Annotated in this window: 40 protein-coding genes (1 of these 40 only partly in view); 18 read left to right on the forward strand and 22 right to left on the reverse strand. The window is 70.9% G+C overall.

Annotation, left to right across the window (positions count from 1 at the left end):
- The 9 genes from ACY34M_RS35020 to ACY34M_RS35060 form a co-directional block, all read right to left on the reverse strand.
- Window positions 1-104 carry the beginning of an NAD-dependent succinate-semialdehyde dehydrogenase gene (locus tag ACY34M_RS35020; RefSeq protein WP_462716736.1) on the reverse strand. It extends 1,267 nt beyond the left edge of the window, so the window shows 104 of its 1,371 coding nt (coding positions 1-104); its start codon is at window positions 102-104; the stop codon falls past the left edge of the window.
- Window positions 104-1,273 (reverse strand): DUF475 domain-containing protein, encoded by a 1,170-nt coding sequence (locus tag ACY34M_RS35025; RefSeq protein ID WP_462716737.1) that lies wholly within the window; start codon window positions 1,271-1,273, stop codon window positions 104-106. The genes ACY34M_RS35020 and ACY34M_RS35025 overlap by 1 nt, the downstream gene beginning before the upstream one ends.
- 20 nt (window positions 1,274-1,293) lie before the next feature.
- Window positions 1,294-1,785 carry a ribonuclease E activity regulator RraA gene (rraA, locus tag ACY34M_RS35030; protein ID WP_462716738.1) on the reverse strand — a complete coding sequence of 164 codons (492 nt, stop codon included), beginning with the start codon at window positions 1,783-1,785 and terminating at the stop codon, window positions 1,294-1,296.
- Window positions 1,786-1,847: 62 nt separating this feature from the next.
- Window positions 1,848-2,489, reverse strand: coding sequence for a 3-oxo-tetronate 4-phosphate decarboxylase (gene otnC, locus ACY34M_RS35035; RefSeq protein WP_462716739.1), 642 nt, complete (start codon window positions 2,487-2,489; stop codon window positions 1,848-1,850).
- Window positions 2,486-3,739 (reverse strand): 3-oxo-tetronate kinase, encoded by a 1,254-nt coding sequence (gene otnK, locus ACY34M_RS35040; RefSeq protein ID WP_462716740.1) that lies wholly within the window; start codon window positions 3,737-3,739, stop codon window positions 2,486-2,488. Before otnK ends, otnC begins: the two co-directional genes overlap by 4 nt.
- A 93-nt stretch (window positions 3,740-3,832) precedes the next feature.
- Entirely contained in the window at window positions 3,833-4,930 is a 1,098-nt protein-coding gene (locus ACY34M_RS35045) for an isocitrate/isopropylmalate dehydrogenase family protein (protein WP_462716741.1), read from the reverse strand.
- A 75-nt stretch (window positions 4,931-5,005) separates the two neighbouring features.
- Window positions 5,006-5,869, reverse strand: a complete 864-nt coding sequence (locus ACY34M_RS35050) for a sugar phosphate isomerase/epimerase family protein (RefSeq protein WP_462716742.1) — start codon at window positions 5,867-5,869, stop codon at window positions 5,006-5,008.
- Window positions 5,866-6,567: an aspartate/glutamate racemase family protein gene (locus ACY34M_RS35055; protein ID WP_462716743.1), complete on the reverse strand. Its 702-nt coding sequence runs from the start codon at window positions 6,565-6,567 to the stop codon at window positions 5,866-5,868. The genes ACY34M_RS35050 and ACY34M_RS35055 overlap by 4 nt, the downstream gene beginning before the upstream one ends.
- Window positions 6,568-6,743: 176 nt before the next feature.
- Window positions 6,744-7,460 (reverse strand): FadR/GntR family transcriptional regulator, encoded by a 717-nt coding sequence (locus tag ACY34M_RS35060; RefSeq protein ID WP_462716744.1) that lies wholly within the window; start codon window positions 7,458-7,460, stop codon window positions 6,744-6,746.
- Between the two features lie 254 nt (window positions 7,461-7,714).
- Here ACY34M_RS35060 and ACY34M_RS35065 point away from each other — a divergent pair, with 254 nt between their 5' ends.
- On the forward strand, window positions 7,715-9,010 hold the full coding sequence (locus ACY34M_RS35065) for a CitMHS family transporter (protein WP_462716745.1): 1,296 nt from the start codon (window positions 7,715-7,717) through the stop codon (window positions 9,008-9,010).
- A gap of 20 nt (window positions 9,011-9,030) precedes the next feature.
- On the opposite strand, the gene ACY34M_RS35070 is transcribed toward ACY34M_RS35065, so the two are convergent.
- From ACY34M_RS35070 to ACY34M_RS35085, 4 genes are all read right to left on the reverse strand, one after another.
- Window positions 9,031-10,377, reverse strand: a complete 1,347-nt coding sequence (locus ACY34M_RS35070; protein ID WP_462716746.1) for a serine hydrolase domain-containing protein — start codon at window positions 10,375-10,377, stop codon at window positions 9,031-9,033.
- Between the two features lie 96 nt (window positions 10,378-10,473).
- Window positions 10,474-11,097, reverse strand: coding sequence for a TetR/AcrR family transcriptional regulator (locus tag ACY34M_RS35075; protein ID WP_462716747.1), 624 nt, complete (start codon window positions 11,095-11,097; stop codon window positions 10,474-10,476).
- Window positions 11,098-11,101: 4 nt separating this feature from the next.
- On the reverse strand, window positions 11,102-12,235 hold the full coding sequence (locus ACY34M_RS35080; RefSeq protein ID WP_462716748.1) for a hypothetical protein: 1,134 nt from the start codon (window positions 12,233-12,235) through the stop codon (window positions 11,102-11,104).
- A 51-nt stretch (window positions 12,236-12,286) separates the two neighbouring features.
- A complete protein-coding gene (locus tag ACY34M_RS35085; protein ID WP_462716749.1) occupies window positions 12,287-13,813 on the reverse strand; it encodes an FAD-dependent oxidoreductase in 1,527 nt (508 codons plus the stop codon).
- Between the two features lie 144 nt (window positions 13,814-13,957).
- Here ACY34M_RS35085 and ACY34M_RS35090 point away from each other — a divergent pair, with 144 nt between their 5' ends.
- The 4 genes from ACY34M_RS35090 (at window position 13,958) to ACY34M_RS35105 (ending at window position 20,893) form a co-directional block, all read left to right on the forward strand.
- Entirely contained in the window at window positions 13,958-15,625 is a 1,668-nt protein-coding gene (locus ACY34M_RS35090; protein WP_462716750.1) for a PucR family transcriptional regulator, read from the forward strand.
- 185 nt (window positions 15,626-15,810) lie between these two features.
- Window positions 15,811-17,253: a Na+/H+ antiporter NhaC family protein gene (locus ACY34M_RS35095; protein ID WP_462716751.1), complete on the forward strand. Its 1,443-nt coding sequence runs from the start codon at window positions 15,811-15,813 to the stop codon at window positions 17,251-17,253.
- Between the two features lie 95 nt (window positions 17,254-17,348).
- Window positions 17,349-18,956, forward strand: a complete 1,608-nt coding sequence (locus ACY34M_RS35100) for an N-acyl-D-amino-acid deacylase family protein (RefSeq protein WP_462716752.1) — start codon at window positions 17,349-17,351, stop codon at window positions 18,954-18,956.
- A 485-nt stretch (window positions 18,957-19,441) separates the two neighbouring features.
- Window positions 19,442-20,893: an alanine/glycine:cation symporter family protein gene (locus ACY34M_RS35105; RefSeq protein WP_462716753.1), complete on the forward strand. Its 1,452-nt coding sequence runs from the start codon at window positions 19,442-19,444 to the stop codon at window positions 20,891-20,893.
- Window positions 20,894-20,976: 83 nt separating this feature from the next.
- On the opposite strand, the gene ACY34M_RS35110 is transcribed toward ACY34M_RS35105, so the two are convergent.
- Window positions 20,977-21,663 carry a GntR family transcriptional regulator gene (locus ACY34M_RS35110; protein ID WP_462716754.1) on the reverse strand — a complete coding sequence of 229 codons (687 nt, stop codon included), beginning with the start codon at window positions 21,661-21,663 and terminating at the stop codon, window positions 20,977-20,979.
- A 322-nt stretch (window positions 21,664-21,985) separates the two neighbouring features.
- Here ACY34M_RS35110 and ACY34M_RS35115 point away from each other — a divergent pair, with 322 nt between their 5' ends.
- The 4 genes from ACY34M_RS35115 to ACY34M_RS35130 all read left to right on the forward strand — a co-directional run bounded on the left by ACY34M_RS35115 (window position 21,986) and on the right by ACY34M_RS35130 (window position 26,749).
- Window positions 21,986-23,365, forward strand: coding sequence for a flavin monoamine oxidase family protein (locus ACY34M_RS35115; protein ID WP_462716755.1), 1,380 nt, complete (start codon window positions 21,986-21,988; stop codon window positions 23,363-23,365).
- Window positions 23,366-23,403: 38 nt separating this feature from the next.
- A complete protein-coding gene (gene dapA, locus ACY34M_RS35120) occupies window positions 23,404-24,303 on the forward strand; it encodes a 4-hydroxy-tetrahydrodipicolinate synthase (RefSeq protein WP_462716756.1) in 900 nt (299 codons plus the stop codon).
- A gap of 29 nt (window positions 24,304-24,332) precedes the next feature.
- Window positions 24,333-25,832: an aldehyde dehydrogenase family protein gene (locus ACY34M_RS35125; protein WP_462716757.1), complete on the forward strand. Its 1,500-nt coding sequence runs from the start codon at window positions 24,333-24,335 to the stop codon at window positions 25,830-25,832.
- Window positions 25,833-25,975: 143 nt separating this feature from the next.
- Window positions 25,976-26,749 carry a hypothetical protein gene (locus tag ACY34M_RS35130; protein WP_462716758.1) on the forward strand — a complete coding sequence of 258 codons (774 nt, stop codon included), beginning with the start codon at window positions 25,976-25,978 and terminating at the stop codon, window positions 26,747-26,749.
- A gap of 37 nt (window positions 26,750-26,786) precedes the next feature.
- Here ACY34M_RS35130 and ACY34M_RS35135 read toward each other — a convergent pair whose 3' ends face one another.
- Window positions 26,787-28,343, reverse strand: a complete 1,557-nt coding sequence (locus ACY34M_RS35135) for an amidohydrolase family protein (protein ID WP_462716759.1) — start codon at window positions 28,341-28,343, stop codon at window positions 26,787-26,789.
- Between the two features lie 116 nt (window positions 28,344-28,459).
- Between ACY34M_RS35135 and ACY34M_RS35140 the strand changes: the two genes are divergently transcribed.
- The 4 genes from ACY34M_RS35140 (at window position 28,460) to ACY34M_RS35155 (ending at window position 34,474) form a co-directional block, all read left to right on the forward strand.
- Window positions 28,460-30,538, forward strand: coding sequence for an ATP-binding protein (locus ACY34M_RS35140; RefSeq protein ID WP_462716760.1), 2,079 nt, complete (start codon window positions 28,460-28,462; stop codon window positions 30,536-30,538).
- An 82-nt stretch (window positions 30,539-30,620) separates the two neighbouring features.
- Window positions 30,621-31,943, forward strand: coding sequence for an SUKH-4 family immunity protein (locus tag ACY34M_RS35145; RefSeq protein ID WP_462716761.1), 1,323 nt, complete (start codon window positions 30,621-30,623; stop codon window positions 31,941-31,943).
- 19 nt (window positions 31,944-31,962) lie between these two features.
- On the forward strand, window positions 31,963-32,265 hold the full coding sequence (locus tag ACY34M_RS35150) for a DUF6406 domain-containing protein (protein WP_462716762.1): 303 nt from the start codon (window positions 31,963-31,965) through the stop codon (window positions 32,263-32,265).
- 52 nt (window positions 32,266-32,317) lie between these two features.
- The gene (locus ACY34M_RS35155) at window positions 32,318-34,474 is read left to right on the forward strand and encodes a hypothetical protein (RefSeq protein ID WP_462716763.1); all 2,157 of its coding nucleotides are present in this window, start codon (window positions 32,318-32,320) and stop codon (window positions 34,472-34,474) included.
- A gap of 60 nt (window positions 34,475-34,534) precedes the next feature.
- On the opposite strand, the gene ACY34M_RS35160 is transcribed toward ACY34M_RS35155, so the two are convergent.
- The 6 genes from ACY34M_RS35160 to ACY34M_RS35185 all read right to left on the reverse strand — a co-directional run bounded on the left by ACY34M_RS35160 (window position 34,535) and on the right by ACY34M_RS35185 (window position 45,785).
- A complete protein-coding gene (locus ACY34M_RS35160) occupies window positions 34,535-36,730 on the reverse strand; it encodes an SUKH-4 family immunity protein (protein ID WP_462716764.1) in 2,196 nt (731 codons plus the stop codon).
- 123 nt (window positions 36,731-36,853) lie between these two features.
- Window positions 36,854-37,654, reverse strand: coding sequence for a hypothetical protein (locus ACY34M_RS35165; RefSeq protein ID WP_462716765.1), 801 nt, complete (start codon window positions 37,652-37,654; stop codon window positions 36,854-36,856).
- On the reverse strand, window positions 37,647-44,012 hold the full coding sequence (locus tag ACY34M_RS35170; RefSeq protein WP_462716766.1) for a toxin glutamine deamidase domain-containing protein: 6,366 nt from the start codon (window positions 44,010-44,012) through the stop codon (window positions 37,647-37,649). Before ACY34M_RS35170 ends, ACY34M_RS35165 begins: the two co-directional genes overlap by 8 nt.
- Before the next feature lie 321 nt (window positions 44,013-44,333).
- Window positions 44,334-44,645: a hypothetical protein gene (locus ACY34M_RS35175; protein WP_462716767.1), complete on the reverse strand. Its 312-nt coding sequence runs from the start codon at window positions 44,643-44,645 to the stop codon at window positions 44,334-44,336.
- A 72-nt stretch (window positions 44,646-44,717) separates the two neighbouring features.
- On the reverse strand, window positions 44,718-45,188 hold the full coding sequence (locus ACY34M_RS35180) for a hypothetical protein (protein ID WP_462716768.1): 471 nt from the start codon (window positions 45,186-45,188) through the stop codon (window positions 44,718-44,720).
- Window positions 45,189-45,332: 144 nt separating this feature from the next.
- Window positions 45,333-45,785, reverse strand: a complete 453-nt coding sequence (locus ACY34M_RS35185; protein ID WP_462716769.1) for a hypothetical protein — start codon at window positions 45,783-45,785, stop codon at window positions 45,333-45,335.
- Between the two features lie 208 nt (window positions 45,786-45,993).
- On the opposite strand from ACY34M_RS35185, the gene ACY34M_RS35190 reads away from it, so the two are divergent.
- Together ACY34M_RS35190 and ACY34M_RS35195 are read left to right on the forward strand one after the other, a co-directional pair.
- Entirely contained in the window at window positions 45,994-46,431 is a 438-nt protein-coding gene (locus tag ACY34M_RS35190; RefSeq protein ID WP_462716770.1) for a VOC family protein, read from the forward strand.
- 39 nt (window positions 46,432-46,470) lie between these two features.
- Window positions 46,471-47,073, forward strand: coding sequence for a hypothetical protein (locus ACY34M_RS35195; protein WP_462716771.1), 603 nt, complete (start codon window positions 46,471-46,473; stop codon window positions 47,071-47,073).
- Between the two features lie 31 nt (window positions 47,074-47,104).
- Here ACY34M_RS35195 and ACY34M_RS35200 read toward each other — a convergent pair whose 3' ends face one another.
- Window positions 47,105-47,782, reverse strand: a complete 678-nt coding sequence (locus ACY34M_RS35200; RefSeq protein ID WP_462716772.1) for a DUF4232 domain-containing protein — start codon at window positions 47,780-47,782, stop codon at window positions 47,105-47,107.
- Between the two features lie 229 nt (window positions 47,783-48,011).
- Between ACY34M_RS35200 and ACY34M_RS35205 the strand changes: the two genes are divergently transcribed.
- From ACY34M_RS35205 to ACY34M_RS35215, 3 genes are read left to right on the forward strand one after another with little or no spacing between them, the layout of a single operon-like run.
- The gene (locus ACY34M_RS35205; RefSeq protein WP_462716773.1) at window positions 48,012-48,479 is read left to right on the forward strand and encodes an LAETG motif-containing sortase-dependent surface protein; all 468 of its coding nucleotides are present in this window, start codon (window positions 48,012-48,014) and stop codon (window positions 48,477-48,479) included.
- Between the two features lie 22 nt (window positions 48,480-48,501).
- On the forward strand, window positions 48,502-49,218 hold the full coding sequence (locus ACY34M_RS35210) for an RNA polymerase sigma factor (RefSeq protein ID WP_462716774.1): 717 nt from the start codon (window positions 48,502-48,504) through the stop codon (window positions 49,216-49,218).
- Complete coding sequence (locus ACY34M_RS35215) at window positions 49,215-49,715, forward strand: hypothetical protein (protein ID WP_462716775.1); 501 nt, start codon at window positions 49,215-49,217, stop codon at window positions 49,713-49,715. Before ACY34M_RS35210 ends, ACY34M_RS35215 begins: the two co-directional genes overlap by 4 nt.
- The last annotated feature ends 18 nt before the right edge of the window (window positions 49,716-49,733 follow it).

Here is a 49,733-nt window from a genome sequence, read left to right on the forward strand (position 1 = left end):
TGGGCGGTGGCGGCGCCGGTGAGGATCGCGTCGACCTCGTCGGCGGACTGCGGGGCGAGGCGGGCGAGTTCGGCGCCCGTGGCCGGATTGGTGGAGGTGATCATCAGCGGTTCTCCGTTGTACTTGAAGTGGTGACAGGAGTGGGCGACGAAGAAGGCGGTGTCGTCGGCGTCCGGGGCAGTGCCGTGTCTTCCGCGGACGCGATGCGCCGGTTGCGCCGGACCGAGGACAGGAAGGACCAGGCGATCAGTACGACGCCGATCAGGCCGGTGACGACCTCGTTGATCTCGTACTGGATGGTGACCAGGAGGATCGCGGCGAGGGCGCCGATCGCGTAGTGCGCGCCGTGCTCCAGGTACACGTAGTCGTCGAGGGTGCCCTGGCGGACCAGGTGGACCGTGAGCGAACGGACGTACATGGCGCCGATGCCGAGACCCAGCGCCATCATCACGATGTCGTTGGTGACAGCGAAGGCACCGACGACACCGTCGAACGAGAAGGAAGCGTCCAGGACTTCGAGGTAGAGGAACATGAAGAACGCGACCTTGCCTGCCAGTAGCACCGCCGGCCCGGACCCGGCGGCGGTCTCGCGTTCCTCCGCTTCCCCGGCCTCCTCCAGACGGTTCTCGAAGAAGCCCGACAGGCCGTTGACCACGAGGTACGTGATGAGCCCCGCGACACCGGCGAGGAGTACGGTGGCCTGCTTGTCGACGTGTGCGCCGCCGTGCTGGTGGGCGTTGACCGCGACGGTCATGGAGGCGATGAGCAGCACGATCAGGGCGATGCAGACCGACAGCATGTCGACCTTGCCGAGCTTGGCCAGCGGACGCTCGATCCGGCGCAGCCACTGGATGTCACGCTCCTCGAAGACGAAGTCGAGGAAGATCATGAGCAGGAACATGCCGCCGAAGGCGGCGATGGACGGGTGCGCGTCGGTCACCAACTGCTGATAGCGCTCTGGTTGGTTGAACGCGAGGTCGACCGCCTCGACCGGACCCGTCCGCGCGCTGATGGCGACGATCACGACGGGGAACACGAGCCGCATCCCGAAGACGGCGATCAGCACACCGATCGTGAGGAAGATCTTCTGCCAGAAGGCATTCATCTTCTTCAGGATTCCGGCGTTGACCACAGCGTTGTCGAACGACAGCGAGATTTCGAGGATCGCGAGGACGGCGACGATCCCGAAGGCCTTCCAGCCCCCGTAGAGGACGGCCGCGACGAGGCCGAGCGCGGTGATCGCGAACGACCAGCCGAAAGTCTTGAGAAGCACTGTCTCTCCCTGGAGAGTTCTCAGGCGTCCGGCAGCAGCACGACACCGTCGTCGTCGGCGTGCAGGACATCGCCGGGCCGGAAGGTGACACCGCCGAACGTGACCGGCACGTCCACCTCGCCCGCCCCGTCCTTGCTGCTCTTGCGCGGTATGGTGCCCAACGCCTTGATGCCGAGGCCGAGTTCGGCCAGGACCGCGCTGTCGCGCACGGCGCCGTGCAGGACGAGTCCCGCCCAGCCGTTCTCGCGGGCCGAGCCGGCGATGAGGTCGCCGACCAGCGCGGTGCGCAGGGAGGCCCCGCCGTCGACGACGAGCACGTGTCCCTCGCCGGGTGTGCGCAGCAGCTCGCGCAGGAGACCGTTGTCCTCGCGGCAGGAGACCGTACGCACCGGGCCCGCGAAGGCGTGCACGCCGCCGAACTGGCGGAACTGCACGTCGCAGACGCGCAGTTCCGCGCCGTGCCGGTCGACGAGATCGGCGGTGGGGACGGGTCGGTGGTGGGTTCCGGGCATGGGTGGTCCTCAAGTCTTCGAAGGGGCGGGGCGGAAGCGTGTCGCTCGGGCGGGCCCGGCCGTCAGTGGGAAGGGGCGAGCGCCGCGGCCTGTCCGGGCGTGAGGGGGCGGGTGCGGTGTCCCTGGAGGAGGAGGTGCAGCTTGGCGGTCTCCTCCAACTCCTCCGTGGCGTCGGCCGCTTGGGTCAGGCTCGGCGCCGCCACCACCGGACCGTGGTTGGCCAGCAGTGCGGCGTGGTGGCTCCGGGCCGTCTCCTCCGCGAGCGGTTCGAGGGCCGGGTCGCCAGGTGCGTGGTACGGCAGCAGCGGCAGGCTGCCCACACGCATCGCGTAGTACGCGGTCAGCGGCGGAAGGGCGTTGCCGGGGTCGAGGTCGGCGAGGCAGGAGACGGCCGCCGCGTGCGTGGAGTGCAGATGGACCACGGCGTGGGCGCCGGGCCTGGCGCGGTAGAACGCGGCGTGCAGGAACGCCTCCTTGGTGGGGCGCGGCCCGTCGAGGTGGCGCGCCAGCACGTCGGTGCGCGACAGTTCGTCCTCGGTGACCGTGCCCAGGCTGGATCCGGTCGGGGTGAGCAGCAGGCTGCCGTCGGTGAGGCGGACGGAGAGGTTGCCGGTGGAGCCGTGGGTGAGGCCCCGCGTGAACAGCGAGCGCGCGGTGCGTATGAGCTCGGCGCGGGCCGTACCCTCGTCGGCGTACGCGTTCATCGGGCAGTGTCCTCCAGGGCGCGGACGAACAGGTCGGGGGCGCCGAAGTTGCCGGACTTGAGCATCAGCGCGAGGTCGTCCGTGTACGTCCACGGCACCCCGGGGTCGGCCTCCTCGCCCACCAGGACCGCCCGGATTCCCAGCGCCGTGGTGACCGCGCCCGAGGTCTCGCCGCCCGCGACGAGCAGCCTGCGCACCCCGCGTCGTACGAGTTCGGCGGCGAGCGTCCCGAGCAGGTCCTCGACCTGTGCGGCGGCCATCGCCACACCCAACTGAGCCTGCACGGCGGCGAGTTCATCGGGCGAAGCCGACGCGTACACGAGCACCGGGACGTCCGGGTCCTGTGCCTCGTACCAGTCCAGGGCCTCGCCCGCGACGTCGCGCCCGGCCGCCGCGGCGAGCACGTCGAGGTGGAGCGCCGGGAGCCCGGCTGCGTAGAAGTGGGCGATCTGCTCCAGGGTGCGGGCCGAGCAGCTGCCGGCCAGGACGGCCGCGCGCCCGCTCGGCAGCGGGGTGCTCGCCGGGGCGCGCCCGGAGGAGGGGTAGGCGTGACCGAGGCCCTCGGCGAGGCCTGCCGCCCCGGTGACCACGGGCAGTTCGAGCGCGGCGGCACCGAGCACCGCGAGATCCTCGTCGGTGAGGGCGTCGGCGATCACGTGCCGCACACCCTCCCGCTCGTACCGGAGGAGTGCGTCACGTACGGCGTCGACACCTCGCCGGACCGTGCCCCAGTCCACCAGCCCCACCCGGTGGCCGGTCTGCGCCGAGAGCAGCCGCGGCAGCGAGGAGTCCGTCATCGGGTTGAGCGGGTGGTGGCGCAGGGGCGACTCGTCGAGCGGCTGGTCGTGCACGAAGAGGTGGCCCTGGTACACCGTGCGGCCGTTGGGCGGCGAGGCCGGGCAGGCGAGTGTGAGCGGGGCGCCGGCCGCGTCCAGGAGGGCGTCGGTGACCGGGCCGATGTTGCCCGCCGGGGTCGAGTCGAAGGTGGAGCAGTACTTGAAGTAGACCTGGGCGGCGCCCTGCGACCACAGCCACTTCTGGGTGGCGAGCGAGTCGGCGACCGCCTCTTCGGCAGGTGTGGAACGGGACTTGAGGGCGACGACGGCGGCGTGGCAGTCACCGGGCAGTTCGGTCTCGGAGCCGGGGACACCGAAGACGAGCGCGGTGCGCAGACCGGCCCGGCGGAACGCCGCGGCGACGTCGGTGCCACCGGTGAAGTCGTCGGCGATGCAGCCGATGCGCAGGGTCATGTCGGGCTCTCCAGGAACGTGCGGGGGAGGGGGAACGGCGGGGCGGACACCGGTCAGGGCACTTCGGGGCGCCGCCCCACCGAGATCGTCGAGTCAGCTCTGCCCGGCACCGGCCTCGATGGCCTTGACGACGGCCGCGGTGAACTCGGTGGTGGACGCCGAGCCACCGAGGTCGCGGGTGGAGGTGCCCTCGGCGATGGCCTGCGCGACACCCGCCTCGATGATCTGCGCGAGCCTGGCCAGTGCCGGGTCCTCGTGACGCGCGGCCAGCCACTCGAAGAGCATGGCGCCGGAGAGGATCATGGCGACCGGGTTGGCGAGGTTCTGCCCGGCGATGTCGGGGGCCGAGCCGTGCGAGGCCTGGGCCATGGCACGGTCGGCGGAGGCGTTGATGGAGGGGGCGGTGCCGAGCGAACCGGAGATCTCACCGGCGAGGTCGGAGAGGATGTCGCCGAACATGTTCTCGGTCACGATGACGTCGAAGTCCTGGGCGCGGCGCACCAGATGGACGGTCATGGCGTCGATGTGGAAGTCGTCGACGGCGACGTCCGGGTACTCCTCGGCCACCTCCTGGCACACGGTCCTGAACAGCCCCGTCGTCAGCTTCAGGACGTTCGCCTTGTGCACGATCGTGAGCTTCTTGCGGCGCGAGCGGGCCAGCTCGAAGGCGACGCGGGCGACGCGCTCGGTGGCCTCGCGGGTGATGATGCCCATCATGATCGCCGTATCGGCCGTGGGCATGAACTCACCCGTGCCCGCGAAGGTGTTCCGGTCGGCATAGAAGCCCTCGGTGTTCTCGCGGACGATGACGAGGTCGGCGTTGTCGCAGACGGCCTTGGCGCCGGGGAACGACTTGGCGGGCCGGATGTTGGCGAACAGCTGGAAGTGCTTGCGCAGCGTGCCCGACGGGTTGAGCTGCGACGTGTAGGGCTCCGGGTAGGCGACCGAGTCGTGCGGGCCGAGGTACCAGCCGTCGAGCTCGGCGAGCGCGGTCTTCGTCTCGTCCGGGACGGTGGCACTGTGCGTCTCGATGGCGGAGGCGCCCAGGGGAAGGGTGACCCAGTCGACGGAGGTGCCGGTGACGCGGGCGGCGGCGTCGGCGATCTCGACGGAGGACGGGACGATCTCGGGACCGATGCCGTCGCCCTCCAGGACGCCCAGGCGGTAGGTGTGGCTGGGGGTGTTGCTCATGTCCGGTTCCTCTCCGGTCGTGTGGTGCGGGGGAGTCGATCTGCTACGAGGCACTACTGGGGTGCTGCTCGGGCGCTACGTGGGTGCTACGAGGGTGAGCCGGGCGGCGTCGTGCACCGCTGCCCACGAACGGGCCGCGGCACGGGCACTGTCGCCTTCCCGGGTGTGCTCCATGGACAGCCACCCGGTGAAGCCGCCGTCGCGCAGCGCGCGCAGCAGCGCGGGCAGACGCCGGTCGCCGGTCTCCAGCGGGCCGCGGCCAGTGGCGGAGGCGAGCTGAAGGCAACCGCTGTCCCGGCCGTGCGCGGCGACGGCGGCGACCGGGTCGAGTCCTTCCTGCTCCAAGTGGTGTGTGTCCAGGACGAGTCCGGTCGGCACATCGAGCGCGGCGGTGAACGCGAGGGCGTCCGCGGGGGTGTTCCACAGGGAGGTCTTCGCCTGCTTCTGCGGTTCGATCAGCAGCCGGCTCCCGAGGGTGTCGGCCTCGGCGGCGAGGCGGCGCACGGCCTGTTCGGCCCAGCCGCGCTGCAGGTCCGCAAGGCCGGGCAGGTACGTGCCCCGGGTCTGGCCCAGCGTGACCGGCACACCGAGCACGGCGGCCAGCCGGGCGGCGCCGAGCAGCCGGTCGAGCGCGTGCCGACGCACGTCGGGCGCCGGATCGGCGAGGGTCAGGCCGTCCTGCGCCGCGACCGGACCGGTGCCGAGGGCCGCGACACGCAGGCCGGAGGACGCCAGCGCGGCCGTCAACCGCTCCGCGTCACGGGCCGACACGTCCCGGACCTGCACCTCCACGGCGTCGTAGCCGATCTCCGCCAGTTCGCGGGCCGCCTCGGCGAGCGGTGCGTCGAAGCCGAGGGACATCGACGTACGGCAGTCGTCCGAAGAGACGGTGTAGGCCAACGGCCAGGGGAGACCCGCCCCGGTCGGCGGCCCGGTCATCGCGTGGCCTCCGGGACGGCGGACGACGGGGCGAGCAGCGCGGACCGCAGCTCCAGGGCGGCGGCCCCCGCCCCGTCCAGGACGGGCAGGCCGAGGAGTTCGGACAGTGCGGGTCCGGCCGGGGCCAGGGAGTACTGGGCGAGGAGCACGGCCTGGACGTCGTCGGATCCCGTCGCGCGCACGGCGTCGGCGAGGTGACGGGCGATCTCCTGAGGAGTGTCCGCGTCCGCGGCAGCCTCGCTCAGCGCGGCGTCGACCCGCACCGGGCGGCCGGGCCGCAACTGCGCCGTCAGGGCTTCGACCTGGGTCATCGCCGCGGGTACGGCGGGCGCGGTCGAGGCGGCGACGACGAGTCGGTCGTGCGGCCCGTCGAGCGCCGCGCGGAACATCGACTCGTCCGACTTCAGGACGGGGATCCGCCACAACGCGCGGGCGGTGTCGACGACATCGCCGTACGAGGAGCAGGTGAGCAGCACGCCGTCGGCGCCGCCGTCCGCGGCGAGGCCGATCAGGCGCAGCATGCGGCGGCGCAGCGCGTCGTCGAGTCCGCCGACGGCACGTGCGTCGTCGAGGAGCCGGTCGTCGAGGAGGTTCCACAGACGGGCCTCCGGGAACTCCCTGGCGAAGCTGTCCTGCGCGATGCGCGCGGCAGCGGGAACGGCGTGGATCAAGGCGATCAGCGGTGGGCGGTCATGCACCGGGCTTCCCCTCTTCCGGTTCGCGGCACCGCTTGGTGCGGTGTCGCTGCGTCACTGTAAGCAGCAACGGTTATCCGGTCAACCGGTAAACCGGTTGGATGTGTGCGGGGCCCTCCCCGGCGTTGCGGGGCACCCCTGGGTGACCGCCGACGCGACCGGGCGGGCGACCCGCCCGGTCAGTCGGCGGTGTTCTGCTCCAAGGCTTCGTGCAGGCGCCGCGAGGCTCCCCTCATGTGCCGGCTCATGGCGTCCCTGGCGGCCTCGGGGTCGCCCTTCTCGACCGCTTCGAAGATCGGTACGTGGTCGTCGTACGCGATCTTCCGGGTCCGCACGGCCCCGGTCCGCTCCACCCAGCCGCGCTGGATCATCGCCCGCATGCCCTTGAGCATGTCGCGCAGCACGCTGTTGTCTGCGAGGTCCGCGAGCGCGGCGTGGAAGGCGGTGTCCGCCTCGGCGAACTCGTCGTCCGGGCACTCGCGCATGACGGCGAGCCGGGCGCGCAGCAGTGCCACCCCGGCCTCGTCGCGGGCCGCGGCGGCGAGTCCCGCGACGACGACCTCCAGCTCGGCGCGCGCCTGCATCATGTCCTTCGCGCCGCGCTCGCCGAGGACCAGACCGAGCTCGAAGAGCCGGTACAGGACATCGGAGTCGGTGCCACGGAAGTACGTCCCGCTGGACTGGCGGATCTCCAGCAGGCCCAGGAAGCCGAGCGACTTGATGGCCTCGCGCACGGTCGGCCGGTTCACTCCGAGCATCTCGGTGAGCTGCCGCTCCGAGGGGATGCGGTCGCCCGGCTGGACCTCCCCGGACATCAGGTAGTCGATCAGCCGCCGGGACACCTCGGCGGCCAGCGGCTCGCGCGGCTCGACCGTGATTCTGGAGAGTTCGGCCATGGATTCCCTCGCTTCGGTATTGACGATCAGCCCGGAGTCTAGTTACCTACCGGCTAACCGGTAAACCGGTTAGCCGCACCTGGGTGTGCCCCACGAGACCTGAGCCGCCCCCACAGGTTCGTCCTCCCGTACACCCGGCCGTCAGCGCTGCGCTCAGCCGTGCCCGCGACACCGGGCGCCCGACCGCACAGGCGCCGAGGTGCGCGCCTCAGCCGCCGCCCGCCGCGACCCGCGCCCTGCCCCAAGGAGCAACGATGCTCGCCGTACTCGGCTTCGCCACACTGGGCAGCTTCATGCTGCTCGTGATGCGCAAATACCTCTCCGCGTTCACCGCCATCATGCTCACGCCGATCATCGCCGCCGTGGTCGTCGGCAAGGGCACCAGGATCGGCGACATGATCATGGGCGGCCTGGAGACCGTCGCGCCCACCGCGGTCCTTCTCCTCTTCGCTGTCCTCTACTTCGGCCTGATGATGGAGGCCAAGCTCTTCGACCCGATATCGGCGTTCATCATCCGCGCCTCCAAGGGCGACCCGATGCGCATCGTGGTCGGCACCGCGGTGCTCTCCCTGCTGGTCGCCCTCGACGGCGACGGCACCACGAGCTACATGATCGTGTGCTCCACGTTCCTGCCGATCTACCGCCGCCTCGGCATGAACCCGCTGATCCTCGCCGCCATCGCCACCATGGCGCTCGGCACGATCTCCGGCACCACACCCTGGGGCGGCGCCGCGACCCGCGGCATCAGCGCCCTGCACCTCGACGCGAGCGACTACTTCGTCCACATGATCGGCCCGATGGCGCTGACCAGCCTTGCCATCATCGCCGTCGGCTACTGGCTCGGCCTGCGCGAGCGCCGCAAGCTCGACCCCGAGAAGCGAGACGCCTACAAGCTGGAGGTCGCGTCCGGCGAGGCCGTCCCCACCGTGGAAGTCACCTGGCGCATGTGGGCGAACGCGGCCCTCACGGTCCTCCTGATGGTCCTGCTCATCCTCGAAGTCGCCGACCTCGTCGTGCTGTTCATGGTCGCCTTCGTCATCGCGCTGCTCCTCAACCTGCGCACGATCGAGGCCCAGCAGGAACTCATCAAGCGGCAGGCCGCGAACGCCGTCCCCGTCGTCATGCTCGTCCTCGCCGCAGGCATCTTCACCGGCATCATGACCGACGCCGGAATGATCAAGGCGATGGCCAACGCGGCGCTGTCCCTGGTCCCCGACGGCTGGGGCAGCATCGTCCCCCTCTTCACGGCCGTACTCGCCCTGCCGCTCGGCTTCTTCATGTCGAACGACGCGTACTGGTTCGGCGTGGTCCCGGTCCTGGCCGAGTCCGCGAGCCACTACGGCATCCACGCCAACGAGATCGCCCGCGCCGGCGCCATCGGCCAGATCCTGCACAGCATGGGCCCCACGTCGGCCCCGCTCTGGGTCCTCCTCGGCCTGGTCAGGGCCGACCTCGGCGACTTCCAGAAGATCGGCCTGCGCTGGGGGATTCCGGTGTCGCTCGCGTACATCGTGTTCGCGCTGGCGACGGGGGCGATCACGATCGGGTGACCGTACGGGTCAGGGGCCGGTCAGTCCGTGAGGCGCGCCGCCGCCCGGCTGTTGTGCAGGTACTGCGCCCGGCCCTCCGCGTCCTTGCCGACGAGGACGAACACCTCGTGCCGCCCCGCGCGTTCCTCGACGGAGATCAGCCGGTCCGGGCCGAGACCCACCAACTGCTGGGTGGTGCTGTCGTAGCCGAGCAGCACCCTGGCCTCGTCGGTGCGCGGCGTGGTGGTCAGCGATGTGGTGCCGTCGTCGTGGACGGTGAGGTCGAAGTCGAGGATCGTGGAGCGGTACCTGCCGGTGGCGCGGTGCGCGTCGACCGGGGCCGGTTCCTCGGGGACGCGGGGGAGGGCGGGGAGGCGGGCGCCCGCGAGTTCGCCGAGAAGGTGGCCGCCGATGTCCTGGAAGAGGGCCGCGGCGTCCCCGCCGTTGGTGAGCACGGCGACCGCGACACCCGCCTCGGGCACGACCCGCAGGAACGCGTACTGCCCGATGGTGCCGCCGTCGTGGCCGATCATGGTGTGCTCGGGCTGGTCGAACAGCATCCAGCCGAGCCCCCAGCGGTCACCGAGCCCGCCCAGCGGCGGCGTGCTCACCTGCGTCTCGCGCATCACGTCGAACGCCCGCTCACGCAGGTGCAGTTGGGCGAAGCCGAGCAGGCTGCGCGCCGGCATCGCCAGTGCTGCGCCCGCCGGGGCGGTGGAGACCGGCAGTCCGTAGACCGGTGCCGGTTGCGGGTCGGGGCCGAGGTGGCCGATGGCCGGCAGTTCCAGGATTGCCTCGCCGACGTGGGTCGCCACGTGGCCCAGGCCGAGCGGCGTCACCAGGTGTTCACGCAGCGCCGCGTTGAAGGACTGCCCGCGCAGCACCTCGACGAGCCGGCCGAGCACCACGTACCCGCTGTTGCAGTACGAGAACTGCTCGCCCGGCGGGTACAGCTGCTCGGCGTCGGCCAGCGTGGGCAGATAGCGCTCGACCGCGTCGTCGTTCGCGCCCGTGTCGGTGAACCGGTCGCCCTCGATCCCCGAGGTGTGGCAGAGCAGTTGGCGGACCGTGACGGTCGCGGTGGCGTGCTCGTCGGCCACGGCGAACTCCGGGAGGTACGCCCGCACCGGGCGGTCCAGGTCGAGCAGCCCCTCGTTCGCCAGTTGCTGGACCAGGGTCGCCGTCCAGACCTTGGTGATCGACCCGATCTGGAACACCGCGTCCGTGGTGACGGGCACCCCCGTGGCTCTGTTCACCACACCGGCGGCCGCGTCCACCACCTCGCCGTCCACCAGCACGGCGACCTGCGCGCCGGGCACCTTGTGCGTGGCGATCCGCTCGGGCAGGTTCTCCGTGAGCCAGGTCTGTGCCGCGGACGCTCGGGACATGACTTCCCCCTCGTTAATGCCTCGTGAAAGCAAGTGAGTCAGCCAATGGTGCTACCAGGCATGCCGTTTCGCCACAAGGCGGCCGGGGCCCGTGCCTCAGGAGCGCGGGTGTGTGGGCGCCGACGGCCGGGACAGCGCGGGGGCCAGCCAGCGGTTGAGGAGGGCGCGCAGCCGGGCCTCGTCCTGCGGGGTCTCCCCGGGGTGCTGGAGCAGCGATGTCAGGAGCCGCATGATCATTTCGGCGAGGCCGTCGAGGTCCTCCTCGCCGATGCCCGCGGCGGCCCAGTCGACGGGGAAGCGCTGCAGCATCTTGGCGCCGTAGACGATGGTGTCACTCGTGGTGGCGCCGCGGCCGAAGGCGGTGGTGTCGCCGAGTTGCAGCAGGAGACTCAGGCGTGGCTCGGTGGGGATGGTCCGTACGCAGAAGACCATGCCCTCCACCACGGCTTCGGCCGGGTCGGTGATGCCCTGCAAATGCGCGATCATCAGGTCGACGAACGACTCGGCGCCCTGGGCCGCCACCTCGGCGATGATGTCGCTGAGCCGCCCGAAGTGGCGATACACGGTCTGCCGGGTGACGCCGAGCTCTCCCGCGACGTCGGACAGGGTCGTCTTCGTGACGCCGTGCCGGTCGACGCAGCGGGCGGTCGCGTCGATGATCCGCTGCCGTGCCTCCGCGTCCGATGCGGGAGGTCGGCCTCCCCAGCCGTGGTGCCCCATGGCCTCAGGATCGCACAGGCTCCACGGCCCGTTCGGGCGCGGTCGCGCGGACGGCGGCCACGACAAGACCGGTCGCGGCGACCGCGCACAGGACGGCGTACCAGAGGCTGCCGACCGGTGTGCCCTGCCCGGTGACGCCGCCGGTCGCGTCGACGTAGGCCGGCAACGCGACCAGCCAGAGCACGACATGGACGCCGAGGTACGCCACCGGGTAGATCCGTGCGAACGACGGCGACGTGACCGGGGCCGGGGCCGGATCCGTCCGTCGCGCGCGCCAGGTGTCCGCGAGCACGTAGAGGCCGACGATCCAGACCAGCGCGATCTCGACGCCGAGGACGGCCCGCTGGATCCCGAGCTGGTCCCCGCCCCGGAAGAGGTTGCTGGGCACACCGGCGATCCCCATCGCCAGTGGTGTCAGGACACCGGCGGCGACGGTGCGCAGGGTGATCTGTCGGCCGGTGAGGGTGCCCCGGCCGTCCCGCGCGCCGACCAGTCGTACGACGAGCCAGGTCATCGCGCCGAAGGACACCGAGGCGAACAGGAACATGCTGTTCATCGGGACAGAGGCGAGCGCCGGCTCGTTGATCATCTGGTTGCCGGGGTTCCAGGCCCACCACTTCAGCTGCGGCCCGAGCTGATCGAAGATCTCGTAGAACACCTGGCAGACGAACGCGACGACCAGTGAACCGGCCAGCGGCCCGCGCCGCGCGAACACGCCGAGGACGCGGACCAGTTCGTAGGCGAGCTGCGACAGCGCCGGATAGAACGCCACGATGTAGAGCGGCAGCCGGTCGTACATGAACTGCACCGTGAACACGTTGTGGGAGAAGATGAACCCGACGTGCTCCTGGAGGCCGAACCAGCTCGGGAAGTAGAGCGGCGGCTCGATCACCGCCAGGTAGACGACCGAGGCGAACCACAGCGAGATGTTGACCGGGTCGCCGTCGCGGCGCCACCTCCGCCACGCATGGACGAAGGCGAACACCGCGCCCCCGACGACGAGCAGTTCGAGGAACGGCATGGTGCCGCTCTCCAGACCGAACGGGTTGCGGAAGTCGACGACGGGAGCCGCGTCGTGGCAGGAGAAGCCGAGTCCTTCCGCGAGGCGCTCGGCCGCTGAGTCGCATGAATGGCCCATTCGTCTACGCTCCTGCTCCTCGGGTGGGTCGTGTCAGTCGTCTCGGTCGTCTCAGTCGTTGACGAGGTCGGTCTCGGCGGCGGGGGAGCGGTCCTGGTGGATGCGGCCGTCGCGCCTGGTGACACCGGTGAAGTCGGTTCCGGGCGGGTCCTGTTGGTCGTCGAACCCGTGGGGCACGACCGTGCGGCCGAACAGCTCGCGCACCTTGTGGCGCGCGATGCGGAGCCAGAAGCGCGGGTCGGTGGCCATCTCCCGGAGCGACTTGTCGAGGTTGAAGACCTGGGTGAACGTCCGCTCCACGTAGTCGTCCTCACGGCTCGTGGCGGTGATGGCGTTGAAGACCGGCCAGCTCAGGCGCGCGGCGATCCTGCGGCGCCAGGCGGGGACGACCTCGCTCCCGGTCGCGAAGTCGTAGGCCTGGTCACGGGCCATCGCGAGCATCCAGGGCACGTCGAGGGACTTCTTCTGCCGGGCGAGGAACGCGCGGAAGAAGGCGGTGTCGAGGGTGTCGTGGGCGCGCAGCAGCTCGGCGAGGATGAGCGCGGAGCGCGCCGCCGAGCTCATTCCCTGGGCGTAGAACGGGTTGAACGCGCAGATCGAGTCACCGACGCTCACGAGCCCGAGGGGCGGCCGGTCCAGCAGGTCGAAGCGGCGCCACTTGTTGCCGGTCGAGCGGGTGAGGTGCACCTCGGACGTGGGGGTGCAGTCGTGCATCGCCTGCCCGAAGGACTTCGCCCGTACGCGGTCGGCCGCGGCCTCGAAGGTGTCGACCTCGCGCGGCATCCGAAGACCCCACGCCCCCATGCACACGATGGCCCGATCGCCCTCGATCGGGAAGAAGTTGCTGAGGAACTCGTGCTCCTCGGGGTGGTCGCCGGTGTCCTGGGTCGGGGTGACGACCAGGTGCTTCCACCACCACGAGGCGGGACGCCGGTCGGTGGGCGGCAGGTCGTACCACCGGGAGGTGTAGGTGACCTTGGCGTCGAGGGTCTTCTCCTCGGCCGCCGGCCATCCCGCACCGCTCAGCCAGTCCGCCACGGAGGAGCCACGCCCCAGAGCGTCGACCACCAGATCGGCGGCCAGCCCGCCCGGTTCGTCGCCCGCGCGGAAGTCGACTCCCTCGACGCGCCCGGCCGTGGTGCCGCCCCCGCTGGTACGGAGCCCGGTGACGGTCACGCCCTCGCGGATCTCGATGGCCGGCAGCTCGCGGACCTTGTCGCGCAGGACCCGCTCGATGAGCACGCGGGAGCTGTAGACCATCGTCATCGAACTGGACTTGCGCGCGGCCCAGCCGTCGTTCTCGCAGTACGCCGCGTCCAGCGACGGCATCAGGAGCATCCCGCCGGCGGCGATCAGGGCCTCCTCGAAGCCGGGGAAGATCTCACCGATCGCGCGGCGCCCGGAGTTGAGCAGGAAGTGCGGGTGCTTGCTCTGCGGTACGCCGCGGCGATGCTCGGCGTCCGGCGGCAGTTGGTCCCGCTCCAGGACGATCACCTTGTCGAAGTGGTGCGCGAGCACTCCCGCGGCGCACAGCCCCGCGACGCTGCCACCGAGCACCACGGCCGTCTTTCCCCGCATGATTCCTCCATTCATACATAGCGTGACTGAATGTATGATTGACGGAGGGGAAGCTAACAGGCGCGCCTTGAAGGCGCCAGGCTTTCTGAGCACCACCTCACGACGACATGACGGGCGCCTGTCTCCCGTTCGTATGCTGGCCGCATGATCACAGGCTCCACGCCGGGGGACGTCACCCTGCGCCGGCTCCTCGCCTACGACGAGGACGGCATCCTGCGACTGGTGCTCGCCCCCGCGGGGCAGGACGTCGTCGTACGCGGTGTGGTCATCGGGGACGAGGGCGAGGCGCGCCCCCACGACGGGCACGTGGTGCTCGCGGCCGGGGCGGGCACGGAACCCGGGGCGACGGCGTGCGCCGTGCGACAGGCGGCCCGGCGGGGCGCCGTCGCGGTCGTCGTCAGGGGACGCGGCGCGCAACCGCCGCCCGACGACGCGCTCGCGGCCGCGCGGGAGAGCGGCGTCGCCCTGCTGGAGCGGGCCGTCTGGGCGGACTGGGCCGACACGGTCGAACTTCTCCGCTCCGCCTCTGCGTTCGTGTCCGCGGGCACCGGCGAACGGCTCGCGGGGGACATCGCCGGTGGAGGTCTCGCCGTGCTGGCGCAAGAGGTCGCCCGCTACTGCGACGCCTCCATCACCATCGAGGACACCCAGTTCCGGCTCCTCGCGCACTCCGCGACCAGCTCCGCCGCCGACCCGGAGCGCACCTCGACGATCCTCGCCGGAAAGGTGCCCGACCGCCGTGTCGCGCACCTGCGGCGCAGCGGACTGCTGCGCGCCCTGTGGACCTCGCGGGACGTCATCCACCGCCCCGCCGACGGCGACGATCCCGAGCGGCTCGTCGTCGCCATCCGCAACGGCGGCGAGATGCTCGGCTCCATCTGGGCGGCGGCCGACGGCAGCAGCTTCTCGCCGGACGCCGAGGAGGCGCTGCGGCGCGCCGCCGACGTCGCCGTGCCCCACCTGCTGCAGCACCGCCTGCGGACCGCCGTCAACCGGCGGCGCGAGGAGCACGCGCTGCGCGGCCTGCTGTGCGGCGAGGGGGACGCGGGCTCGCACCTGTGGTCGCTCGGCGTCGCACCCGACACACCCTGCGCCGTGGTCGTCGCGGAGCGGGACCACCCGACGGGGGACGCCACCGAACGCAGCCTGCAGGCCCTGTGGTTGCAGGCGACGGCCCACCGGCTCGACGTGCGGGTGCTGCGGGAGAGCGACCGGATCACCGTGCTGCTGCCGCTGCCCGACGGCGACGAGCGCGCGGCGCCCGCTCTCGCCCGTGAACTCGACTCGCTGGCCACCGCCCTGCCGGGCGCGCCCGCCGTCTGGATCGGCGCCGGACACGTCGCCCCGACACCCCTGAACGCCGCGGACTCCTGGGAGCAGGCCCGGCTGGTGGTGCGCGCCGTGCGGGAGCGCGCGGCCCGAACCCCGGGGACCGCTGCCCCGCCCGCGCGGTACGCCGGGCACGGCGACGTGGCGCAGACCGTGACGGTGCTCCGCGTGCTCGACGCCCTGCGGCCCGTGTGGCGGCGGCACGGCGGGCCCGTCCGCGACCTGCTCACCGCCGACCTCGCCGCCGGAGGAGAGCTGTTCCGCTCGCTTGCCGCCTATCTCGACGCGGGCGGCGACGTCCCCCGCGCCGCACAGCGCCTCGTGCTGCACCCCAACACCCTGCGCTACCGGCTGCGGAGGGCGCGCGAGCGCTTCGGGATCGACCTCGACGACCCCGACACCCGGCTCGTCGTCACGCTGGCGGTCCGCCTGGCCGACGCGGGCCCGGACCCCCGCGACGGCCGCACGGCGCAGGGTCGTTGACCCGATTTGGGCCGGTGTTTGGCCGGGAGGACAACCGAGCGGCGCGGTTTTGTGCGGGGCCATGAAGACGCGGGCCCCGCAGGCATCGGAGGGTCGTGCCACTGCCTTCCGTACCGCACGTCTCCCTGCCGCCGGCAGCGTCCCTTCCGTACCGCCACGCCGACACCCGCGTTCCGAGGACTCCCATGCCCGTGTCCGCCGCCAACGGCGCCCCCACCCCCACCGACGCCCCCGCACGCCCGGGCCCGCGCCGCCGCCTCGTCACCTCGGTGGCCGCGGGCATCGCGCTCGCGGGCAGCCTCGCCGTGGGACTGCTCACCCAAGGCCCGACCGTCTGGGGCCTGTTGCCGATCGCGCTGTACGCCGTGCTCGCCCTCACGGGCACCGATCTCGTCCTCGTCACCGCTCTCGCGCTGGTCGCCTCGGTCCTCGTCGCACTGCCGACGCCCGGCGACGCGGGCCACGTCCTCGCCACGTCGGTGACCGATCCGGTCACCGTCATCGGCGTGATCATCGTGTTCGGTTCCGCGGTCGGTGAGGTGCTGCGGGTCACGGGCGTCGCCGACGCCCTTGTGCGCGGCATCATGCGGATCGCCGAAGGCCGCGGCACCACCGTCCTCATGTACGGCATGATGCTCTCCTGCCTGGTGCTGGTCGCCGCGCTCGGCACGCTCGCCGGAGCCCTCGCGATCGCCGCGCCGCTGCTCGTCCCCATCGCCGCGAGCGCCGGGTTCACCCGGTCCGCCACGGCCGCGACGATGTTCCTCGGCGGGTGTGCGGGCCTCGCCCTCGCCCCGTTCGCCGGCTCGAACATCGCCATCATGAACACCGCGGACGCCGACTACCCGACGTATGTCACGGTGGGCGCGGGCCCCTTGGCGCTGCTCTCCCTCGCGCTCGCGGCGGTGGTCGTGCCATGGGTGCAGCGCCGCAGCGCGGCCCGCGACGACTTCTACCGCCGCGACGAGATCACGGAGCAGGACGCGAGCGCGGACGCCCGCCCCACGGCCCGTGCCCGGCGGGCGACATGGGCCTTCGCCCTGACCCTCGCCGCCACGGTCCTCTACGCCACCGCCACCAAGGCCGGTACCGCCTTCCCGCTCGTCGCGCTGCCCCTCATGGCGCTGGTGACGGTGGCGGCGGCAGGGCTTGCGCCACGGCGCGCGGGCCGGGCCCTGCTGGCCGGGGCGCGCCGCATGCTGCCGATGCTGGCGCTGTTCTGGATGCTGGCCGCCCTGTTCGGCTTCATCGACCTGCTCAAGCCGTACGACGTCGTCCTCGACACCTTCGGTCCGCAGCTGTCCCACATGACGGCCCTGCCCTTCGCCCTCGCGGTCGCGGCCCTCGGCTGGGTCGGCGTGCCCGGCGCCACGGCCGCCCAGGTCATCCTGATCGGCGAGGTGTTCGGGCCGCTCGGCGCCCAGCTCGGCATCGGCCCCGCCGCCTGGGTCATCGTCCTGCTGTGGGCCTCCAAGGCGGACACGTACGGACCGCTGCCCAACGCCAACATGGTCGGCGCCATGGGCCTGGCCCGCGCCGACCGCCTGCCCTACCTCCTCGGCACCGGCTGGGCGCTGCTCGTCCCGGCGTGTGCGCTGTACACGGTGCTCCTGGCGCTGATCCTCTGAGACACCGCCCGTGATTGAGACACCACCCGCGACTGAGACACCGCCCGCGACGCTCTCCCGCCCTCCTGGACCGAACCACCGAAAGCGAGCCCGACATGCCCGAGCAGACCCCCGCGTACGACGTCCTGATCACCGGCGGCACGGTGCTCGACGGCACGGGCGCGGCCCCGCGCCGCGCGGACGTCGCCGTGCGCGGGGACCGCGTCGTCCACGTGGGGGAGCCGGACACGACGGCGACCGCGGCGACGGTGCTCGACGCGACCGGGCTCACCGTCGCCCCCGGCTTCATCGACCTGCACTCCCACGCGGACTTCTCCGTCCTTGCCATGCCCGGCGCCGAGGCCTGTCTGCGGCAGGGCGTGACGACCGTCGTCACCGGCAACTGCGGCCTGTCGCCCTTCCCGCAGGCGCCCGACACGGAGGCGACGCAGGGCGACCCGGCGGGGCCCGGCACGCTCGCCGGGGCCCAGTGGCGCGACCTCGACGCCTTCGCCGCCGCCGTGGACGCGGCCCGCCCGGCGCTCAACATCGCCCCGCTGGTCGGCCACGGCGCCCTGCGCACCGCCGTGCTGGGCGCCGACCGCACACCGGCCGGTACGGCCGAACTCGACGCCATGCGTGTCCTGTTGGCGACGGCCGCCGCACAGGGCGCATTCGGCCTGTCCACCGGCTTGATCTACGCCCCCGGTTCCTTCGCGGGCACCGACGAGATCGTGGCACTCGCCCGCGAGGCACGGTCCCACGACCTGCTCTACGCCACGCACATGCGCGACGAAGGAGACCGCCTGGTCGAGGCCGTACAGGAAGCGCTCGACGTGGCGACCGCGTCCGAAGTGCGCCTGCAGATCTCGCACTTGAAGGCGATGGGGCCCGCCAACCACGGCAAGGTGGACACGGTCCTCACGATGATGGAGGCAGCGGCGCGCGCCGGCCTGGACGTGGCCTGCGACGTGTACCCGTACACCGCGTCCTCCACCCGCCTGACCTCGCGGCTGCCGGACTGGGCCATGGACGGTGGGACCGCCGCGCTCCTGGAGCGCCTCGCCGACCCCGACACCCGCGAGCGGATCCTCACCGACCTCCGCCCCGCCGTGGGACGCACCTTCCTGCCCGAAGGTGTCGTCCTCGCCATGCTGGGCCCGGGCCGCTACAGCGAACGGATCGGCGACAGCATCGCCGACATCGCCCGCGACGAGAACACCGAACCGGCCGCCGCCGTCCTGGACGTCCTCGCCGCCCACCAGGGCGAGGTCATGATCGTGAACCACGCGATGGCGGAGGCCGACGTCGACACGGTGCTCCGCCACCCCGCGAGCGCCGTCGCCAGCGACGGCTGGGTCCTGCACGCGCCGGGCGACGGTCACCCCCACCCCCGCAACTTCGGCACCTTCGCCCGCGTCATCGGCCGCTACGTCCGCGAGCACCGGATCCTCGAACTCGCCGACGCCGTCCGCAAGATGACCGCCCTGCCCGCGTCCCGGTTGCCCCTGCCCGACCGCGGCACCCTGGCCCCCGGCCAGATCGCCGACCTCGTCGTCCTGGACCCGTCCGCCGTCACCGACCACGCGACCTTCGCCGACCCGTGGCAGTACGCGACCGGCGTCCGCGATGTCCTGGTGGCGGGGGAGTGCGTGCTGCGCGACGGTGAGGCGACGGGAGCGAGGCCGGGACGGACGCTGCGCAGGGTCGCCGCACCCGAGTGAGGCGTCCGGTGACTCGTCAGCCGTGCAGCGCCCGGTACGCCGCGATCGCCCCGGCCACGTCGCCGTCCAGGCCGGGGCGGCACAGCAGGAGGTTGGACACGCCGAGGGTGGCGACACCGCCGTTGTTCAAGAGGTGACCGGCTCTTTCCTCGATGTCGGTGTTGGGGTGTTCGAGGCCCTCGACGAAGCGTAAGTGGTGGTGCTGCGCGTGAAGTGCCGGGCCATGCAGGCCGGTTGAGGGTGCGCGGGGTTTCTTGAGGTGTGTCGGTGGGGGCTCCGCCGGGACCGTCCGCAGGAGTCCGTCTCAGGGACGGGTGTCAACGGGTGTCGGTACTGAGGGGCTCATGCGCGGCTCGGCGACCCCCGGTCGACCGGAACATTAATCTGTGATCACAGATCACACAAGGGTTTCCGTCGGCGGGCTCGCCGCGTAGAGTTCCGCCGTCGTCCAGGGACGGGTGTCACCGAGCCACTGGAGACCGCACATGGAAATGCTGACCACGATCAGCGGGTGGATCTGGAATCCACTGGCCTATGTCGCCCTGGGAATCGGCGTGCTGTTCACGCTGCTCACCAAGGGCGTCCAGTTCCGCCGCTTCCCCGACATGCTCCGGCACCTGCGATCCGGCGAGGCGGGCGAGGGCGGCCTGTCCTCGCTGCAGACGCTCGCGCTGTCCCTGTCCAGCCGGATCGGCGTCGGGAGCATCGCGGGCGTCGCCACCGCCGTCGCCGCCGGCGGCCCCGGCGCCCTCGTATGGATGGTGATCACCGCGCTGCTCGGTGCCACCTGCGCGTACGCCGAGTCCGTCCTGGCCCAGGTCTACAAGCGCCGCGAGCACGGCGAGGACCGCGGTGGCATGCCGTACTACATCAAGTACGGACTCAAGGCCCCCTGGCTCGCCACGGTCGTCGCCGTGGCGACCCTGATCGGGTACGGCTTCGTCTTCCCCGGCGTCCAGGCCAACAACATCGCCTCCAGCGCCAAGCTGGCCTTCGGCGTCGACGGCCCGGTGGTGGGCGTGATCCTCGCCGTCGTCCTCGGCTTCGTCGTCCTGGGCGGCACGCGCCGCATCGTGAAGGTCGTCGAACGGATCGTCCCGTTCCTCGCGGTGGGCTACGTCCTCAGCGCACTCGTGATCATCGCCCTGAACATCACGAAGGTGCCGCACGCGGTGGTGCTCATCGTCTCCAGCGCCGTGGGTAAGGACCAGGTGTTCGGCGGCATCGTCGGCTACGCGGTGGCCTGGGGCGTGCGCCGGGCCGTGTTCGCCTCGGCGACCGGCCTCGGCGAGGGCACCTTCGCGGCCGCCGCGGCCACCACCACGCACCCCGGCAAGCAGGGCATCATCCAGGCCTTCAGCATCTACATCGACATCCTGCTGATCTGTACGGCGAGCGGGCTGCTCCTCGTCGTCACCGGCGCGTACAACGTGACCGACCCGGCGGGCGGATTCCTCGTCGAGAACGTCCCCGGCGCCGTCGCGGGCCCCAACTTCATGCAGGAGGCCATCGACACCAGCCTGCCGGGATGGGGCGCGGTCTTCGTGGCGATCGCGGTCGCCCTGTTCGCGTTCACCTCGATGGTGTTCTTCTTCTACGTCGCCCAGACCAACCTCGTCTTCCTGCTCGGCGACCGCCGGAGCAAGGCGCTGGACGCGCTGGTCAAGGTCGGCACCGTGGCCATCGCGTTCATCGGCACCGCGGTCACGGCCGACGCCATGTGGGCGGCCGGTGACATCGGCTACGGCATCCTCGGCTGGCTCAACATGGGGTGCGTACTCCTGCTGACTCCCGTCGTACGCAAGGTGATCCGCGATTACGACCGGCAGCGCGCGGACGGCCTCGACCCGCACTTCGATCCGGGTCCGCTCGGCATCGAGGGGGCCGAATACTGGCAGACGCAGAAGGAGACCGCGAAAGAACCGGAGAACGTCTGAAGCGGGCTCCGGGGGGAGGGGGCTTGGGTGCGGCGCAGGCCTGTGCTTCAGGCGCGCGCCACCCAATGTCCCCCGAGTCGTGCCTACTTGTCCGTCTTCTGCTCCCTGAGCTGCGCCTTGATCCGGTCTATGGCACTCGCCAGGGACTCGCGCGTGACGGCGGCCGCCGCCTCGGCATCACCCGACTCGACGGTGTCCACCAGGCGTTCCTGGTGGCGCCAGAGCGCGTCGTCCTCCGGCTTGTTGAGGGCCGAGCGGGCGCCCACGGTCTTGTAGGCCCGGCACTGCGCCCACAGTGAGCGCACCGTGTCGACCAGGACCGGGTTCCCCGACGCCTCGTACAGGATGCCGAGCACGGTCTCGTCGCGGTCGAGGTAATCCATCACCCCGCCGTCCGCGATGGCCTGCCGCATGCTCAGCAGGCCCTCGCGCATCGCGGCGACGCCCGCCTTGTCGATGTGCCGGGCGCCGAGCCGCGTGGCCTCGACCTCCAGCAGGAGCCGTACGTCGTAGGCGTGCACCAGCTCGGCGAGGTCCAGGCCCTTCACCACGGAACCCCGGTGCGGGGCACGCTCGGCGAAGCCGGCCTCCTCCAGGCGGCGGATCGCCTCGCGTACGGGCATCTCGCTCGTGCCCACCAGTGCCGCGAGGTCGCGGATCCGCAACCGGTAACCGACCGGGAACTCTCCGCTCATGATCGACTCGTGCAGCACCGCGTAGACGCGGTCGGCCATCGAGGCGGCCGGTTCCAGGCGTTTCGAGGTATCCACGTGCGCATCCTAAGCAGCCGGCCGGCGGGCCATCCGGGGGTTGCCCGGCTTGGGCGGACCCCTCGAAGGCCGCTGTTCGAGGGCCGCGGTGTGATTTTTGATCAAACTCTAGTAGCGCGGGTGCGACCTCTCGTGCGGCACCCCCGTTGATGCGACCGCGACGCGCGAAATCCGTCACGCGAAACCCATTGTGTGATCTGTGATCACATCCTAGTGTTGCCGCCAGATCGCCACGCGGCCCCTCCGTTCGCGTGCGTCCCCATCGGCATTCCCAACCCATCCGGCAGCCGCTTCGGCCTGCCGTAGAGCAGGGGGCACTCCCATGAAAGACGTCGTCATCGTCGGCGGTGGCATCGCCGGGCTCTCCGCCGCCTGGCGGCTGCGCCACCTCGACACGCTGGTCCTCGAATCGGACCACCGCGTCGGCGGCCGCATCCGCTCCGAGAAGCGCGGTCGCTACTTCCTGAACTGGGGAGGCCACGTCTATGCGGGCGGCGACTCTGCCACCTCGTGGCTGCTCGACAGCACCGGCGTCGACGCCGTCCCCGTCCCCGGCTCGCTGTCCGGCCTGCACATGAACGGCAAGCTGCTGCTCAAGGGCCGGGTGGAGACGTACCCCTTCCGCATCCCGATGTCGCTGTCCGCCCGAATCGGCATGCTCACCACCGGCGCCAAGGTCTTCACGCGCGTCGGCAAGTACGCCCGGATCGTCGGCCGACGCAAGGGCGAGAGCGAGGCCCAACGCCAGCAGCGGGTCTACGACTTCATGAACGACATCAGCTTCAAGGAGTTCATCGGCGACATCCCCGCCGACGCGCAGGCTCTCTTCGAGCCGACCGTCACCCGCTCCGCCGGTGACATCGACCAGATCTCGGCCGGGGCCGGGGTCGGCTACTTCAGCCTCGTGTGGAACATCGGCGCCGGACTGTCCAACTCCATCGTCGGCGGCCCGTCCACCCTCACCGAGACCATCGCCGCGGCGCTCGGCGAGCGCGTGCAGCTCGGCGCGGCCGTGCACGAAGTGGTGCAGAAGAAGGACTCCGTCGTCGTCCGCTACGAGAGGGACGGCCTCGAGTTCGAGGTCGAGGCACGCACCGCCGTGCTCGCCACCCCGGCCCCCGTCACCCACCGCATCGCCCCGGACCTCGACACGGACCTGCGCGACGCCCTCTCGCGGATCCAGTACGGGCCGTACGTCAGCGCCGCGTTCCTCACGAACGAGACCGGACCGCGTGCCTGGGACAACGCCTACGGCATCGCGACACCCAAGCGGTCCTTCAACGTCGTGCTCAACATGTCCAACATCCAGCACGGCTACAGCCGCGAGCGGCACCCCGGCTCCTCGCTCATGACGTTCTCGCCGGGCACCCTCGCCCGGGGGCTCATGGACCAGGACGACGAGGGCATCCGGAACACGTACCTCGAAGACCTCGACCAGGTGCTGCCGGGTGTCGCGTCGGACGTCACCGAGTCGCACGTCTGGCGGCTCCCGCTGGGTGCCCCCTACTGCTTCCCCGGCCGCGGCAGGCTCCAGCCCGTCCTCACCCGCCGCACCGGCCGTGTCTTCCTCGCCGGCGACTACCTGGGCTCGCTCTACACCGAGACCGCCATCCAGTCCGGCCTCAACGCCGCCACCGACGCACGCGGACTGCTCGCCACCGACCGGCAGACCGCCCGCGCGCACCTCGTCACCGCTTCCTGAACGCCGCACACCCCGACCAGCCAGGAGAACGAGCCACCATGACCATGCCTCTGCACAACGGCATCCTGACCGCCCTCGCCACCCCGTACGACGAGGCAGGTGACATCGACGAGAAGCTGCTCCGCGTCATCGTCGACCGCTCGATCGACGGTGGTGTGTCCGGTGTCGTCGCGGGCGGCTCCACCGGAGAGTTCGCCACCATGACCGGCGACGAGCGCCGCCTGCTCGTCGAGACCGTCGTCGACCAGGCCGCGGGCCGCGTGCCCGTCATCGCCCAGACCGGCGCCGTCGCCACCCGCGAGGCCGTCGCGCTCACGCGGCACGCCGAGCAGACGGGCGCCGACGTGGTGATGGTCGTCGCTCCTTACTACGAGACGCTCACGATGGACGAGACACTGCGCTACCTGCGCACCGTCGCCGACTCCGTCTCCATCCCGGTCATGCTCTACAACATCCCGGACGCGACCGGCGTGAACCTCGACCCCGACACCGTCGGCGCGCTCGCCCGCGAGGTGGAGAACGTCAAGTACATCAAGGACACCAGCGCCGACATGGCCCAGGCCGGCCAGCTCATCCACCGCCACGGTGACGTCATCGACACCTTCCTCGGCTGGGACAGCCTGCTGCTCGCCTCGGTCGCCGAGGGCGCCGCCGGTGTCATGGCGGGCTCCGCCAACGTGATGGCCGCCGACCTCGTCGCCGTCCACCAGGCGCTCACCGCGGGCGACTTGGAGCTCGCCCGCACCCGCTGGAACCGCATCTTCCCGCTCATGGACACCCTCATGACCGGCGGCCCGTTCATCCAGGGTGTGCGCGCCGCGATGGAGGAGATCGGCCTGCCCGTCGGCGCCCCGCGCGAGCCGCTGCTGCCGGTCGAGGACGCCCACCGCGAGCGCATCCGCGCCGCGCTCGCCGACCTGCCGCACCTGACCGTCTGAGACAGACCGCGACCCGAGGGAGCCACGACATGACGTTCACCGTCCACCGCCCCGCAGCCGGCACCGCACCCCTGATCGGCGCGGACGAACTGCCCCCGCTCGGCCACTTCATCGACGGCACGTTCGTCGAGAGCGGCCCCGAGGCGACCGACGTCCTCGACCCGGCCACCGAGGAGCTGCTCGCCCGCGTCCCGCTCGGCACCGTCGAGGAAACCGACCGGGCCGTGACCGCAGCCCGCGCCGCCCACCCGGCCTGGGCCGCCATCACCCCCAAGGAGCGGGCCGGCCTCCTCCTGGCGATCGCCGACCGGGTCGAGGCCAACGCCGACCTCCTCGTACGCCTGGAATCCGCCGACACCGGCAAGCCGTTCGCGGTCTCCCGCGACGACATCGGAATGACCGCCGACGGCTTCCGCTTCATGGCGGGCGCCCTGCGCACCACCGGGAGCAGCCTGGCGCCCGGCGAGTACGTCGCCGACCACACCTCGCTGATGCTGCGCGAACCGCTCGGTGTCATCGGCGCGGTGACTCCGTGGAACTACCCGCTCCTGATGGGCGCCTGGAAGATCGCGCCGATCCTGGCGGCCGGGAACTGCCTGGTCCTCAAGCCCTCCGAGCAGACCCCGCTGTCCACGCTGAAGTTCGCCGAGCTGGTCGCCGACCTGCTGCCGGCCGGTGTCCTCAACGTCGTCACGGGCCGTGGCCCGGTCGTCGGCGACCGGCTCGCGCGCCACCCCGACATCGCGATGATCGCGCTGACCGGTTCGACCGGCAGCGGGCAGGCCGTCGCCCGAGCTGCCGCCGACACGGTGAAGCGCGCCCACCTCGAACTGGGCGGCAAGGCCCCGTTCGTCGTCTTCGAGGACGCCGACGTCAAGGCGGCCGCGGAATGCCTGCGCACGGCCGGGTTCTGGAACTCCGGACAGGAGTGCGGCGCCGCCTGCCGGGTCCTCGTCCACGCCTCCGTGGCCGAGGAGTTCACCGCGCACCTCGTGCGCGAGATCGAGCAGATCACGGTCGGCGACCCGCGCGCGGACGAGGCGATCGAGCTCGGCCCGCTGGTCTCCAGGCCGCACTACGACCGGGTGCGCGGCTACATCGGCCGAGCCGTCGCCCGCGGCGCGCGTGCGGTGGTCGGGGGCACAGCCCTTGAGGAGGACGAGCCGGGCTACTTCGTCGCCCCGACCGTCCTGGTCGACGTCGCCGAGGGCGCCGAGATCACCCGCGAGGAGGTCTTCGGCCCCGTCGTCAGCATCGAGACCTTCACCGACGAGGAGGAGGCCGTCCGCCGCGCCAACGACAACCACGTCGGCCTCGGCGCCTCCGTGTGGACCGAGAGCGCGCGCCGCAGCCACGCCGTCGCCGCCCGCATCGACGCCGGCACGGTCTGGGTCAACTCCCACCTGGTGCTCGCCAACGAGCTCCCGTGGGGCGGCTTCAAGGGCTCCGGCTACGGCCGCGACCTCTCCGTGTACGCCCTGGAGGACTACTCGCGCACCAAGCACGTCATGCACCACCACGGGCGCTGAGGCCCACGATGACGGCCCACGCCGTCGCCGTGCGGTGTGTGTCACCCCCGCTACGAGGTGTCACCACGCCCACTGATTGAATGGCTCATGTCATTGAAGGAAACCCCGCTCGCACGGGGACCAACGGGGAACTACGGGGAATCATGAAGAACACGCACGTCCTGTCCGTCCGCCGCGCCGCCACCGGGGTCGTCTGCGCCGCCGCCCTGCTGTCGCTGACCGCCTGCAACAGCGGTTCGGACAAGGCCGACGACAGCAAGTCGTCGACGGCCGCCGCCGACAAGCCGGCACAGGAGGACGCCAAGCCGAACGGCGCCGAGAAGCTCTCCGCCGTCGAACTGCGCACCAAGGGCACCGAGACGAAGGCCGCGGCGGGTTCGGTCCGCGAGGTCATGTCGCGCTCCGACGCCTCGTCCGACCTCCGCCTCTCCGCCACGGAGTGCACCGGCACGGTCGACCTCAAGGACATGGGCTCGTTCGAGGTCATCCGCAAGGGCGACGACGTCTGGGGCAAGATCGACTCCACGTTCTCCACCTGGGCCAAGAAGAACGGCGCCGGCACCATCAAGGCCGACCAGTGGATGCACGGCTCGCCGACCGCCAAGCTCACGAAGGTGTTCGCGAGCTACTGCCACGGCGAGCAGTTCGGCAAGCCGGAGAAGAACTCCCTCAAGCTCACGAAGGGCTCCGACACCAAGATCGCGGGTCAGCCCGCCGCCACGGTCGTCGCCAAGGGCTCGGACCCGAACAAGCAGGCCACGTTCAGCGTCGCCACCACGGGCAAGCCCTACCTGCTCCAGCAGAAGAGCCCGTACAGCAACGGCACCGGCACGCAGACCATCACGTGGTCCGAGTTCGGCACGACCGTGGGCGCGAAGGCCCCGACCGGCAAGATCGTGGACGCGCCGAACATCTGAGTCCCGGCTGCACCTAGGGCACGGCGTTCCGCGTGAGTCAGCGCGGCTCGCCGCGCAGCGGGCGTCCGGGAAGCGCATCGGTCCGCAGCGCGCCGTCCGAGACGACCGGCACCCCCGCCACGTACAGATGCCGCACACCCCGAGAGGGGCGTGTGGGATCCGCGTAGGTGGCGGTGTCGGTCACCGCGGCCGGATCCAGGACCACGAGGTCGGCGTCGGCACCGACACCCAGGCGGCCCTTGCCGCGGGCTGCGGGCGCCATGTCGTCGAGGATGCGCGCCGGCAGGAACGAACAGCGGCGGAAGGCCTCCAGCCAGGTCCAGGCACCGCTTTCCCGCACCATCAGGCGCAGCGTCTTGGCGAACGTCCCGGCGGTACGCGGGTGGGTGGTGCCGCCTGCCGGCAGGGGCCACCGAGTGGTGTCGTGGCTGCCGTCCGGCCAGAAGACCGGCATCGCGTCACTGGCGACCACGGCGTCGGGGAAGGCGAGCGCCTGCCGCAACAGCCCCAGGTCGCGCGGGTTCTCCTCGTCGAGGAACTCCAGGAGACAGGGCGCGCCGGGATCCCGGTCCCGCAACTGCTCGAGCCTGGCCGCGTCCGCGATCCGCTCCCCGGTCTCCACCATGATGACGCTGCTGGGACCCAGCCCCTTCAGCCGCAGCCGCTCGGGGGCGATGAAGGCCGCGCCCACGGCCGTGCTGCCCGCCCCGTACGGATAGGCCTCCACCGTCACGCGAGACCCCGCCTGCCGTGACTCCTCAAGGGTGTTGAGGACCCGGTCGACGTGCTGCCCCGAGGTGCTGTTGACGTGGCAGTGGTGCATCGCCGCACCGGTCTCGGCCGCCGCGGTCGCGATCTCGGTGGAGCCGTCGACGGGGATGTCCGGATCCATTTCGACCAGTTCCCGTACGTGCGTGAACGTGGGCACGCCCGCCTTCGCGGCGAGCCGGGCGACGGCCAGGAATTCGGCGGGGTCGGTGGTGGGTGCGTAGCCCATCAGGACACCGATCCCGAGTGCGCCCGCGGCCAGTTCGTCCTCCAGCAGGGACAGCCAGGCCCCCAACTCGCGCGGGGACGAGGAGCGTTGCCAGCGCGGGTTGCCCAGTACGGCCAGGCTCGACGTGATCAGGGCATCGGGGGAGATGTCGGCGAGGACCTGTGCCCGCGCGCCGCCCCACGAGGCGGAGAAGCCGAAGTGGAGCGGTCGGCCCGCGGCCGCGGCCTCGGCGTAGGCCCGCTCGACCGGCATCAGCCCGGCCTCCAGGTCGAGCGCCGTGGTCACACCGTCCATCGCCTGCAACCGGTGCCCGGCGATGGAGTGGACGTGGCTGTGCAGGTCCACGAAGCCGGGGCCCACGACGAGTACGGTGACATCGACCGGCTCCGCGTCCGGCGGCGGTGTGATGCCGGGGCCGAGGGCCGCCACCTTCCCGTCCGCCACGAGCACGTCGGCCGTCCCGTCGAACCCGCTGTCCGGATCGATGACGCGACCGCCCCGCAACAGTGTCTGCATGCTCTGCTCCTTCTGCCTGCGTACTCGCCACTCGTCTTCTGTTGAACGTCTACCGGTCCCTGACCCTAGAAGAGTTGCCACACCTGGGTAACAAGCGGCGGTCGGGACGCGATGCGCCGCGTGCGACGCGCCTAGGATGAGGACCGTACGGTCAACACGACGTGACGGTGTCGGACGGACATGACAACGGGGAGACAATGACCAGCCCGACGCAGGCCCCAGAACAGACCAGGACCTATGAGCCCCACCCCTATATAGGTGGGCGCAACGCCGCGCTGCGCGCGCTCGCCGCGTGGCGGATGGAGTGGCCAGGCGCCCCTCGGGTCGTCATCCTGACCGGAAGCCCGGGCACCGGCTGCTCGCGGCTGCTCACGGGGTTCCTGATGCTCTGCGACCCGGAGTACCGCGCAGGACTCGACCTCGACGCGTTCGATCCGGCGACCGTGCCCCCGGACCTGCCCGCGCCCGCGGTGCCGACCGTCGCCGGGCTGACGGCGGCGCAGACCCTGTGGCTGCTCGCCGACCACTACGGCTTGGCCGCGACCCGCACCGCTGACATCTTCCCCGAATTGGGCCAACGTGCCGCGTCCGGGCGGCCGGTGACCATCGTGGTGCCGGACGTCGATCGGGCCGGCCCCGTGCGGGGGACGGGTGAGCCCGCGCGCCTGGTGCGGGACGTGCTCAAGCCCCTCGCCGCCGTCGAGCCCGTACGTCTTCTCGCCGAGGTGCCACGGGAGTTCGCCGCCGAGCTCGCCGAGGGCCTGCCGCCCGGCGCGGCCCGGATCATCGACCTCGACGCCCCCGAGTGGGCCGACCCCGAAGGGCTCGTGCTTCAGGCCGAGGCCCTGCTCAACCCCCAATTCGGCGCTCCGGAGCTGCCGTTCACGACCGACTCCGACGCACGGCGCGCGCTCGCCGAGGCAATCGCCCGGCAGGCCGGAGACGGCGCGGGCAGCCGACTGACCGTGCACCTCGCCGTAGAGTCGATCCTGATGCACCCGGAGGGGTTCGATCCGGCGGCCGATGCCGGTCAACTGCCCAGCAGCGTGGGCGAAGTGCTCGACCTGCACGCCCAGCGGCTCGGCGCCCACCCCCGCACCCTGCGGCAGATCCTCGCTCCTCTCGCCCTCGCCGAGGGCGACGGCCTGCCCGTGCACCTGCTGACCCCGCTCGCCTCCGCCGTCGCCGAGCGGGACATGAGCGAGGACATGGCGCACGGCATGCGCCTCGCCGCCCCCTTCATCCGCCCCGTCGAGCGGGACGGCGAAGACATACCCGAGAACGAGCGGACACTCGTGGGACTGCAGCACCCGGGCATCGGCGAGGCCGTCCGGGCAGGCATCGCCGATGTGCCGGGCGCCCAGGCACGTATCGCCATGGAATTGCTGCAGGCCGTCCCGGATCAGGACTGGGGGAAGGCGGGGGAGTACGTCCGCGACCGCATCGCGGGACACACCCTGCAGGCAGGGCTGCTGCCCCGGCTCCTCACCGACCCCAACCTGTTCGCCCACGCCGATCCGGTGTTGTTGCGCGCCGCGGTGGAGGCCCTGCCCTACGAGCAGTTGGACGCACCGGCGCGCACGTACCTGCGGACGGCCCCGCTGCTCACCCGCACGCAGGCGCCCGCCGTCCACCGGGCGGCGTTCCTGGACACCGCCTTCGTCGAGGACGGGCTGCCGGAGTACGCGGCGGTGCTGCGCCGCTCGGTGCCGGAGCTTCCCTGGCACACGCTGTGGAGCGTGCCGGTGGCCGGGGCCGAGGGTGTGACCGTCGGGAAGCTGTCCCCGTCCGGGGCCGTAGCCCCGTCGGACAGTGGCGAGGAGGCGTCGCTCACGGTCGCCGTGAGCATGGTGCCCCAAGGCACGCCGGGCTCACGCTCGTTGACGTCAGACGATCCCAAGGCGCCGGCCGTGCTGGTGCAGGACCTCGCCACCGGCTCCGTCGTCGATGCCGACCCGGCCCGGATCCAGCGCCCCTCGGAGGACGAGCGCGCCGCGACGCCGCTCGGGTTCAGCCGCGGCGCCGACTACGTACGCGTCTGGAGGCGCGGCGAGCGGAAGGGCGACGAGAAGATCGTCACGGCTCTGGTCTCCGCCACCCCCGTCACGGGAGCCGACCTCTCCGCCGACGGCGTCCTCCTCCTCGCCACGCAGAGCGGTGTGAAGGCGCTGCGGATCCGCCCGGTGCAGCCCGACAGGCCCGAGGTACCCGATCCGCGGGCAGCCGAGCCGGATCCCGCACGGGCCGCCGCCCCCGATGCCCACCCGGCCGCCTGACACCCGCCCGGCGCAGAACGTTAGCCTTACGGGCCCGAAGCCGCCCCCGGCCCCGTCCGCCCGAAGACTCGAAGGAGTTCCCGTGATCAGCCAGGAGCAGGCGCTCGCGACCGCCGAAGGGTGGCTCAACCCCGAGGGACAGCCGCGCCGTGAGGTGCGTGTCCAGGAGTTCGACCTGGGCTGGGTGGTGTGGGCCGCGGCCCCGCCGCTCGAGCGCGACCCGGTCACGGGCAAGCGCCGGCCACCGGCCACGATCGGCCACTCCTGCGGCGTGGTCGACCGCCGCACCGGCGAGCTGAGCACCTGGCCGTCCGTGCCGGTCGAGGAAGTCGTACGGATGTACCAGCAGAAGCACGGTGGCGGCCAGGAGACAACGGAGCCGCCCGCGCAGCAGCCGGTCACCGGCCCCGGCAACACGACGGTCCTCACCTACGTCGACCCGGCCACCGGCGAGGAGACGAGCCTCGTCCAGAACTCCGCCCCCGGTGAGCCGCCCTCCGAGTACCGGGCCGTGATGGAGATGGACCGGCTCGGCGTCCCCGCGGAGAACGTGGTCGCGGTCCACACCGACCTCAGCTCCAGCCGGCTCCCCGGTGGGTACCCGGGCCTGTTGATCGCCCGTTGCTACCCCCACGCGAAGATCTCCTGCACGCACGAGTACGGGCTGCGGGGCGAGGAGCGCGCCGAGGGGGTCGCCGGGCTGATCGAGCACGTCGAGCAGATGCACCGGATCGCCGGACAGCAGCCGCCGCCCCGCCCGCACCGGGCGCCGGTGCCGACGGACGTCGAGCCGGCCGAGCCGCTGCGCGACGTCGCCCTCGGCCGCGAGCTGACGGAAGCCTTCGGCGCCGAGGACGTACGGCGTTACGACGCCGACGACGTGGCGGGCGCCCCGCTCCCCGAGGCCACCAAGGCCACGCTGACCTGGGCCGGGCTTCCGGCCGACATGCCGCTCTTCTTCACGGCCGAAAAGCCGGATGCGGGGCTTCCGGGCGGACTGTTCGGCAACGCCGCCGCGCATCTGCGCGCGGTCGGCTCCCGGGCCGGCGCCGACGCCCTCGCGTTCCTGGAGGGCCACGTCAGGATCGGCACCGACGGGGGAAGCCTGATCACCGTCCAGTGCACGGGATCCGACCTGGAGGGCGAGCCGGTCGGCCAGGTCTGGGCCGTGACCTCCGAAAACGGTGCGGGCCGCCGCGTCAACGCCTCGGTGTCCGCCTTCGTCCGCTCCCTCGCGCTCCTGTACACCACGCGCGAGGAGATGATCGCGCTCGACCCGGTCATGGCGGGCAGCGCCGTCGCCGACCTCCAGGAGCAGCTCGTCGCCATCGACGCGTCGGCCCTGGACGACCCGCGGAACTGGTGGTCGGTGATCGTCGAGCAGATGTGGCACGGCCTGTTCTGATCCATCCGAAGGACGAGAAGTGAGCGGTCCCGACACGATCGGTCTCTGGCACGGGATTCAGCGAAGCACCGGGAAGGCGGACTTCGCGGTGATGGACATCTACAGGAAGCCCGACGCCACGCCCACGGTTCGCCTGTCCACGTCTACGTCCGCTTCCGCTTCCGCCTCCGCCTCCGCCTCCGAAGAACAGGATCACTTCCTCCACGTCGGTGACACCTTTCCCGTGGGTGACGAGACATGGCGGCTCGCCGAACTGACGGGCTGGCCGAGCGAGGACGACTGGGTCGTGGTGCTGCGCCGGGTCTCAGGGACTCCGACTTGAATGCACGTACGCGTAGAGGATCCCGTCCAGGACGAGGAGGGAGTACCGGAGCATGATCGGGCGCTGTGAAGTGAACGGCTACACAGCCGAGTTGGACGACGATTTCCGGGTCGTCTACCGCAATCCACGCGGGAGGCAGCTTCAGCAGGTACCCGACTGGCTCGCGGACAGCCACGGCGTACGTCGGCTGTACCGGCTGCGACGGGCGCTGAAGGGACACCGTACGCGGGCGAGCGCACAGGCCGAGGCCTGGGCCGCCGCGGGCACCCGCGTGCCCGCGGCTCTTGCCGAGTCCGACGCCGTGTGGCGCGAGGCGCTCGACGACGCCGGTGTCGAGGTGATGCCGGCCTCGCCCGCACCGGAAGCCGAAGCGGAAGCCGGAACGACGACGCTGGTCGCGCGGACGTACGCCCACCCCGAGGGCCCCACCATGACGCTCCTCATGAAGGCCGCCCCCTTCGCACGCCACTGGGACGCGCTGCTGGCGTCGAAGGAGGAATGGGAGCTGACGGACACGTTCGCGACCGGCATCCGGACTCCGGGGGACACGGAGGAGGGCGAACCACCGTTTCCTGAGCGGCTGATGGCGGCGCACCCCGGCCGGGAACAGGAGGCCCTGGAAGCGGCCTACGCGTTCGGCTGGAGCCTCTGGGGCGGCCCGGGTCTGTACAAGCCCGTCCTGGACGACCGCTTGGAGGACTTGGCCACGACCGCCCCCGGCTTTCTCCCCGCCGTCCTCGACGAACTCGCCGACATGTGCGTGCAGGAGGGCGGAAAGCACAAGGAGTACGCCACCGGGTACTTCATGCGCGCCAGGAACGCCGAACGCGAGCACCACACCAAACTCGACGAGCGATGGCTCGACGCCCGATACGCCACCTTCGCGGACCATGGAGCGCTGGCCAGCGGGGCGGTACGCGCGCGTGCCAAGGAGCTCGCCCCCAAGGGCGCGGTGGTCTCACCGGAACGGCTGCGGCGTTTCCGTGACGTACTGGTGCGACGCGTCCACACACCCCGGGACCTGTATCCGGGCATGGCCGCGGACCTGCGCAAGGTGGCCCGCGCGGCGAAGGCGAATCCCGAGTCCGAAGTGGCCGCTCTGCTCGAGGACATCGTGCCGAAGATCGGGCTGTGCGCGGGCGACGTGAACAAGTTCTGGGCCGACGCACTGAAGGGCAAGGCCCTGGAGCTGCTGGTCGAGCGACGTCCGGAGACGGTGCACGACGTACTTCGGCTGGTCCCCGGTGACGCGAGCAGCGCGGAGGAGTGGCAGTCGCTGCTCCGGCGCAGCGGTGCCCTGGCTCTGCTCACGGGCGAGAGCGCGGGGCTTCCCGCCGGCGAGGCCGCCAGCCTGCTGCACGGCTGGCTGGCGAGCGAACCGCTCGGGCAGGCGCGCGCTGAAGAGCTGTACGACGTGGCGGTGAGCCTCGCCCCGCGCCTGGCGGCCGACGCGGTTCCGGTGCGCCTGCCCTACCGTGATCCGGCGCCCGGCTGGTGGGCCCCGCTGCCGCTCGACCTGGCGGACGAACTCCTCGAACACGGCGTTCCGTTGGAAGACCCGCCACCGAAACTGGGCAGCCCCGGCGCCGGCCACATGCTCGTCCACCGGCGCCCGCACCTGACCCACCTGCTCGCCGACCCGCGTTTCGCCCGCGAGCTGCGCGCCGCGCTCGACAGCGAGCTGGAAGGGGTGGCGCTCCGGGACGGAGGAGTCCCGTACCGCCACCACTACCGCCCCCACCAGGCCGTGGAACAGGGCAGCTGGCGATACACCCCTGGCGTCTGCCGCACCACAGTGGGCCGCGAAGTACTGAACACCTGTTTGGACCGCCAACGCGAACGCCTGCGCACAGACCTCGACCTGAACGGCCTTGTCCGCGTGATCGCCCCCTTCGTACACATCGGCGCCGCCGCCGACGAACTACTGAAGAACGAGACGGCGGCGAGGGAGTTCGCGTCCGTGGACGTGGTGGCGCTGGTCCTGGCCGACCTCCCGATTCAGGCCGGCCGCCCGGCGGTCGAAGCCTTGATGGCCTCGATGCGCCCCGCGAACCTGATCCGCTGGCCCACACCAACCCTGCGCGCCCGCTTCGACGGCACCTTGCCCGGCTTGTCCGACGCACAGCTCGAACAGGCGTGGGAGGCAGTGCAGACGGGGGTCAACTGCCAGGAGGGCCTGAGGCGCCTGGTCGGCCGCCTCTCGGAATGACCGAACGAGTCGGGCGGGAACTGGTGGGAGACCGGGAGCGCCTGCGCCGAGGCAGTGCTTTCATGTCGTATTGTCGTAGACGTACCCCCATGCGGGCTGCTCACCGCCCGTCTCGTCGATCTCGGCCAGCGCGTCCAGGGACCAGTAGGTGATGTGGCTGCGTTCGGAACTCATCGCGGGCGCGAGGTCCCGCGAACGCAGCCCGGTGACGAAGAGCGCGACCATGGTGAGGAAGCGCTCCAGGTCGCAAGCGGCGGGAAGGGCGGCCAGGTCCTCCTCGCCGGGGCCGGTCGGGACGCGCAGGACGTGGCCGGTGGGTCCGTCGATGACGAGTGCGCCGCCCATCCACTTGCCGATCTGGAAGAACGGGCCGCGTTCCGTGGCGGGCTCGACATCGTCCGGCCAGTCCACCTCGTCGAACAGCTCAATCTCCCCGTCCCCGTACGGCAGGAGCACCATGGCTCCCTCCGTCATGTCCGGCAGCCCGAACTCGGTGAGCAGCTCGCGCGTCGGGCGATGTGTCAACCCATCGGGAAGTTCCTGGGGTTCGGCCCAGAAGATGGCGTCCTCGCCGAACAGCGTGATGAGGTCCCGGTGGCTCGGGGGAGCGGCGTCAACGGGCCTGCTCGGCTGCGCGCCCGCGTAATCCCGGGACAGGTGGTTCCTCAGAGCGCCGAAGGTCTCCGAGGGGTCCACGCCGTCCGCCGACTGGATGGCGATCAGCCCCGACTCGCCCGCGAACATCACGGCGTCCCCCACCCGCAGTGGCGCGCAGGGCAGTGCGAAACGCCGTGCGCTGCGCTGCTGCGACGACGAGACGAAGAGGTCGGCGAGGCGCGTGAGGGGCTCGGCAGGCTCGACGTCCGGTGCGCCCGACGCCTCCGGTGGCATCGCCGCCGGAGGCAGCGCCAGATCCGAGCGGTGCTCCTCCAGGGCGTTGTTCCGCTCCCAGGGGCCTGCGAGCAGCTCACCCGTCTCCGCGTCCCGGACGGTGACATACGGCTCCGGCATCCCGTCGACCATCCGCGAGTGCAACCCTGCGACGGCGGGCCGTTTCTGCCAACGGACCTCCGCCAGTCTGGAGAACTCGCCCGCCGTGAGGAAACGTGCGTGACAGCCGCCTGGCGGCCGCCAGCGGGTCCACTGCGCGTGCCAGGGAAGCGAGACACCGGACGAGGCCACGGACCGCGCGTACTCGAAGTCGTCGCGCGACCAGGCCATCAAGTGCAGCCAGGAAGCCCACTCGCGCTGCTGTGCCGGCACAACGCCCCATCCCCACAGATGAAATGCGTCGGCGGCGGGACTGTTGCCGGGGATGATGATGCTGTGGCTGCGCGCCGAGTCCATGAGTGCGGTCTGCGGCAGGTTGGCCACCGTACGACCGTCACGCAGAAGTTCTTCGTACGACCCGGCCTGCACGGCGTGAATGGCGAGCCCGGCGGCGGCGTAGAGCCCGACGGCTCCTGACCGGGCCCATCCCTCGGGATGGCGGAATTCGGCGGACGTACGCAGCAGCCAGTCGACCACGTGCCGATTGACGTGCTCGACGTGCTCGGGAGCGACCTCGCGTCGCAGGGCTTCGGCCACGCCCTCCTCGACGAAGGAGACTCCGAGCGGGCCCGTCAGGAGAACGTCCGCCTGCTGCCGGGCGAGAGCGGTGAGTTCGTCCGCAGTCATGGTCTCGCCGGTCAGGGCGAGGACGAGCTCAGCCCACACGGGAACGGGCACCGTGCGAGGCTCCGCCAGGGCGAGAGCGCGCACGGCGGTCGGCACATCGGGAGCCGGCGCGGCAGCAGTCGGCTCGGCAAGATGGAAGAGATTCCCGGGCTGCAGTCCCCGCGGCAGGAGTCCGGCATCGGCATCGGTCAGCACGGCCAGCTTGCCGTGTGCCAGCATGCCGACGGTGCTGCGGATCAGCCGCTCCGGCTCGTACGACCGCCGAGTGCCCCCGGCACGGCGGATGTTGACGAGCACCAGCAGACGCTCTTCGCCCATCGTGCCGAGTGTGGTCGACCAGAACCCCCGCTCGCCGGGAGACAGGTCGATTCCCAGGGTGGTCAGGGCCTTGTGCATCACTTGTTCGGCGTCGAGCCCGGCGACGTCGACCAGCACACTCCCCGGCACGTCTTCGTGCACCCGCCGCAGGACGTCCCCGGCATCGACACCGTCCGGAGCCACGACATGGCCAACCGTGCCGCCCCGCCCACCGGCACGCCACCATGCGTCCACGCGGTCGTGCAATTCTCCTGCGGACATGCCCCCGGATGGCACAGTCATGTTGCCTTTCGTCGCTGCTGGTTCCGAACTCCATCACGGTAGTGGGACGACGTCGCCGCCGTGTCCCAAGCCCCCCGGCCGCCCTGCTGGCGTTCCGTGTGCCTATTGCGCGCCGAGTGCGTCCTGGACGGATGACCGCACTCGGTCGTCGCCGTTCATCGCCAGGTATTCAGCGAAAGCGTGTGCTTCCGGGGTATGCGAACGCTGGACGATGGACACCGCGTGCAGGAGGGCACGGGTATTTGCGGCCTGTGCAAGTACATCCGTGGCCAGCGTGACCGCACTGGCTGCGTCCACAGGCGACAGGGCGGCGGCCAGGTCCACAAGTTGAGTGGCCAGGTCGAACTTCAAGGGCTTTCGCGCTGCGAGGGCCGCCGTTCCGCGCGCTACTACGGTACGAATCGGTGAAAGCAGGGATGCAGCCGTGGGGGTATCCAGTCCATCGCCGAGCTTCTCGTCGAAGTACTCACTGTCGGCGATGCCGATCAAACTCTTGAAGCCCTCGGTGCGTTGGTCCCAGGTGTCCTTCTCGCGAGCGAGGACATCACTGTCTCCCACAGCCAGAGCCAGCTGGGCGAAGGTGTTGTCCACCGAGAACTTGCGGTCTACGAGAAGGTCGTACCAAGGCGCCTGCTTGGGATCCCGGGCGGCTTCGATCACGGCCGCATAACCGGCCGGCTCGGCCCAGGTGGTCAGGGCGACGCAGGACAGGAAACGCTCGCGGTCGGGGGCCGTCGGATCCTGGAGGAGGGCGGTGAGCCCGGGCACGCGTTCACGGTGGCGGGGATCGTCGAGGGCTTCGTAGACGACGTCCTCGAGATCGTTGGTGGGCCGACCCTCGAAGTCCGTGCCCAGCAGCGCCTCGAACCGGTTTGCTCCCGATTCGTTCACGAAGTCAGCCACCGAGCGGCCCCTCAATGTAATCGTGCGGAACGACGCCCTTGATAAGCCATTCTTCGTCGCGTCGCGTGTTCATCATGTCGATCATACGTTGCGCAATCCTCTTGGCCTTTGCGTTGCTGAGGCCCTGTGCCCGAGCCAATTCCTGAGCCTGTGACTTGCTGGTACCAGTCGGTACCGTCAGGTCCACAGGCCTGCCGGCGATCCTGTCTGCGTTCTCCTGGATGATGCTCTGAACCCTGTCGGGGGAGTAGACCTCGACGTCCTGGACCCTGCCGGCGGCAATGTCCTGTTCCAGCCGGTCCAGGTCGATGCGAATGCGATTCGATCCGAATGCCTTCGCGTTGGCACCTTCCGAACTCAAGGAGGTGAAAGGACTGTCCGACTTGGCCGGATCGCGGCCCACTATGTGATCGACCACGCTCGCAGTGCCGTGCGGGTTGGCGGGGACCAGGTCGCCTTCCGAGTTGATGTGCGACTTGCGCTGGCCTCGACTGTTCATCTCGGACTCGAAGTCGTCGTCTTGGCGCACGAGGCCGGGCCTCGGCTCACTATTGCCTTCGCCCGCGGCCGGCGCTTCGGATTCGGGCTGTTCGCCGTTGGAAGGTTCGGTGCTTCCGGCCGGGTCGGCCGGGGGCCTGCGGTCTGTGCCGGCCGGGTCTGATGGTGGTGTGCGGTGGTGAGCGTCGAGCTCGCTGGGGTTCGGCGGGCCCGACGGCGGTTCTTGGGTGGGTGGTGTCGTCTGGTCAGGAGACAGCGGTGGGGTCTGGTTCTGGTTGGTCAGAGCTTGGGCGAGGTCGCGGACGAAGTTCAGGTGCTGCTGGATCTCCTGGTCCATGAGTTGGCGATTGGGGGTTTTGTAGCCCTCCGTCGCCTTCTTGGCCTCGGCCTCGGTCATGCCCTGGTCTCGGAGGGCGGCGCGCTCCTGGTCGCGCAATTCCGTGCGCTGTGGGTCGACCCGGTACGTCGTGCTGTAGTACACGGGCACCTTGTTCATCGCGTCGGAATCGCGAATGGTCCGGGAGCAGTCTGCGTGCCCCGAGTTGTCCTTGCGCAACCCGCAGGGCTCCCGCTCGGTGTACAGGCCGGCGACCTTGTACGGGGGCCGCCCCTCGGCTTCCCTGCCCTTGTTGAGTTGCTCGATCGATTCCAGGATGTGACTTTCCGAGTGCCGTGGGCGCACGGCGTCCCCGGCGGCCGGGACCGAGGAGTCGATGATGTAGTGGCTTTCGCCATCCTCGCCGACGACCTCCACCACGGCGTAGTTCTTGTCGGAGAAGTCCGGGGAGTTGCGCTCCGTCGCGTCGAGCAGATCCCTGAGGTCCTGCGGGACGTTGTCCTTGGGGCGCGCGGTGGCCTCCCGTCGCGAGGAGGCCACGGACTCGTGATGGTCGTGCGCCGGGTCAATCCGCTGACGCTTCTTGGGTGGGGCGTCGGCGTACGGGTCGTTGTTGGGCGCGGGTTCCGGGCTTGCGCCCACCGCGTTGTTCGCGTGGAAGGAGTGGCTCATCCGGCCCAAGGTCGCGAGCGCGGCGTACCGGTCACCGTCGTTCATCTGCGACCATGCCGGGTCGAGATGACGACGCATATCGCTGTCCGTGAAGTTGGTCGCCGGCATCGAGACGTTGTCCCGGTGCGCCTGAAGCGCCTCCTTGTGCTCCTTCTTCGCCTCCGACAAGGCGTTCTTCGCGGCGTTCAGTCTCTGCTCGGCTGCCGGCCGCTCCGTCGGACCGGCCTTCTGCAGATCCCTCTTTGCGCTGGCGGTTTCCTTCTTCGCGTCGTCGAGCGCCTGCTTTGCGTCGCGGACCTGCCGCGCGGCCTCCGCATGTTGCTGCCGTCGGTCCTGGGACTCCTGCAACAGGTTGCCCAACGCAGAGGTGGGCGGGTCGCCCTGAGGCTGCGCCCAGGCGCGCATCTGCTGCTGGACCGGTGTCAGATCGATCCGTCGTACTTCGTGCTCCCGCCGGAGATCCTGCTGTGATTGATCAGGAGGGAGGTTCGCATGCTGTTGGTCCGGGGCTTCCGGGTCGGGCAGGCTCTGGTTTCGCTGCTCCCGAGTTGCTTCGGCTCCGTGCCGGCTGTCGGACGGGTCAGTGGTGCCGGCCGGCCCCTGCGGCAACGGGCGGTCGGTCGCGGCCGGGGTGGTCTGACCCTGGTTCTGCGTGGCCGGCTGGCTGGTGGGGTCGATGGGGCGGCGGTTGGCGTCCAGGGGGATGGCGAAGACGCCGTTGTTGCCGTTGTGGAGCGGGGTGGTGCTGCTCTGACCCGTCTGTGGGTCGGCGTAGACGATCTGGCCGTTGTGATTCACCACGTTCCAGGCGTGGGCACGGCCATCGGCGTTCTGGGTGATGATCACGGCCTGTGAGCCGTGGCCCTCGTTGAGGAGAGAGGTCTCCAGATTGTTGTACGCGTCTCTGCCGTCACCGAAGTCGCTGAACTCCGCGCCCAGGGTGTTCTCGATGCGGTCGCGGCCGCCCGGCTCGGGAGTGTCGGCGGGGGTGCCGTCCTCGTTCGGGCTGCGGCGGGCGGCGACCGTGGGGTTGCCCGCGTACGAATCGGCGAACGCCAGTGCTCCGTCCGGGCAGTTGACGTCGCGGCCGGAGTCGTCGGGGTTCTGGCCGCGGATGTCGTTGAGCCAGGAGCCGTCGCGCGGGTCGGGGGCCTGCTGGAACGATCCGTCCTCGTTTCGCGGGAAGTTCTCCTGCTGCGCACGGTGGTCGGCGTCGGTGGGGTCGTCGTAGCCGTCCGGCGGGCCGGAGGGGCGGGTGGCGGTGGACGGGAGAGGCGGATCCGTCGACTCCGATGCGTCATCGGTGTCGTTGGTGTCATCGGTGTCTTCGGGGTTCTGAGCGTTGTCGGCGTCGTCCGTGCTGGCAGTGTCGTTGGTGTCCCGGGCGGCGTCGGTGTCCTGAGAGTCCTGGGAGTTCTGGGAATCCCGCGAGGACTCGGAGTCCTGGTCGCCCTGTGCGTCCTGGTCCGTCTCGGGCTGCGGGGCGTCCTGGGCCGTGGTGGAGTCCGTGTCCGGGGAGGGCTCGGGTGACTGGTCCGGGGTGGACTCCGGAGTGGTGGTCGTGTCCGTCGAGGTGTCCGCGTTCTGCGGGGACGTCGTCTCCGGAGTCGTCGAGTCGTCGTTGTTGGAGGGTGTCTCGTCCGTGGACGGCTCCGTGGACGGTTCGGTCGACTCGGTGTCGGGCGTCGGCTCGTTCGTCGACGCGTCGGTGTCCGGAGTGGTCTCCGCGGACGGTTCAGGGGTCGACGGGGTCAGGAAGTACGGGGTGATCGGGTTCCGGTTGGCGTCCAGGGGGGTGTAGAAGACCTCTTGGGCGCCCAGGTGGATCGGGTTCTCGCTGACGAGGCCACTCTGCGGGTCGACGAACAGGACCTGACCGTTGTGGTTGACCGCGGCGAAGGCGTGGCCGCCACCGCCCGGCCAGTTGACGCCGATCACGGCCGCCGAGCCGTGCCCGGCCTGCGACAGCTCATGGGTTATTCGCGCGTAGGGACTGGGGTGGTCGTTGCCCGCGTACGTGCTGGGGGCGCCGGCCCAACGCGTCTGGTTGTCCAGTGCGTTGTGCTCCGGAGAGAAGCGGTTGAGGCTGCCGTCCGGGTTGGTGTCCAGGGTGCGCGGGGCGGACACCGTCGGGCGGCCGAACCACGTCTCGAGGAACGAGCGCGTGCAGTCGGCGCAGTTGTTGGACCGGCCGGGTACGCCCGGGCCGCCGTCGTTCTGGAGACCGGCCCAGTTCCCTTGCCGTGGGTCCGCGTACACCTGCGGGGTGCCGTCGGGGTTCCTCGGGTGGGCGTTCTCCAGGTCCTGCTGATGGGCGGGGTCGGGCGTGGACAGGCCCTCGTGCGGGATGTTCAGGTCGTTGCGGATGTCCGAGAGGTTGTCCGCCCCGGGCACGGGCGGAGGCGCTGTGGGGTGCTCGGGGGTGCTGTCGTCCGCGGGGGACTGGTTCTGGTCGGGCGTCTGGTTGTTGGCGTCCGGCTGCTGGGTGTTCGGCTGTTGCTGGTCCGGCTGGTGGTTGTCCGGCTGGTGGTTGTCCGGCTGTTGGTTGTCCGGTGCCGGCATGCCCTGGTCGTGCTGCGTGGGAGCGGGGGAGTGGGCCGGTGGCTGCTGGTCCGTCGGACGGTTCGCCGGCTGCTCGCCGCGGGGTGGTGTCGTGCGGCGGCCGGGCGTATCCGTACGAGGTGTGTCCGCGCGCGGCGTCGTGGTGGGACGGCTCGGTGTCTCGGTTCGTGGTGTCTCGCTGCGCGGCGGCGACGCGGGCCGGGACTGCTGGGTGTCGCGCGACGGCGTCGTGGGCCTGGCGGTCGGCTGTTCCGTACGCGGCGTCGTGGCGCTGGGCGTGCTGGACCGCGGGGTCGTTCCTGAGGTGCCGGCGGGCGGTGCCTGCGTCGGGATGGGGCCCGCCGTCGGCGGGGGCATGGCCCCGGTGGGTGCGGCCGAGGGTGTCGCGGACGACGGGGCCGCCTGCTGCGGGGTGCCGGCGTCACCGGCGTGGGCGGCTTGGGGCGGGGGCGTCGCCGTGGCGGCGTTGCCCATGAGGGTGATGTCCGGGTCGTCCGGGTCGTTCTGGTGCTGCGGGGGTGTGGACGGCGTCGATGCGTGGCCCTGGCCGGGGCTGGAGTGTCCGCCGGGGGCGTTGCCGGGCATGGCGCCGCTCGGCATGGAGCCGCGGCCGGCGCCCGGGCTCTGGTTGTCGTTGTTGCTGCCGTCGTGGCTGGTGCCGTCGCCGGCATCGCCCGGCGTGGGGCCCTGGGCCGGTGCGGGCATGGTGGTCACCGAGTCGCGGTCGACCTGGTGAGCGCCCGGCTCCGGGCCGGAGTTGTCCGGGGCCGGTGTCGGGGTCGGCGCGGGCTCGGGCGTGCGCTGGTCCGGGATCGACGCGCCCTGCTCCGGCGTGTTGCCGCTGATGCCCTCCGGGCGGCTCGGGGAGGCGCCGTCCGGCGTGGTGTCAGGCGTCGGGGAGCCGCCGACGTCAGGCGTACCCCCTGGCGCGTGGCTCGGCGGCGAGTCCGGTGTGCTGTCGGGTGTGCTGTCCGGACGGGCGTAGTCGGGGGTGGTGTCGGGGGCCGGTCCGCCCTGGATGTCCGGGTTCGCGGAGGACGGCGTGGACGGAGTCGACGGTGTGGAGGAGTCCGGCGACGAGTCCGGGGTGGACGGGTCGTTGCCCGGCGACTGACCGATGCTGTCCTGGTACGCCTGGGTGCCCACGTCGAACGGGCTGGGCGGGTCGGAGCCACGGCTCGGTGCGGGCGAGGACGACGAGGGGTCCGAGGAGCCCGGACCACCGGCGCTGTCCGGCCCGCTGGACGGCGTACTGGGTGTGGACGAGGGCGAACTTGAAGGCGACGGGCCGTCGGACGACGGGCCCGACGGGGAGCTGTCCGGGCCGCTCGACGGCGACGAGGCCGACGGGCCGCCGATGTCGGGTGCCCTGCGTCCGGAGTCGTTGCCGCCCGAACTCGGCGAGTTGCTGGGACTCTGGGACTCGCCCGATTGACCGCTCTCGCCCGAGGGCGAGTTGGACTGGCTCGGCGAATTGTTGGAACTGGGGGAGTTGTCCGAGCTAGGTGAATTGCTCGGGCTGGAGGGCGAGTTGTTGTTCGACGACGAGGACGAGTCGTTGGACTCCGACGAGCTGTCGCCGCCGTCGTGTCCACCGCCGGTCAGCCCGCCGCGGGCCGCATGCCCCGCACGGGACCCCGCGCCGTCACGCAGGGACTCGCCGAAGGTCGAACCGGAGTTCTTCAGGGCGTTCTTGCCCTCTTCGTAACCCGTCTTGGCGGTGCGCCCGAGGTCGTAGCCCGACTGCTTGCCGAAGTTCTGCTCGACGGTCTGGGAGACCACGTCGGAGACCATGGCTTCGAGAGCGGAGACAAAAGGTTCCTTGGCAGTCTCCAGGACTGCCTGGAGGATCTGTTGGGCTATCTCCTTGAGGAGCTTGCGCAGGATCATCCGCGTGGCGGCGGCAGCGCCCATCGCGCCGATCTCGGACAGGCCCAGCGTGAACGGGGCGGCTGCCTGCGCCGCGGCGATCTCGAGCGCCAGGATGACCAACTGGGCGATCACCGCGATCTTCATCCCGATGATGAGCATCGCCGCGGCGTCCATGCAGATGGCGATCAGCTCGGCGCCCTGGCGGGCGTCGTCGAAGTAGCCCGAACCGCCGGCGAACTTCTCCCAGGTCTTGGTGAAGCTGTCGATCGAGTCCCCGGCGTTCTCGCCCAGAACGTTGCCTGCGGCGGTCATGCCCTGGGACTGCAGGTCCGTCACGTCGGCGGCGAACTGGCGCCAGACGTTGGCGCACTCCATCATCTTGTCTTCGTCGCCTGTGGGCCATTCGAAGCCACACATCTCGAGAAGCCACTCAAGCCCGTTGGGCAGCATCAAAGCCACGACAAAGACCCCCGTTGTCGCCATGCAGTTTCGTGTTGTCCCCGGCCCTGTGGGCCGGGCGGCTCCGTCCGCCTCACCGCCGGCGGAAGAACCCCTGCTTTCTCTGCTGCTGCCGGAGACGCCCATGGACGCCTCGTGAGTGCTCAACCGGCTTGCGTCGGCGCAGAGCCATGCTCCTGCCAGAGCCTACCCAAAGGCCCTGGCGATCCCTCACATCCCCTGTGTCACAGTGCTGTTGCAGGCGCCCGCAGACGGTGCCCACTAAACGGCGCCCACGACCTAGCCGCCCGGCCGGGTCAGACTGCGGTAGAGCTCGATCGCCGAGTCCGGCGGGAAGTTGGGGACGTAGGTGACCGCCCCGTCCACCTTGGAGATCACCATGTGACTGCCTCCAGGGGGCGCCTGGACGCCGGGAGGCGGCGGGGGCATGACGGCGTGGACGAGGAAGCCGATGTCGAACTCCGCCACATGCAGCGGCGCCGGGTTTCCTTCCAGGTCCAGTACTTCGAACCGGGCCCGAGCGGCAGCCAAAGCCTCTTCGGCGGTGGTGGGGACCGGCTGTACCGGTGGGGGCGCGCCGGGTTGCGACACGAACTTTCTCCTATCGGTGAAGGGGTGGCTTCGGGACGAACATCACGTGTCCGTGCATTGCCTGCTTGTGGATCACGTGCTCGCGGACTTCAGGACCTGCACCTCGCCGCCGAACTGGTTCTCCGGCTTCTGCTCCTTGATCAGAGCCTCGGTGAAGTCCTCGTTCTCCTCGTGGTTCTTCGCCATCCGCTCCAGCGCCTTGCCGATTTCGTTCAGCTTGGTGGCGAGGTGATCCATCGAGTCCGTCATGCCGTCGCGCAGGCCCTCGTAGACCACGCCGAACTTCTCGCCCAGCTCGTCGTCGCCCCAGGGCGGGGTGCCCGCCTTGTCGCTGAAGGTGGTCAGACCCTTCCAGGCGTCCCCGGCGACGCTCGCGAACGTCGTCTCCTTCGGCGGTTCGCCTCCGCCTCCGCCGCCGTCACCTTGCGCCGCCAGACCGCTCCTCAGCCGCTGCGTCGCCTGGTAGAAATCCCTGCCGAGCTTCGAGAAGTTGCCCCCCTCGGTCCTCAGCGACTCCGGATTACTCCTGAACCCATCGCCCATGATTACGCCCCCGCTTCACCAACCGACGTCGTGGAACCGCCGGTTCACGACCGCTTCATGTCTGTCACAGCGTACCCAGAGTCACTGACAAGACCTCAACCCTTGGGTGTCACAGTGCTGTTCCGAGGAGGAGGGCCGGGCGGCTCAGTCCCGGTGGCCGCGGCCCCGCTTCTTCGACCCCGTGAACAGATCGGTCGAAGGACCGTCGCGCTCGTCGCGCTCCTTCTGCGCTTCCTCGTCCCGCTTGCGCTCCCACTGCTCGCGCTTCTCGCGCTCGGCCTCGCGGTCTTCCATGGTCTGCGACTCCGCGGCACGACGGATCTCGCTCATGCGGTCGCCCAGCGCGTCCATGTAGCGCTCGTCCTTGATGGCGTCGGTCATTCCCATGCGCCCCGACAGGATGCCCTTGGCCATCTCCTGGAGCGGGCCGTTGACGTTGGGGTTGTTGGCCAGCGTGCGCAGCGCCCTGTGGAGGCTGCGGGCCTGCTCGGAGTCGTGGGCGACGTCCATCAGCTCCGAGTCGTCGATCTCCCGATCGTTCTGACCCGATCCCGAACCCGATCCTGATCCCGGTCCGCTTCCCGGCCTGCTGTTCATGAGGACCCCCTTCGAGCCCAGAGGGCCCTTCACACACGCGGAACGCGGCCTGCGCATTCGCCTACAGCCTGTTGCAACTGTTGACGAGCTTATCCAGCGCACCGTTCGAACCGTCAACCCGACCGCGTCCGCTCACCGTTAGCCGGACGAACCGGCGGTCGCGGCGAGCCGACCGTCTCAGTCCGCCCGGCTCGGTAGCATGCGGAGCATGGCCATCAAGCTTGAGAACGTCGCCATCGCCGTTCGCGACCTCGAAGCAACGATCTCCTTCTTCACCGACCTCGGCCTCACGGTCATCGGCCGAGACACGGTCAGTGGCGAGTGGACCGACACCGCCGTGGGCCTTGACGGCAATCACGCCAAGATCGCGATGCTCCAGACGCCGGACGGTCACGGTCGCCTCGAACTCTTCGAGTACATCCACCCCGAGGCGATCGAGACGGAGCCCACGCGCCCCAACGAGATCGGCATGCACCGCGTGGCCTTCTCCGTCGACAACATCGACGAAGCCCTTGAGACGGCCGCCAAGCACGGGTGCCGTCCGCTGCGCGGGGTGGCGACCTATGAGGACATCTACAAGCTCACGTACGTACGCGGTCCCAGCGGCATCATCGTGATGCTCGCCGAGGAGCTGAAGAAGGGCTGACGCGTCTCCCTGAGCCCGCGTGCTCGGGAGGCCACTGACATGTCCGACGCAGTACTGATCCTCGCGCTCATCGCCTTCGCGGTCCTCACCCTCATCGGGCTGCCCTTCCTCTTCCGCCACGTTCATGTCGGCTCGGCCACCGGGCGGCAAGGGCGACAGCAGGAGATCCTGCGATCCCTCGACGGGAGGCCGGAGGCCAAGGTCCTGGCCTCCGGTACCGGCTGGTCCATGGACCAGACGCTGTGGGTCGCCCACCAGCACGGGTACGAGCTTTCGCACATCGAGGGCTACGGCGCACATCCCAGGTATCTGGTGCTGCGCTCCACGCGTGTGTTCACACCCTTCCCGTCTCCGCCGCCTCCGCCGCAGGGGACGTTCCCACCACCTCCGGGTTCGCCCGAACTGCGCCCCGCGTCCGAGGAAATGAGGAAGGCGGGCAATCCTGGAGCAGCCATTGCCCTGGTCTTCGTACTCGGCCTGCCGGGCGCCGGCGCGGTGGTGAAGGCCGTCATCGCCGCCCGACACGGGGAACCCTTCGCCGTGCGGGCCGCGATCGGCGTCGTGCTGCTGGCCGCGGCGGCAGCCTGCTTCGTGTGGGGCCGCCGCGCGGCACGGCGCAACGCTTCCAGGAGCATGGGGTAGACGTCACTTTCCATGCTCCGCCGGGCCGCTCTTACTTGGTCGTGTGTGTCGGGTAGACCTCGACGTCGGTGTAGGCGCCCTTGATCTGGCCGGCGCCCGCGGGCCACTTCAGGCTCACCGTGTGCGTCTCGTTCGGGGGCGTGACCAGGATGTTGGTCGGGGAGGAGAGGCTGTTGCCGGTGGTGTCGATGTCGTAGGCAAGGTTGAAGACGGCGGCGTCGCCGGGCTTCAGGGTGGTGACACGCGGCTGGGCGTGGCCGCGCTCGATGGGGTTCGAGGTGTGGTCGGCGTCCTTGATGTCGACGCCCGCGAAGCCCGTCGCCGAGCAGGTCGTCGAACCCCGGTTGACCATCGTGATGTTGATGCGGCCGGAGTTCGCGTCGGGCGCGGCGTCCGTGGCGTCGATGGCCAGGTCCTCGGTCTTGCAGAACGTCACCTTGGCACCGGTCGTCGTCGCGCCGTTCGTGCCTGCCTCGGCCTTGGTGTCCTGGCTGCCGGACTCCGACTTCGTGTCACCGGCCTCCGTGCCGCCGGAGTTCGAGTCACTCCCCGCCTGCGAGCCGTTGTCCGAGGAGGAAGAGGTGGAGGACGAGTTCTTGGCGGAGGAGTCCGTGCTCGTGCCGGTGTCGTCGCCACCACCGCAGGCGGTGAGCGAGAGGGTGGCGGCGACGCTGATGGCGGCGAGAGCGGCGGTGCGGGTGTACTTCACGGTGTTCCCCCTGGAGGTGCTTGGTGTGTGCGGTCTGAAGTATTTGTATCTCGCACCGAGTCACAGGCGTTCCTCCGTGACGTCCTCGTTCTGTCACAGGCCCCGTGGCCGTTCCGCGTCGCCGTTCAGAAGATTTTCGTGACGTCGCGGCAACCTGACGGGGGTCCGCGCGTCGTGTGGGGGTGAAGGGTGCCGTCCGGTGCTCTTGCCCCGACCGTGGAGTACGACCGTGAACCACCGTGTTTCTCTTGCCGCCGCCCGCAGTGCCGTCGTCGCCACCGGGCTGCTGGCCGCCCTGGCCGCCGTGCCCGTCGCCCATGCCGAGCCGTCGGAGTCGTCGGTGAACCCGGCGCGTCCCGCGGCCGCTGCCGACGTCGAGACGCCCAGCGCGGCGCCCGCGGCACCCGGCACGAGCGTCCCGAAGCCGGCCACCAGCACCCCGCCGTCCGCCGAGCCGACCGCCGCGCCCGCCAAGCCGGGCGACGGTGCCACGGAGGCGCCGAGCGCTGCCCCCACCGAGGCCCCGAGCGCCGCTCCCGCCGAGCCCGGCACCCCCGCGCCCGCCCCCGCCGACGACGAGCTCGCCCATACTGGTTCGTCGAACACGACCAACACCGTCATGGCCGCCGGGGCCGTCGTACTCGTCGCCGGTGGTGCGGGGGCCGTCCTCGCCGCACGCCGCCGCTCGCACCGCTGACGCAGCCCAGCAGAGGAACCCTGTGCACTTCCCCGCAGCCCACGAACTCGCTCCGCCTCCACGGCCGTTCATACTCCCGCACGGCCGGGCCAGACCGGCGTGGCGGGATCTGCTGCGCGGGCTGCTGAGACGGGACCGTTCCACTCTCGAAGCGGCTCCCGGCCCGGCCACCGACAGGCCGGGCCGGGCCCCGCTCGCGTCCATGGACGCGAGCGGCGGTCCGTACGGTGTCACGTCCCCGCACCTCGACCGGCCACCCACGATCAGCGAGCTTTACCACGCGCACCGGCTGCGCATGGTCCGGCTCGCGGTGCTGCTCGTGGACGATCCGGCCACCGCAGAGGACGTCGTGCAGGACGCGTTCACCGCCCTCTACCGGCGCCACGGCGAACACATCAAGGAAGTGGACAACGCCCTCGGCTACCTGCGCACCTCGGTCGTCAACACCGCACGCTCAGTGCTGCGCCGACGCCGTACGGCCCGCGCCTGGACCCCGCCACCGGCCGGCGAAGCCCCGTCCGCGGAGGACTCCGTCGTCCTCGACGAGGCACACCGCGAAGTCCTCGCCGCGCTCGGCCGTCTCACGCCGCGCCGCCGCGAAGTCCTCGTACTGCGCTACTGGGCCGAACTCAGCGAAGCCGAGATAGCCGACACCCTCGGCATCAGCAAAGGCGCGGTGAAGTCGAACGCCAGCCGCGCCCTCGACGCCCTCGAAAAGATCCTGGAGGGCCGGATATGACGCCCCGAACGCCCGGACCGCCCCGGATCGACCCGGCCGACCAACCCGAACACCCCACGGAGCGGCGCCTGCGCGAGGCACTCGCCGCACGCGCCGACAGCATCACCGTACGGACCCTGCGCCCGGCCCGGCCGCCCGGACCACACCTGCGCCGACTGCCCGCCCTCCGCCGCATCAGGGCCCGGTACGCCCTGCCGCTCGCCGGTCTCGCCACGGCGGCAGCCGTTGCCGTCGGCTACATGGCCCTGGGCCCGGATCCGGCCCCCGATCGCGCCCCGGTACCGCCCGCCGCGCCGTCGTCCTCGACGGCACCACCCGACCAGCGTCCGACGCCGAGCCCGTCGCGGTCGAGCCCGTTCAGCCCGGTGCCGCCGACACCGTCGAGCTCGGCGGTCCCGGACTCGGCGGAGCCGCCCGGGTCGTCCCCGCCCGGGGCGTCGTCCCCGTCCGCGCCGAATACGCAGCGTCCTAAGGAGCGGCCGACCCCACGCGATTGAGCCGGGGCGGGTGGCGGG

This window comes from Streptomyces sp. EDA2-14 (assembly GCF_054963755.1).

Excerpts from the sequence above, each read along its gene's own strand:
- rraA (WP_462716738.1), bottom strand. The coding sequence starts at position 1,785 with ATGCCCGGAACCCACCACCGACCCGTCCCCACCGCCGATCTCGTCGAC.
- otnC (WP_462716739.1), bottom strand. The coding sequence starts at position 2,489 with ATGAACGCGTACGCCGACGAGGGTACGGCCCGCGCCGAGCTCATACGC.
- otnK (WP_462716740.1), bottom strand. The coding sequence starts at position 3,739 with ATGACCCTGCGCATCGGCTGCATCGCCGACGACTTCACCGGTGGCACC.
- ACY34M_RS35045 (WP_462716741.1), bottom strand. The coding sequence starts at position 4,930 with ATGAGCAACACCCCCAGCCACACCTACCGCCTGGGCGTCCTGGAGGGC.
- ACY34M_RS35050 (WP_462716742.1), bottom strand. The coding sequence starts at position 5,869 with ATGACCGGGCCGCCGACCGGGGCGGGTCTCCCCTGGCCGTTGGCCTAC.
- ACY34M_RS35060 (WP_462716744.1), bottom strand. The coding sequence starts at position 7,460 with ATGGCCGAACTCTCCAGAATCACGGTCGAGCCGCGCGAGCCGCTGGCC.
- ACY34M_RS35065 (WP_462716745.1), top strand. The coding sequence starts at position 7,715 with ATGCTCGCCGTACTCGGCTTCGCCACACTGGGCAGCTTCATGCTGCTC.
- ACY34M_RS35070 (WP_462716746.1), bottom strand. The coding sequence starts at position 10,377 with ATGTCCCGAGCGTCCGCGGCACAGACCTGGCTCACGGAGAACCTGCCC.
- ACY34M_RS35075 (WP_462716747.1), bottom strand. The coding sequence starts at position 11,097 with ATGGGGCACCACGGCTGGGGAGGCCGACCTCCCGCATCGGACGCGGAG.
- ACY34M_RS35080 (WP_462716748.1), bottom strand. The coding sequence starts at position 12,235 with ATGGGCCATTCATGCGACTCAGCGGCCGAGCGCCTCGCGGAAGGACTC.
- ACY34M_RS35085 (WP_462716749.1), bottom strand. The coding sequence starts at position 13,813 with ATGCGGGGAAAGACGGCCGTGGTGCTCGGTGGCAGCGTCGCGGGGCTG.
- ACY34M_RS35090 (WP_462716750.1), top strand. The coding sequence starts at position 13,958 with ATGATCACAGGCTCCACGCCGGGGGACGTCACCCTGCGCCGGCTCCTC.
- ACY34M_RS35095 (WP_462716751.1), top strand. The coding sequence starts at position 15,811 with ATGCCCGTGTCCGCCGCCAACGGCGCCCCCACCCCCACCGACGCCCCC.
- ACY34M_RS35100 (WP_462716752.1), top strand. The coding sequence starts at position 17,349 with ATGCCCGAGCAGACCCCCGCGTACGACGTCCTGATCACCGGCGGCACG.
- ACY34M_RS35105 (WP_462716753.1), top strand. The coding sequence starts at position 19,442 with ATGGAAATGCTGACCACGATCAGCGGGTGGATCTGGAATCCACTGGCC.
- ACY34M_RS35115 (WP_462716755.1), top strand. The coding sequence starts at position 21,986 with ATGAAAGACGTCGTCATCGTCGGCGGTGGCATCGCCGGGCTCTCCGCC.
- dapA (WP_462716756.1), top strand. The coding sequence starts at position 23,404 with ATGACCATGCCTCTGCACAACGGCATCCTGACCGCCCTCGCCACCCCG.
- ACY34M_RS35125 (WP_462716757.1), top strand. The coding sequence starts at position 24,333 with ATGACGTTCACCGTCCACCGCCCCGCAGCCGGCACCGCACCCCTGATC.
- ACY34M_RS35130 (WP_462716758.1), top strand. The coding sequence starts at position 25,976 with ATGAAGAACACGCACGTCCTGTCCGTCCGCCGCGCCGCCACCGGGGTC.
- ACY34M_RS35140 (WP_462716760.1), top strand. The coding sequence starts at position 28,460 with ATGACCAGCCCGACGCAGGCCCCAGAACAGACCAGGACCTATGAGCCC.
- ACY34M_RS35155 (WP_462716763.1), top strand. The coding sequence starts at position 32,318 with ATGATCGGGCGCTGTGAAGTGAACGGCTACACAGCCGAGTTGGACGAC.
- ACY34M_RS35160 (WP_462716764.1), bottom strand. The coding sequence starts at position 36,730 with ATGTCCGCAGGAGAATTGCACGACCGCGTGGACGCATGGTGGCGTGCC.
- ACY34M_RS35170 (WP_462716766.1), bottom strand. The coding sequence starts at position 44,012 with ATGTGTGGCTTCGAATGGCCCACAGGCGACGAAGACAAGATGATGGAG.
- ACY34M_RS35180 (WP_462716768.1), bottom strand. The coding sequence starts at position 45,188 with ATGGGCGATGGGTTCAGGAGTAATCCGGAGTCGCTGAGGACCGAGGGG.
- ACY34M_RS35185 (WP_462716769.1), bottom strand. The coding sequence starts at position 45,785 with ATGAACAGCAGGCCGGGAAGCGGACCGGGATCAGGATCGGGTTCGGGA.
- ACY34M_RS35190 (WP_462716770.1), top strand. The coding sequence starts at position 45,994 with ATGGCCATCAAGCTTGAGAACGTCGCCATCGCCGTTCGCGACCTCGAA.
- ACY34M_RS35195 (WP_462716771.1), top strand. The coding sequence starts at position 46,471 with ATGTCCGACGCAGTACTGATCCTCGCGCTCATCGCCTTCGCGGTCCTC.
- ACY34M_RS35215 (WP_462716775.1), top strand. The coding sequence starts at position 49,215 with ATGACGCCCCGAACGCCCGGACCGCCCCGGATCGACCCGGCCGACCAA.